This window comes from Streptomyces sp. NPDC003691 (assembly GCF_053981115.1).
The window spans coordinates 1-52,043 of the sequence record NZ_JBSFNQ010000056.1; the positions used below are offsets into that span (position 1 = coordinate 1).

Annotated in this window: 45 protein-coding genes and 1 riboswitch; of the genes, 16 read left to right on the forward strand and 29 right to left on the reverse strand. The window is 74.2% G+C overall.

Annotation, left to right across the window (positions count from 1 at the left end; all coding sequences use genetic code 11):
- Nucleotides 1-159: 159 nt before the first annotated feature.
- Complete coding sequence (locus ACWDR0_RS23975; protein ID WP_456353805.1) at nucleotides 160-1,578, reverse strand: HEAT repeat domain-containing protein; 1,419 nt, start codon at nucleotides 1,576-1,578, stop codon at nucleotides 160-162.
- A gap of 339 nt (nucleotides 1,579-1,917) precedes the next feature.
- Nucleotides 1,918-2,319 (reverse strand): ankyrin repeat domain-containing protein, encoded by a 402-nt coding sequence (locus ACWDR0_RS23980; protein ID WP_456353806.1) that lies wholly within the window; start codon nucleotides 2,317-2,319, stop codon nucleotides 1,918-1,920.
- A gap of 364 nt (nucleotides 2,320-2,683) precedes the next feature.
- On the opposite strand from ACWDR0_RS23980, the gene ACWDR0_RS23985 reads away from it, so the two are divergent.
- Nucleotides 2,684-2,878 carry a hypothetical protein gene (locus ACWDR0_RS23985; RefSeq protein ID WP_358824785.1) on the forward strand — a complete coding sequence of 65 codons (195 nt, stop codon included), beginning with the start codon at nucleotides 2,684-2,686 and terminating at the stop codon, nucleotides 2,876-2,878.
- Between the two features lie 51 nt (nucleotides 2,879-2,929).
- Complete coding sequence (locus ACWDR0_RS23990) at nucleotides 2,930-4,552, forward strand: hypothetical protein (protein ID WP_456353807.1); 1,623 nt, start codon at nucleotides 2,930-2,932, stop codon at nucleotides 4,550-4,552.
- A 118-nt stretch (nucleotides 4,553-4,670) separates the two neighbouring features.
- Here the strand turns inward: ACWDR0_RS23990 and ACWDR0_RS23995 are convergent, their stop codons facing one another.
- The gene (locus ACWDR0_RS23995; RefSeq protein ID WP_456353808.1) at nucleotides 4,671-6,170 is read right to left on the reverse strand and encodes an SCO1417 family PLP biosynthesis transcription factor; all 1,500 of its coding nucleotides are present in this window, start codon (nucleotides 6,168-6,170) and stop codon (nucleotides 4,671-4,673) included.
- A gap of 101 nt (nucleotides 6,171-6,271) precedes the next feature.
- Here ACWDR0_RS23995 and yczE point away from each other — a divergent pair, with 101 nt between their 5' ends.
- The 4 genes from yczE to ACWDR0_RS24015 all read left to right on the forward strand — a co-directional run bounded on the left by yczE (nucleotide 6,272) and on the right by ACWDR0_RS24015 (nucleotide 9,912).
- Nucleotides 6,272-6,985 carry a membrane protein YczE gene (gene yczE / locus ACWDR0_RS24000; RefSeq protein WP_456353809.1) on the forward strand — a complete coding sequence of 238 codons (714 nt, stop codon included), beginning with the start codon at nucleotides 6,272-6,274 and terminating at the stop codon, nucleotides 6,983-6,985.
- Nucleotides 6,982-7,758 carry a glycerophosphodiester phosphodiesterase family protein gene (locus ACWDR0_RS24005; RefSeq protein WP_456353810.1) on the forward strand — a complete coding sequence of 259 codons (777 nt, stop codon included), beginning with the start codon at nucleotides 6,982-6,984 and terminating at the stop codon, nucleotides 7,756-7,758. The genes yczE and ACWDR0_RS24005 overlap by 4 nt, the downstream gene beginning before the upstream one ends.
- A gap of 46 nt (nucleotides 7,759-7,804) precedes the next feature.
- Nucleotides 7,805-9,271 (forward strand): MFS transporter, encoded by a 1,467-nt coding sequence (locus ACWDR0_RS24010; protein WP_456353811.1) that lies wholly within the window; start codon nucleotides 7,805-7,807, stop codon nucleotides 9,269-9,271.
- 266 nt (nucleotides 9,272-9,537) lie between these two features.
- Entirely contained in the window at nucleotides 9,538-9,912 is a 375-nt protein-coding gene (locus tag ACWDR0_RS24015) for an RNA polymerase-binding protein RbpA (RefSeq protein WP_003959706.1), read from the forward strand.
- Nucleotides 9,913-10,250: 338 nt separating this feature from the next.
- On the opposite strand, the gene fxsA is transcribed toward ACWDR0_RS24015, so the two are convergent.
- The 4 genes from fxsA to ACWDR0_RS24035 form a co-directional block, all read right to left on the reverse strand.
- Nucleotides 10,251-10,880 (reverse strand): FxsA family membrane protein, encoded by a 630-nt coding sequence (fxsA, locus tag ACWDR0_RS24020; RefSeq protein ID WP_456353812.1) that lies wholly within the window; start codon nucleotides 10,878-10,880, stop codon nucleotides 10,251-10,253.
- Nucleotides 10,881-11,280: 400 nt separating this feature from the next.
- On the reverse strand, nucleotides 11,281-12,063 hold the full coding sequence (locus ACWDR0_RS24025; protein WP_456353813.1) for a polyprenol monophosphomannose synthase: 783 nt from the start codon (nucleotides 12,061-12,063) through the stop codon (nucleotides 11,281-11,283).
- A 697-nt stretch (nucleotides 12,064-12,760) separates the two neighbouring features.
- On the reverse strand, nucleotides 12,761-14,416 hold the full coding sequence (locus ACWDR0_RS24030) for an amidohydrolase (protein WP_456353814.1): 1,656 nt from the start codon (nucleotides 14,414-14,416) through the stop codon (nucleotides 12,761-12,763).
- Nucleotides 14,417-14,583: 167 nt separating this feature from the next.
- A complete protein-coding gene (locus ACWDR0_RS24035) occupies nucleotides 14,584-15,024 on the reverse strand; it encodes an Lrp/AsnC family transcriptional regulator (protein ID WP_456353815.1) in 441 nt (146 codons plus the stop codon).
- 204 nt (nucleotides 15,025-15,228) lie between these two features.
- Here ACWDR0_RS24035 and ACWDR0_RS24040 point away from each other — a divergent pair, with 204 nt between their 5' ends.
- Nucleotides 15,229-15,651 (forward strand): hypothetical protein, encoded by a 423-nt coding sequence (locus ACWDR0_RS24040; RefSeq protein WP_456353816.1) that lies wholly within the window; start codon nucleotides 15,229-15,231, stop codon nucleotides 15,649-15,651.
- Between the two features lie 281 nt (nucleotides 15,652-15,932).
- Here ACWDR0_RS24040 and ACWDR0_RS24045 read toward each other — a convergent pair whose 3' ends face one another.
- The 3 genes from ACWDR0_RS24045 to ACWDR0_RS24055 form a co-directional block, all read right to left on the reverse strand.
- Nucleotides 15,933-17,111: an acyl-CoA dehydrogenase family protein gene (locus ACWDR0_RS24045; RefSeq protein ID WP_456353817.1), complete on the reverse strand. Its 1,179-nt coding sequence runs from the start codon at nucleotides 17,109-17,111 to the stop codon at nucleotides 15,933-15,935.
- A gap of 275 nt (nucleotides 17,112-17,386) precedes the next feature.
- Complete coding sequence (locus ACWDR0_RS24050; protein WP_456353818.1) at nucleotides 17,387-17,545, reverse strand: SCO1431 family membrane protein; 159 nt, start codon at nucleotides 17,543-17,545, stop codon at nucleotides 17,387-17,389.
- 202 nt (nucleotides 17,546-17,747) lie between these two features.
- Nucleotides 17,748-19,106, reverse strand: coding sequence for a peptidase C39 family protein (locus tag ACWDR0_RS24055; protein ID WP_456353819.1), 1,359 nt, complete (start codon nucleotides 19,104-19,106; stop codon nucleotides 17,748-17,750).
- Nucleotides 19,107-19,391: 285 nt separating this feature from the next.
- Here ACWDR0_RS24055 and ACWDR0_RS24060 point away from each other — a divergent pair, with 285 nt between their 5' ends.
- Both ACWDR0_RS24060 and ACWDR0_RS24065 read left to right on the forward strand, forming a co-directional pair.
- Nucleotides 19,392-19,994, forward strand: a complete 603-nt coding sequence (locus ACWDR0_RS24060) for a uridine kinase family protein (RefSeq protein WP_456353820.1) — start codon at nucleotides 19,392-19,394, stop codon at nucleotides 19,992-19,994.
- 369 nt (nucleotides 19,995-20,363) lie between these two features.
- Complete coding sequence (locus ACWDR0_RS24065) at nucleotides 20,364-22,277, forward strand: AAA family ATPase (RefSeq protein ID WP_456353821.1); 1,914 nt, start codon at nucleotides 20,364-20,366, stop codon at nucleotides 22,275-22,277.
- 40 nt (nucleotides 22,278-22,317) lie between these two features.
- Here ACWDR0_RS24065 and ACWDR0_RS24070 read toward each other — a convergent pair whose 3' ends face one another.
- The 10 genes from ACWDR0_RS24070 to ACWDR0_RS24115 form a co-directional block, all read right to left on the reverse strand.
- On the reverse strand, nucleotides 22,318-23,589 hold the full coding sequence (locus ACWDR0_RS24070; protein WP_456353822.1) for an acyl-CoA thioesterase/BAAT N-terminal domain-containing protein: 1,272 nt from the start codon (nucleotides 23,587-23,589) through the stop codon (nucleotides 22,318-22,320).
- Nucleotides 23,590-23,848: 259 nt separating this feature from the next.
- Nucleotides 23,849-24,313, reverse strand: a complete 465-nt coding sequence (locus ACWDR0_RS24075; protein ID WP_456353823.1) for a PH domain-containing protein — start codon at nucleotides 24,311-24,313, stop codon at nucleotides 23,849-23,851.
- A 14-nt stretch (nucleotides 24,314-24,327) separates the two neighbouring features.
- Entirely contained in the window at nucleotides 24,328-25,176 is an 849-nt protein-coding gene (gene hisG / locus ACWDR0_RS24080) for an ATP phosphoribosyltransferase (RefSeq protein ID WP_456353824.1), read from the reverse strand.
- Nucleotides 25,177-25,271: 95 nt separating this feature from the next.
- On the reverse strand, nucleotides 25,272-25,553 hold the full coding sequence (locus ACWDR0_RS24085; RefSeq protein WP_006350385.1) for a phosphoribosyl-ATP diphosphatase: 282 nt from the start codon (nucleotides 25,551-25,553) through the stop codon (nucleotides 25,272-25,274).
- Between the two features lie 33 nt (nucleotides 25,554-25,586).
- Nucleotides 25,587-26,072, reverse strand: coding sequence for a 6,7-dimethyl-8-ribityllumazine synthase (gene ribH, locus ACWDR0_RS24090; RefSeq protein ID WP_456353825.1), 486 nt, complete (start codon nucleotides 26,070-26,072; stop codon nucleotides 25,587-25,589).
- A gap of 109 nt (nucleotides 26,073-26,181) precedes the next feature.
- A complete protein-coding gene (locus tag ACWDR0_RS24095) occupies nucleotides 26,182-27,474 on the reverse strand; it encodes a bifunctional 3,4-dihydroxy-2-butanone-4-phosphate synthase/GTP cyclohydrolase II (RefSeq protein ID WP_456353826.1) in 1,293 nt (430 codons plus the stop codon).
- Nucleotides 27,471-28,115, reverse strand: coding sequence for a nicotinamide mononucleotide transporter family protein (locus tag ACWDR0_RS24100; protein ID WP_456353827.1), 645 nt, complete (start codon nucleotides 28,113-28,115; stop codon nucleotides 27,471-27,473). Before ACWDR0_RS24100 ends, ACWDR0_RS24095 begins: the two co-directional genes overlap by 4 nt.
- Nucleotides 28,112-28,726: a riboflavin synthase gene (locus ACWDR0_RS24105; protein WP_456353828.1), complete on the reverse strand. Its 615-nt coding sequence runs from the start codon at nucleotides 28,724-28,726 to the stop codon at nucleotides 28,112-28,114. The genes ACWDR0_RS24100 and ACWDR0_RS24105 overlap by 4 nt, the downstream gene beginning before the upstream one ends.
- A 1-nt stretch (nucleotide 28,727) precedes the next feature.
- On the reverse strand, nucleotides 28,728-29,867 hold the full coding sequence (ribD, locus tag ACWDR0_RS24110; RefSeq protein WP_456353845.1) for a bifunctional diaminohydroxyphosphoribosylaminopyrimidine deaminase/5-amino-6-(5-phosphoribosylamino)uracil reductase RibD: 1,140 nt from the start codon (nucleotides 29,865-29,867) through the stop codon (nucleotides 28,728-28,730).
- A 191-nt stretch (nucleotides 29,868-30,058) separates the two neighbouring features.
- Nucleotides 30,059-30,189, reverse strand: a riboswitch (FMN riboswitch).
- Nucleotides 30,190-30,602: 413 nt separating this feature from the next.
- Nucleotides 30,603-31,790, reverse strand: coding sequence for a D-2-hydroxyacid dehydrogenase family protein (locus ACWDR0_RS24115; protein WP_456353829.1), 1,188 nt, complete (start codon nucleotides 31,788-31,790; stop codon nucleotides 30,603-30,605).
- 502 nt (nucleotides 31,791-32,292) lie between these two features.
- On the opposite strand from ACWDR0_RS24115, the gene ACWDR0_RS24120 reads away from it, so the two are divergent.
- Both ACWDR0_RS24120 and ACWDR0_RS24125 read left to right on the forward strand, forming a co-directional pair.
- Nucleotides 32,293-32,634 (forward strand): hypothetical protein, encoded by a 342-nt coding sequence (locus ACWDR0_RS24120; protein ID WP_456353830.1) that lies wholly within the window; start codon nucleotides 32,293-32,295, stop codon nucleotides 32,632-32,634.
- Entirely contained in the window at nucleotides 32,627-33,748 is a 1,122-nt protein-coding gene (locus ACWDR0_RS24125) for a response regulator (RefSeq protein WP_456353831.1), read from the forward strand. Before ACWDR0_RS24120 ends, ACWDR0_RS24125 begins: the two co-directional genes overlap by 8 nt.
- A gap of 120 nt (nucleotides 33,749-33,868) precedes the next feature.
- Here ACWDR0_RS24125 and ACWDR0_RS24130 read toward each other — a convergent pair whose 3' ends face one another.
- Nucleotides 33,869-35,050, reverse strand: coding sequence for an ROK family transcriptional regulator (locus tag ACWDR0_RS24130; RefSeq protein ID WP_456353832.1), 1,182 nt, complete (start codon nucleotides 35,048-35,050; stop codon nucleotides 33,869-33,871).
- A gap of 228 nt (nucleotides 35,051-35,278) precedes the next feature.
- Here ACWDR0_RS24130 and ACWDR0_RS24135 point away from each other — a divergent pair, with 228 nt between their 5' ends.
- The 3 genes from ACWDR0_RS24135 to ACWDR0_RS24145 all read left to right on the forward strand — a co-directional run bounded on the left by ACWDR0_RS24135 (nucleotide 35,279) and on the right by ACWDR0_RS24145 (nucleotide 39,337).
- On the forward strand, nucleotides 35,279-36,508 hold the full coding sequence (locus tag ACWDR0_RS24135; RefSeq protein WP_456353833.1) for an MFS transporter: 1,230 nt from the start codon (nucleotides 35,279-35,281) through the stop codon (nucleotides 36,506-36,508).
- A 603-nt stretch (nucleotides 36,509-37,111) separates the two neighbouring features.
- Nucleotides 37,112-38,578 carry a uracil-xanthine permease family protein gene (locus ACWDR0_RS24140; protein ID WP_456353834.1) on the forward strand — a complete coding sequence of 489 codons (1,467 nt, stop codon included), beginning with the start codon at nucleotides 37,112-37,114 and terminating at the stop codon, nucleotides 38,576-38,578.
- Nucleotides 38,579-38,650: 72 nt separating this feature from the next.
- The gene (locus ACWDR0_RS24145; protein WP_456353835.1) at nucleotides 38,651-39,337 is read left to right on the forward strand and encodes a DUF5995 family protein; all 687 of its coding nucleotides are present in this window, start codon (nucleotides 38,651-38,653) and stop codon (nucleotides 39,335-39,337) included.
- Nucleotides 39,338-39,442: 105 nt separating this feature from the next.
- Here ACWDR0_RS24145 and ACWDR0_RS24150 read toward each other — a convergent pair whose 3' ends face one another.
- The 4 genes from ACWDR0_RS24150 to ACWDR0_RS24165 form a co-directional block, all read right to left on the reverse strand.
- Nucleotides 39,443-41,134, reverse strand: a complete 1,692-nt coding sequence (locus ACWDR0_RS24150; protein ID WP_456353836.1) for a flavin monoamine oxidase family protein — start codon at nucleotides 41,132-41,134, stop codon at nucleotides 39,443-39,445.
- 126 nt (nucleotides 41,135-41,260) lie between these two features.
- A complete protein-coding gene (locus tag ACWDR0_RS24155) occupies nucleotides 41,261-41,437 on the reverse strand; it encodes a hypothetical protein (protein WP_456353837.1) in 177 nt (58 codons plus the stop codon).
- 462 nt (nucleotides 41,438-41,899) lie between these two features.
- Nucleotides 41,900-42,355 (reverse strand): Lrp/AsnC family transcriptional regulator, encoded by a 456-nt coding sequence (locus ACWDR0_RS24160; protein WP_456353838.1) that lies wholly within the window; start codon nucleotides 42,353-42,355, stop codon nucleotides 41,900-41,902.
- Nucleotides 42,356-42,652: 297 nt separating this feature from the next.
- On the reverse strand, nucleotides 42,653-44,119 hold the full coding sequence (locus ACWDR0_RS24165; protein ID WP_456353839.1) for a GuaB1 family IMP dehydrogenase-related protein: 1,467 nt from the start codon (nucleotides 44,117-44,119) through the stop codon (nucleotides 42,653-42,655).
- Nucleotides 44,120-44,374: 255 nt separating this feature from the next.
- Between ACWDR0_RS24165 and ACWDR0_RS24170 the strand changes: the two genes are divergently transcribed.
- Nucleotides 44,375-45,223, forward strand: a complete 849-nt coding sequence (locus ACWDR0_RS24170) for a metallophosphoesterase family protein (protein ID WP_456353840.1) — start codon at nucleotides 44,375-44,377, stop codon at nucleotides 45,221-45,223.
- A 412-nt stretch (nucleotides 45,224-45,635) separates the two neighbouring features.
- Here the strand turns inward: ACWDR0_RS24170 and ACWDR0_RS24175 are convergent, their stop codons facing one another.
- The 4 genes from ACWDR0_RS24175 to fmt form a co-directional block, all read right to left on the reverse strand.
- A complete protein-coding gene (locus tag ACWDR0_RS24175; RefSeq protein WP_456353846.1) occupies nucleotides 45,636-46,616 on the reverse strand; it encodes a sugar-binding transcriptional regulator in 981 nt (326 codons plus the stop codon).
- A gap of 234 nt (nucleotides 46,617-46,850) precedes the next feature.
- A complete protein-coding gene (rpe, locus tag ACWDR0_RS24180) occupies nucleotides 46,851-47,546 on the reverse strand; it encodes a ribulose-phosphate 3-epimerase (RefSeq protein ID WP_456353841.1) in 696 nt (231 codons plus the stop codon).
- 196 nt (nucleotides 47,547-47,742) lie between these two features.
- Entirely contained in the window at nucleotides 47,743-49,188 is a 1,446-nt protein-coding gene (locus tag ACWDR0_RS24185) for an RsmB/NOP family class I SAM-dependent RNA methyltransferase (protein ID WP_456353842.1), read from the reverse strand.
- A 790-nt stretch (nucleotides 49,189-49,978) separates the two neighbouring features.
- Nucleotides 49,979-50,923: a methionyl-tRNA formyltransferase gene (gene fmt, locus ACWDR0_RS24190; protein WP_456353843.1), complete on the reverse strand. Its 945-nt coding sequence runs from the start codon at nucleotides 50,921-50,923 to the stop codon at nucleotides 49,979-49,981.
- A 353-nt stretch (nucleotides 50,924-51,276) separates the two neighbouring features.
- Here fmt and ACWDR0_RS24195 point away from each other — a divergent pair, with 353 nt between their 5' ends.
- A complete protein-coding gene (locus ACWDR0_RS24195) occupies nucleotides 51,277-51,804 on the forward strand; it encodes a hypothetical protein (RefSeq protein WP_456353844.1) in 528 nt (175 codons plus the stop codon).
- Nucleotides 51,805-52,043 lie beyond the last annotated feature (239 nt).

Sequence of the window (52,043 nt, forward strand, 5' to 3'; positions counted from 1 at the left end):
GCCACCACCCACTCCTGGCCGGGCGGCGCGTCACCCCGCCCACCGCCGATGTGACGCTCACCAAGCGGGCCGACTGACCGACCCGGGTGCCCGGGCCCGGAGGCCCCACCCCGCCGGCCGTTGTGCGGTCACCGCGGCGGGGGCGGAGCGGGGTGCGGCTCAGTGGGAGGGGGTCTCCGGGGCCATTCTGCTCCGGACCGCGGTCTGGACCTCGGCCTCCTCCGCCGGATCGGCGGCCAGGCGGCGCAGGCGTTCGGCGACCCGCAGATCACCGGTCTCCGCGTGCCGGGCGGCCACTTCCCTGGTGGTCTCCTCGCAGTCCCAGAGGCATTCGACGGCGAAGCCGGTCGTGAAGGTGGGGTCGGTGGCGGCCAGGGCCGTGGCGGCGCGGCCTCTCAGCCGGGAGGAGGCCGTTTCCCGGTAGACGTGGCGGAGTACGGGCGCGGCGCAGGCGATCCCGAGCCGGCCGGTGCCGTCGACCAGGGTCCACAGCAGGGGGGCGTCGGGGCCGTCCGCGCGGACCGTCTCCCGCAGGGCGCCGAGGACGAGCATGCTGTCGCCCGCGCCGCCGCGGCAGGCGAGCACTCCGGCGGCGGAGGCGCCGAGGGCGTCGGGCCGGTGGATCCAGCTCCGGGCCCGGTCGACGGCCTCTTCGCCGCACATTCGTTCGAAGGCGGCGACGGCGGCTTCGGCGACGGTCCGGGAGCCGGTGGAGACCGCGTGTTCGACCAGGTCGAGCAGGACCGGGTCGCGCCGTTCGGCGAGATAGTGCAGGGCGGCGCAGCGCGCGCCGTCGCCGCCTTCCCGGGCCGCCACGACGATGGCGGGCCGGTCCGCTTCGACGGCGACGGCCGACAGGCAGCGGGCGGCGGGCACATGGAGCGGGGTGCCGCGCTCCAGGCCCTGGTCGGCCCAGTCGAAGACGGCCTGGACGCTCCAGCCGGGCCGGGGGCCGGTGGGGCGCAGCTGGCGCTGCCAGCGGTCGAAGGAGCCGGCTTCCCGGGCGGCGCGCACCCGGGCGCCGATACCGGGCCTGGGGTCGTCCTCCCAGAGCCGCCACGGCCGGGGCTCGTAGGCGTCGCGCACGGTGGCGGCCAGCTCCGCTTCGCCCTCGGGCGTGGCGGGGAAACGGCCGAGGACGGGCTCGGCGAGGGAGCGCAGGCCCGTGTCGTCGTCACGGAGCGCCAGCTCGTCCAGGGCCCACTCCCAGTTCGCCCCGCGGGTCGCGTAGTCGCGCAGGAGGCGGAGGGCGTCCTGCCGTCCGTACGAGGCGAGGTGGCCGAGGACGGCGAGCGCGAGGCCGGTTCTGGCCTCGTCGGTGTCCAGGACGTCCTCGGCGTCGCACAGGTGCCGCCGGATCTCGTCGAGACCTCCGTGGAGGTCGAGGTAGAGCCGGGCGTAGTACAGGGAGCGGTTCTCGACCTGCCAGTCGTGGCGGGGGTCGTTCAGCACACAGTGGTTGAGGGCGGCCAGCGCTTCGTCGCGGGGCGCTGCGAGCGCGTGCAGCGTGCCGTCGCCGCGGCCCCTCTGCAGCAGGCCGAGCAGGGTGCCGCTCGGCGCTATGACTGGTTCGAACATGGGGAAAGCCTCACATCAAGCTCTCGACGCAACCGGGGAACGAAGTCGGTCAGGCCGCGCAGCGGCCCGAGGAGCAGTTCCTCGCCTGGTGGTGCGTCGTCCGCGCCCTCTGCTTGGTGTCGACCATCTTCCTCGCCTCTCGTCGGTGGGTCCCAGGGGAGCTCCCGGTGTTGTCCGGGACAGGACCCGTCGTCATGATGACCCACCCATATCGCCACCGCGACCACATTTACGACGTCCCTCTCCGGGATCCCCGCGCCGGGCGCGGGGGGATCCCGGAGAGGGCGCCGGAAACTCTCCGTGACGAACGGCGGGGACGGCGCGGGTCCGGTCGGGGCCTCAGCTGTCGCCGGGGCTATCGAACAGCTCCAGTAGCTCTGTCTTCCCAAACATCCGCGCGGTATCCACGGCGGAGGGGGTTCCGGCCGCGGGATCGGCGCCATGGGCGAGCAGAACCCGGACGACGGCGTCCTCGCCCTTGAAGACGGCGCCCGCGATCGGGGTCTGGCCGCGGTCGTTGGCACGGTCCGGATCGGCGCCGCGGGCCAGGAGGGCCTCGACGGCCGCCGGATGGCCGTGGTAGGCCGCCAGCATCACCAGGGTGTCGCCGCGGTCGTTGGTGAGGTTCGCGGGGACTCCGGCGTCGACGTACGCGGCGAGCGCCTCGGCCTCGCCCCGGCGCGCCAGGTCGAAGACCCTGGTGGCCAGCTCGACCACGTCACGGTCGGGGGACTCACTCATCGCGGGGACCGCCTTTCACTCGTTCTTTCTCCGTCTCCGACTATCTGACCTGGGCGTACGGCGGGAACAGCCGTACGAGCGACGGACAGCGTACTGCCCGCGCGGCGGCCCGCCGCCGCCCGTTCCCGCCGGGATCCACCCCAAGGCGGGACACGGGCGCGGGCAGCTGCCGCACTCCCTGCCCCCGTGCGGCGCCTCCACCACACGTCCCGCGGGCCGTCCGCCCGGGCCCCCGGCGGCCGTCGCCATCCCCCAGTGCAGTGAAATGCCGACATTTTCACCCTTTTGCACCTTTAATCACATATGCACTTCCTGTGAGGCTGGAAGTACTCAAGGTGACTGTCCCCTCACCCAGGAGAACATCATGATCCTCTCCATCTCCGGCGTGGTCCTGCTCGCGATCATCGTCTTCCTCTTCTTCAAGAAAGACGGCCTGAAGGCGTCCCATGCGCTCGTCTGCGCTCTCTTCGGCTTCTTCCTCGCGGGTACCGCCATCGCCCCCAGCATCACGGCCGGCAGCCAGAGCCTCGCCAGCCTGCTGGGCGGCATCAAGTTCTGACCCCCGCCGCCCCCTCCGCGCATCCGGCCCCGAATCCCCCTGGAGTACGACGTGTCCCCGCGACCACTCCCCCGCATCCTGAGCAGCGGAACCGCGCAGATCGCCCGCAGCCGGGAGTTCGCGCGGACGGCCGCCGACGGCGCCGCGGACGTGCTCCACCCGCTGATCACCCTCTCCCGGGGGCTGCGGGAACTGACCGGACTGGCCCGCCGCAGATGGGCCGGGACGCCCAAGGAGAAGCGCGGTCCCACGCTCTTCTTCGCGGGGGCCGGTGTCCTGGTGGTCGCGTTCATCCCGTACGGGCCCCTCACGGCCCTGATCACGGTGATGGCCGCGGCCGCCTGGAAGGGGCGGGTACGGCCGCCGGAGGAGCCCACCGGGCCCGGCGAGGCGGAGCTGGCCCGGCTCCAGGCCCTCTACGAGGCCCTGGTGCCGTACTTCTCGGTCCCCGAGGACCCCGCTCCGCTCTTCACCCACGGCGGGGAGTGGACGGCGGCCCTCCACGACCCCGCCTTCGACTCCGCGGGCCGGCTCACGGCCCTGCGGATCACGTATCCGGCGTACTTCACGGACGGCGAGCCCGCGGCCCGGGCCCGGATCGAACAGCTCCTGCACGCCAAGTCGGGCCGCGGCCGGGAGTACCGGTTCGGCTGGGACGAGGAGGGCAACGAGCTGACCGTGACCGTGCTTCCCGCGCTGCCGACCACGGTCGCCGCCCAGCGCTTCGTCACCTCGGCCGGTGAGACCGTCCTCGGCTTCACCGACGAGGGCGCGGTCCCCCGGACCCTCCCGGTCGTCGACACCGGCGGTACGGACGGCGGCGCGCCGCGGGATGCCTCGCCGGTCATCTGGCGGACCGGCCCCCGCTCGGCCGAACCCCATCTGCTGGTGGTGGGCGAGCCCGGCAGCGGCACCACCACCCTGCTGCGCTCGATCGCCCTCCAGGCCCTCCCCCACGGCGACGTCCTGGTCGTGGAGGGCGGCGGGACCGGTGACTATGCGTGTCTGGCGGGCCGGGTGGGCGTCCCGGCCGTCGAGTCCTCCCTCGCGGGCGCGGTCGCGGCGCTGGAGTGGGCGTCGCGGGAGACCGAGAACCGGCTGATCGCCGCGAACCGGGCCCGCCGGGCCGGACTGCCCGCGCCCCCCGACACCCGGCGGCCGCTCTGGATCCTGGTGGACCGGCCGTCCGCCCTGGGCCATCTGGCCGCCGCCGGCGGGCACCCCGATCCGCAGGAGCTGCTGGCCGTCCCCCTGCGGCACGGCCGGGCGGCCGGGGTGGTCGTGGTGGTGGCCGAGCAGACCGACTGCCTCGACGACCTCACCGAGGCCGTACGGACCCACACCCGGGCCCGGGTGGTGCTGGGCGCGCTGGACGCCGGGCGGATCGCGGCGGTGCTCGGCGGCCCGCCGCCGACCACACCCGTACCGCATGTCCCGCCGGGCCGCGGCTACGCCCGGCTCGGCACCGGCCCGGTGCTCCGGCTCCAGGTCCCGGCCACCCCCGACCCGTACGACGACGCCACCGGCGAGAGCCTGCGCGAGGCCGTGCTGGAGCTGCTGCCGGAGCGGCACGACGAGCTGCCGCAGGTCCCGGCGGCCGCCGAGCCGGTGGAGATCCCGGCCGAGAAGACGAGAACCGCCGGGAGCCCCGGACCGGTCCCCGCGGAGGGCTGAGCCCGGGAGGTCCCGGCCGCCCGCACGGGGCGACCCGTACGGCCGGGCTCGGAGCCTCCCGGCCCGCACCGGACCGGGCGCCCGCGGGACCCGCCCTCAGCCGGGGTGCCCGCCCCGGTCAGGCCACGAAGGTGCGCGGCGCCTCGGCCCCGGTCGTACCGCCGGTCTCGACCAGCCGGGCCGCCGCCGCCAGCCGGACCGCGGCCTCCTCGGCCACCGGTCCGGCGACCGTGAACGGCAGCCGTACGAAGCCCTCGAACGCGCCGTCGACCCCGAACCGCGGCCCCGACGGCACCCGGACCCCGACCCGTTCGCCGGCTTCGGCGATCCGGGACCCAGAGAGTCCGCCGGTCCGCACCCAGAGGGTCAGCCCGCCGCCGGGCACGGTGAACTCCCACTCCGGCAGCTCCCGGCGGACGGCGGCGACCAGGGCGTCGCGGTTCTCCCGCGCCTGCGCCCGCCGGATGTCGACCGCCTGCTCCCAGCCACCGGTCCCCATCAGCCAGTTGACGCCCAGCTGCTCCAGGACGGGCGTCCCCAGGTCGGCGTAGGCACGGGCGGACACCAGGGAGCGGATCACATCGGGGGCGGCCCGCACCCAGCCGATCCGCATCCCGGCCCAGAACGCCTTGCTCGCCGAGCCGACGGTCACCACCGTGCTGCCCGACGGGTCGAAGGAGCAGACCGGCCGGGGCAGCTCCAGGCCCTCGTCGAGATGGAGTTCGGCCATGGTCTCGTCGACGACGAGCACGGTCCCGGCCGAACGGGCCGCCTCCACCAGGGAGCGGCGCCGGTCGTCGTCCGCCAGCGCGCCGGTCGGATTGTGGAAGTCGGCGACGACGTACGCCAGCCGGGGAGCCGCCTCCCGCAGCACCTGCCGCCAGCGGTCCAGGTCCCAGCCGCCGAGGCCCTCCTGCATGGCGACCGGTACCAGCCGGGCCCCGGCCTCGCGCATCAGCTGGAGGATATTGGCGTACGACGGCGACTCCACGGCGATCCGCTCGCCCCGCCCGGCGAACAGATGACAGAGCGCGTCCATGGCGCCCATGGCACCCGTGGTGACCATGATCTGCTCGGGCATGGTGGGGATACCGCGCGCCGTGTAGCGGTCGGCGAGCATCTGCCGCAGGACGGGGATGCCCGCCGGGTAGTCGCCGTGGGTGTGGGCGTACGGCGGCAGCTCCTCCAGGGCGCCCTGGACGGCGCGGGTCAGCCAGGGCTCGGGCGCGGGCAGCGCGGCACAGCCGAGGTCGATCATGGAGCCGAGGGACTCGGGCGGCAGCGGTTCCAGGCCGCGCGCGGGCAGCGGGTTCCCGGCCGGGACGGCGGTCCAGCTGCCCGCACCGCGCCGGGATTCGAGGAAGCCCTCGGTGCGCAGGGCCTCGTAGGCGGCGGCCACCGTGGTCCGGCTGACGGCGAGCGCCAGGGCCAGTTCCCGTTCGGCGGGCAGCCGGGTGGCGACCGGCACCCGGCCCTCCAGCACGAGCACCCGGATCCCGTCGGCGAGCGCGCGGTAGGCGGGCGGCTTGCGGGTACCGGGCCCGGCCGGACGGGGCTGCTGGGCGGCGAGCTGACGGGCCAGTTGAGCCGCACCCACCGCAGAGGTCCACCGAGACAAAGAAATCAGTCCACCTTCCGCGAATTGGCCATGTTCGGCATCTGCTCCATGGCCACAGGGTGTCATGAGTCAGTCCACTGTCACCAGGAGGGGTGGAAAACGTGTCCACAGAGCCGGCTCCCGAGGAAACCCGTCAGCCGTCCGCAGCCACCGCGCCCGGGGTCCGGGGGGACCGGCGGCTCGCCCGGCGGCTGACCCAGCTCTACGCGGGGCTGGTGCTGTACGGGGTGAGCTGCGCGCTGATCCTCCGCGGCGGGCTGGGCCTGGAGCCGTGGAACGTCCTCCACCAGGGACTGTCCGAGCTGACCGGACTGTCGATGGGCGTGGTGATGACCGCGGTCGGCGCGCTGGTGCTGCTGCTGTGGATCCCCTTCAAGCAGCGGCCGGGCCTCGGCACGGTCTCCAATGTCGTGGTCATCGGGTTCGCCATGGACGCGACGCTCCTGGTGCTCCCGGAGCCGGAGGCGCTGGCCGTCCGGATCCCGGTGACGGCCGCCGGGATCGTGCTCAACGGGGTGGCCACCGGCCTGTACATCGCGGCCCGGTTCGGGCCGGGGCCCCGGGACGGCATCATGACCGGGCTGCACCGGGTGACCGGGCTCTCCATCCGGCTGGTCCGGACGATCGTCGAGGTGACGGTCGTCACCTCCGGCTTCCTGCTGGGCGGCTCGGTGGGCGCGGCGACCATCGCCTACACCCTGTCCATCGGGCCGCTGGCCCAGTTCTTCCTGCGCTACTTCGCGCTGCCCGAGCCGGACGGCGGCAGCACCGTGGTGGCCGGCGGCCCCCGGGCGCGGGCGATACTGCGGCGGTGACCCGCGTTCCCGGCCCCCGGCCCCATCCGTATCTCGACCACCCCTCGGTGCTGCCCTTCGCCCACCGCGGCGGGGCCGCGGACGGGCTGGAGAACACCGCGGCCGCCTTCCGCCGCGCCGCGGCGCTCGGCTACCGCTGGTTCGAGACCGATGTGCACACCACCTCCGACGGCCGGCTCGTCGCCTTCCACGACGCCTCGCTGGACCGGGTCACCGACGGCCGGGGCCGGATCGCGGACCGGCCCTGGAGCGAGGTGCGGCGGGCCCGGGTCGGGGGCACCGAGCCGCTGCCGCTCTTCGAGGAGCTGGTGGCCGAGTTCCCCGGGGCCCGCTGGAACGTCGACCTCAAGGCGGAGTCGGCGCTGGAACCGCTGCTCGCGCTGATCCGCCGCGCGGACCTGTGGGACCGGGTCTGCGTGGGCTCGTTCTCGGAGGCGCGGGTGGCCCGCGCGGCCCGCGCGGCGGGCCCCCGGCTGGCGACCTCGTACGGCACGGGAGGCGTACTTGCGCTGCGGCTGCGCTCCCTCGGGATCCCGGCGCCGCTGCGGCCCGGCGCGGTCTGCGCCCAGGTGCCCGAGTTCCACGGCGGGGTCCGGGTGGTGGACCGCCGGTTCGTCCGGGAGGCGCACCGCAGGGGCCTCCAGGTCCATGTCTGGACGGTCAACGAACCCCACCGGATGCGGGCCCTCCTCGACCTGGGCGTGGATGGCATCATGACCGATCATCCGGAGACGCTGCGCACGGTACTGACCGAACGGGGAGCCTGGGTCTGATCCGCGCGTCCCCGCCGCGGGGCGTCGAGACGATCGGGGGCGCGGCATGGCGGCAGGGACGGCGGAACCGGCGGACGGGCCCGGGGAACGGGACGCCGCGGACGGGGGCACCGGGGCGCGGAGTACCGGGGCCGCCGCCGGTACGGAACCCCGCGGTCCGGTACCGCCCCCGCGGGAACCGGACGGGACGGACCCCGTCGGGGCGGAGCTGCGGCGGCAGCGGCACGGCTGGTACTTCTACGACTTCGCCTGCTCCGTCTACTCCACGAGCGTGCTCACCGTCTTCCTGGGCCCGTATCTGACCGAGGTGGCCAAGGCCGCCGCGGACGAGGACGGCTACGTCCGTCCGCTGGGCCTCTCCCTGCGGGCCGGGGCGGTCTATCCGTACGCGGTCTCCGCCTCCCTCGTGCTCGCGGTGGTCCTGATGCCACTGGCGGCCGCCCGGGCGGACCGTACGGGACGCCGGAAACCGCTGCTGGCGGCCGCGGCCTACACGGGCGCCGGGGCCACGGCGGCCATGTTCCTGCTCGACGGGGACCGCTATCTGCTGGGCGCGTTCCTGCTGATCGTGGCGAACGCCTCGCTGTCGGTCTCGATGGTCCTCTACAACTCCTATCTGCCCGAGCTGGCGGCACCCGCGGAGCGGGACGCCGTCTCCTCCCGGGGCTGGGCCTTCGGCTACACCTCGGGCGCGCTGGTCCTGGTGCTCAACCTGGTCCTGTACGGCAACCACGAGGGCTTCGGGCTCTCCGAGGCGGAGGCCGTAAGGCTCTGTCTGGCCTCGGCCGGGCTCTGGTGGGGCGCGTTCACGCTGATCCCGCTGCGGCGGCTCCGGGACCGCCGGATCCCGCCCGCGGAGCGCGCGGCGGGCGGTATCGGACCGCGCCGTCTGCTGGCCACCCTGAAGGACATGCGGCGCCATCCGCTGACCCTGTCGTTCCTGCTGGCGTACCTGGTCTACAACGACGGGATCCAGACGGTGATCTCGCAGGCCTCGGTGTACGGCAAGGAGGAGCTGGGACTCGGCCAGACCACCCTGATCGTGGCGGTCCTGCTGGTCCAGGTGCTGGCGGTCGCGGGGGCGCTGGGCATGGGGCGGCTGGCCCGGATCTACGGCGCCCGGCGCACGGTCCTCGCCTCGCTCGCCGTCTGGACCCTGATCCTGGTGGCCGGATACTTTCTGCCCGCCGGGGCCCCGGTCTGGTTCTTCGGGCTGGCGGCGGCCATCGGGCTGGTTCTGGGCGGCAGCCAGGCACTGTCGCGGTCACTGTTCTCGCATCTGGTGCCGCGCGGCAAGGAGGCGGAGTACTTCGCCGCGTACGAGCTGAGCGACCGGGGCATGAGCTGGCTGGGGCCGCTGGTGTTCGGCCTCGCCTACCAGATCACCGGGAGCTACCGGGACGCGATCGTCTCCCTGGTGCTGTTCTTCGCCGTCGGTTTTGTGCTGCTGGCGCGGGTTCCGGTGGGCCGGGCGGCGGCCGCCGCGGGAAATCCGGTACCGGACCGGATTTAGACGTTGAAGTGAAAGGCCGGTAGTGTACGCGTTTGGCCTGCCAGGCGGACCGTTACTGCGCACTGTGGAAGCGACATCACTGGGTGACACTTTCTGTCAGATGTGACAAACCGGGCGCCGGTGGGTACCCCAACACAGGGGAAAGCAGCGGCACGACGGGCGACGCATGACCCGGAACGGGAATCTTTACGGCCGACCGGACGTTGACCGGATGACGACGACAGCGACACCTGTCCTGTGGGCGACAAGCCCGGGAGGCACGATTCATGAGTGAGCGAGCTCTCCGCGGCACGCGGCTCGTGGTGACCAGCTACGAGACGGACCGTGGCATCGACCTGGCCCCGCGCCAGGCGGTGGAGTACGCATGCCAGAACGGACATCGTTTTGAGATGCCGTTCTCGGTAGAGGCGGAGATTCCGCCGGAGTGGGAGTGCAAGGCGTGCGGCGCCCAGGCACTCCTGGTGGACGGCGACGGCCCCGAGGAGAAGAAGGGCAAGCCCGCGAGGACGCACTGGGACATGCTCATGGAGCGACGCACGCGTGAGGAGTTGGAAGAGGTGCTGGCAGAGCGGCTGGCGGTTCTCCGGTCCGGCGCGATGAACATCGCGGTGCATCCGCGGGACAGCCGCAAGTCCGCGTGACGGATCCCGTCCGGACCGGCTGACGGCACGGGCGGACAGGCCGGCTGCCGAGCCCCGCAACGTATACGCCCGTGGGCCGGGACACACTCGCTGTGTCCCGGCCCACGGGCGTTTCGCATGTCCCGGCGTTTCACATGTCCGGACGTTTCGCGTGTCCCGGCGTTTCGCGTGACCCGGGCCGCCCGGGGGCTCCGCCCACTCCTGCGGCTGCGGCCCGCGGGGCTCCGGGCGCCGGCCCGGTGCGCCGAGCCGTCCCGGCAGGGGGCTCACCGCGGCCGGGCCTGGCCGCGGCGGTTCGGTTGCGGCGGTTCGGTTGCGCGGGGAGCCGCCGGGAGGGGCTACGGCCGGTCGTCGGCGCCGGGGCGGATGACCCGGCCCTCGATGATCCTCGGCGGGCCGCCCGCGCCGTCGGGGCCGGTACCGGGCCCGGGCGGCGGGGAGGCCGGGGCGGGGTCGACGACCTCACCGGGTACGACCTTGCCGTCCGGGCGGTGCATCCTCGCCTGGTTGAAGGCATTGCCGAGCGTCCCGGGGGCGGCGGCCCGCATCCGGCGCTCCAGGGAGCGCTGGGTCCGGCGGCTCAGCCACTTGCGGACCGGCGGGACCAGCAGCGCGAGCCCCAGGACGTCCGAGGCGAAGCCGGGGACCATGATCAGCACACCGCCGAGCATCAGGAAGCCGTTGCCGGAGGAGTCGGGAGCGGCGGCACCGGCCGCGTCGGGCTGCTGCTGCCGCTGGAGCGTCTCGGTGAGGTTACGGAAGGCATTGCGGCCCGCCTGCTTCACGACCGCGGCGCCGGCGATCGCCTGGACGATCAGCAGCGCCAGTACGGGCAGCGCCCCGATCGCGCCGCCGACCAGGACCAGCAGCCAGATCTCCAGCGCGAACCAGGCGGCGGAACCGAGCAGGATGAACAGGCGGGTACGGGAGCGCTGGGGTGCCCTCGGGGGCACGGGGCCGGTCGTCATGCCCCCAGTGTGCCTGGGCGCCCGGCACGACGGGACGGCCGGGTGATCGTTTTCCGCCGGAGCACCGTGCGGCCGGGCTCCGGCGGCAGCCGGGGGCCGGGGGCCGTACGCACCCGGGTACCGGCTCCCGGGAACACTCCCCGGACGCGGGCCGTACGCCGCAGGCGCCGATGGGCTCGGCAGCGGCCCGGCCGGGCCGAGCCGCCCCGGGCCCGTACGCCTGCCCGCCGTGCGGGCCCCGGGGGTACCGCGCGGTACCGGGGGCTGTCCGCGCGGGCACCTGCCGCCGGAAAACGCCGGGGAGGCCGTACGCGGGGTCCCGGCCCCCGAGACGGCCCGGCACCCCGGCTCCGGGGCCCGGGCCGCGTACCGGGCGGACGGCACGGTTCCCCGGGCCGTCTCAGGGGGCCGAGCGGCCCCGGAAACGGTTCGCCCGGTCCGACAGGCCCCAGCCCGCGACCCGCCACAGCGCCTCGACGGCGATATCGCGGTTCATCTTGGAGTCGCCCAGCTCCCGCTCGACGAAGGTGATCGGCACCTCCACCACGTGATATCCCGCGGCCACCGCCCGGCGGGCCAGGTCGACCTGGAAGCAGTAGCCCTGGGAGGCCACCTCGGCGAGCCCGAGGCCGCGCAGGGTCTCGGCGCGGAAGGCTCGGTAGCCGCCGGTGACGTCCCGGATGCCGATGCCGAGCAGCAGCCGGGAGTAGGTGCTGCCGCCGCGGGAGAGGAACTCCCGGTACTTCGGCCAGTTCACCACCCGGCCGCCGGGGACCCAGCGCGAGCCGAGGACGAGGTCCGCGCCCTTGAGCGCGGTCAGCAGCCGGGGCAGCTCCTCGGGCTGGTGGGAGCCGTCGGCGTCCATCTCGATCAGCACGCCGTACTCGCGCTCCAGGCCCCAGGCGAAGCCCGCGAGATAGGCCGCGCCCAGCCCCTCCTTGCCCTTGCGGTGCAGGACGTGGACCCGCTCGTCCTCCACCACCAGCTCGTCGGCGAGCTTTCCGGTGCCGTCGGGGCTGTTGTCGTCGGCGACCAGCACGTCCGCGTCCGGCACGGCGGCGCGGACCCGGGAGACGATCTTCTTGATGTTCTCCGCCTCGTTGTAGGTCGGAATGATCACCAAGGCCCGGCCGAGCGGCCCGTACCGCCTCTGGGCCTCGCGGCCCCTAGCGCCCTCGTTCACTGCTGCCCCTTCATGTCGTGCACAGGGCCCTACCTTAGCGATCGCCGGGCGGCGGGCCCCGGCGGCCGGGGCCGGGGGTGTCGGGAACCGGTCGCCGCGGCGGGCCCGGGGACGGCCGCGCGGCTCGTTCCGGCCCTCCGGAGGCGGTGGCTCCGGGCGGCCGGGCACGGAGGGCGGACGGCGGAGGCAGGGGTTCCGGCGAGGCCGGGACGGTCCCGGGCGGGGCGGGTGCGGAGCGGTCCGCGGCCCGAGCGGGGGCAGAACCGCGAGGTCCGGGTGGGGGCGGGGCGGTACGGATCGGGGACCGGCGTCCTTCGGGCCGACCTGGGACCCGCTGGCTGCGGATCGACCGAGAGCCGTTGTCTACTGAACGCCGGGCCCCCATCCGGGTCACACCTGCCAACCGGCCGAAACCTTCCCTCGCTCCCGAGGCGCGGGCGCTGGACCTGGCTCCCAGTGGCGGTGCCCCGGTGCGGTGCACCGCCCCATGACCCAGCGGCGGTCGGGACGCGGGGAAAGGCTCTGCCGGTCGGACGTCCCGTGGTGGACTCGGCCGAACCTACCGGCCGGTGGGCGCTCCATGTCAACAGTGGTGCGATCTGCGCGGTTTGCCCAATTCGCCCGACCAGTACCGAAGATCCGCAGGTAGCGGCGGATACCCCGGACGCCCCGGCCTATGGAGCGAAATGTCCGGACGTCACCCGTTCAGACGATCGAAGACCGTCTGCCCGGCGACCACCGTGCGCAGGCAGAGCGGCAGTTCGGCGCCGGGCGTCAGATCCGGCAGCCCGGGGGTGCCCGAGCGCGGGTCGGTGGACCAGCGGGCCACCCGGTCGTCGGGGGCCTGGACGACGAGGTCGCCGGTGCGCCAGAGGGCGTAGTCGGCGGGCGCGCCGGGGACGAGGGTGCCCGCGTCGTCCCGGCCGATGGCCCGCCAGCCGCCCCTGGTGTGCGCGGTGAAGGCCGCGCGGACCGAGATGCGGTGCCCGGGCGTGCGGTGGAAGGCGGCGGCCCGGACCGTGCCCCAGGGGTCCAGCGGGGTCACCGGACTGTCGGAGCCGAGGGCGATCGGCACCCCGGCCCGGAGCAGGGCCGCGTACGGGTTGACGGTGCGGGCCCGTTCGGTGCCGAGCCGCTCGGCGTACATGCCCTCGTCGCCGCCCCAAGCCGCGTCGAAGGCGGGCTGCACGGATGCGGTGAGGCCGAACTCGGCAAAGGCGGCGATGTGTTCGGGGGTGAGCATCTCGGCGTGCTCGACCCGGTGGCGGGCGGCCCGGATCCGGGCCGTGCCCACCCGCTCGGCGGCGGCCCGCACTCCCGCGACGACGGCGGTCAGCGCGGCGTCCCCGATGGCGTGGAAACCGGCCTGGAGGCCGGCCTCGGTACAGGCGGTGACATGGGCGGCGATATCGTCCGCGTCGAGGTGGAGGGTGCCGGTGTGGTCCGCGTCGGCGTACGGGGCGTGCAGACAGGCGGTGTGGGAGCCGAGCGAGCCGTCGGCGAAGAGATCGCCCGCGGCGCCGAGGGCGCCCAGCGCCCGGATCCGCTCGGCGTCCTTCGCATCCGCGATCCGCTCGGCCCAGTAGCCGACCACCCGGGGGCCGGGGCCTTCGGCGGCGAGGGCGAGCAGCCCGGTCAGATCGGCCTCGTCGGAGATCTCGGGGCCCGCGCACTCGTGGACGGTCCCGATGCCGAGGGCGGCGGCGCGGGCGAGCGCGGCCCGCTGGGCGGCGGTGCGCTGGGCGGGGGTGACGGCGCCGTGGGCGGCGGCCCGTACGGCGTGGTGGGCAGCGCCGGTGAGCGGCGCGTCCGGGTGGTATCCGGCCAGGCCGGTGACGCCGGGCACCAGGTCGAGCAGGGCGGTGGTGACCACGGCGGAGTGGACGTCGACGCGGGGCAGATAGAGGGGCCGGCCGCCGGTCGCCTCGTCGAGTTCAGCGCGGGACGGGGGCCGCCGCTCGGGCCAGCGGGCGGCGTCCCAGCCACCGCCGAGGAGGACCGCGTCGGCAGGGCGGCCGGCGGCGTGCTTCCGTACGAGCGCGAGCGCGTCCCCGAGTCCGCGGACACCGGAGAGGTCGAGTCCGGTGAGCGCGAGGCCGGTGGCGGTCGTGTGCACATGTGCGTCGGTGAACGCGGGGGTGACGAGGGCGCCGTCGAGGTCGACGGTCTCGTCGACCCCGTCGGCGAACGCGTCGGCCGCCCCCTCGGACCCCACCCAGGCGATGTGTCCGCGCTCCACGACCATGGCGGTGGCGAAGGGGTCGGCGGGGCTGTGGACTTCCCCGCGGCGCAGCAGAACCGTGCGGCTGTCGCCGCCGGGGGCGCCGGGAGCGGGGGCGGTGCGATCACTCATGGCCCCAGCCTAGGCCGTGCCCGGGCGGCGGGAACGCCCGCCCGGGCAGCGGCGGCCGGGGCACCCGGCCGGGCCTCCGGGCGGCGGGCCGCGCGGGGTCAGTTCGTGGCCGGGCCCGGGCGGCGGGCCGGTCGTGGCGGAACGATCCCCGGCCGTCCGGCGCCGGGTCAGATGCTCGGCGGGCGGGCCTCGTAAGGGGTGGAGAGGACGACCGTCGTCCTGGTGGAGACTCCGGCGAGGGTACGGATCCGGGTGAGCAGGTTCTCCAGCTCGACCGGCGTCGAGACACGCACCTTGAGGATGTAGTTCTCGTCGCCCGCGACGCTGTGGCATGCCTCGATCTCCTGAACGCCCGCGAGGCGTTCGGCGATGTCGTCCGGGGCGCTCGGGTCGAAGGGCTTGACCGAGATGAACGCCGTCAGCGGAAGCCCCACCGCCTCGGGGTCGACCACGGCCGCGTATCCGCGGATGACTCCACGCTGCTCCAGACGGCGGACCCGCTGATGCACCGCCGAGGTCGACAGGCCGGTGGCCTTGCCCAGGTCGGTGTAGCTCATCCGCCCGTCCTTGACGAGCAACTCGACGATCTGACGATCCAGCTCCTCCATGCGCATCAACTTAATTGCCCGCGAGCCTTCCGGCACACCGCTCGGCCGTTCGACCGGCGCGCCACCGGGACTATGTGATGAACGCCACAGGATTGGAATGGTCTTGACCGTGACCGGATGGTTATCCGGGAGTCGGGATGGGAAGTGCTTGGTGTGGTCGAGGCCACACGAGCCCGGTTGGCCCACCCGAGGGGGAGAATCTCCATGCAGAGTGTCAAGAACATCGGCCGTACCGAACCGGAGCCTGTTGATCCGGCGGAGTCTGCGAGGTCTGCCGAGTTGGACGAGCTGAACGCGTACGAAACCTTCGAGATGTACCGGGTGGTCTGCCCGGACTGCGCGCAGCCGATCGCACTGCTCGCGGACGAGGACGCACTCCCCGAGCACGCCCTGTGCCCCACCCCGTGGAACCCCTTCGGGCTGACCGTGTGCGCGGGCACCGGACGGCCCGCCGCCCAGGCGCGGCCGGCCGACGAGACGCCGGAGCCCCAGGAGCAGGAGATGGGCCTGCTGCTGACCCTGCCCCAGGGGCTGGACTGGCGGATGCAGCCCTTCTCCCACGTCGGCGGTCCGGGCTCGCGCCCGCTGCGCCGGCTGCCCGCGATGCGCGGCGGACGCGCGGCCTGACGCGCGAAGCCGCCGTACCGCCCGCACCACCGCACCTGATCACCGCACCGAGACCGTCCACGGCCCGCCGTGGACGGGGTGCCCCGGATGGGCCGGTGTCCGGCCGTGACCGCTCGCCCGCACCGGCGGGTCGCGCCGCGGCCCCCGCCGGGGCTTCCGTCCGGTCTTCCCGCTTTCCCTGTCGCTCGGCTTCGGCTCGCCTTCTGCCGACGGCGGCGGACCCGGCGCGAGCAGACCGGGTCCCCGCAGCATGCCGCTCGGACCGCCGGGGCGGCGTGACCTCAGCTCCGGCCGGCCTCCGGGCCCAGGAGCTGACGGGCGATCACCATCCGCTGAATCTGGTTGGTGCCCTCGACGATCTGCAGAACCTTCGCCTCGCGCATATACCGCTCGACGGGGAAGTCCGCCGTGTAGCCGTAGCCGCCGAGGACCTGAACGGCGTCGGTGGTGACGCTCATGGCCGCGTCCGTGCAGAACAGCTTCGCCATCGCGGCCTGCCGCGAGTACGGCCGTCCCGCGTCCCGCAGCCTGGCCGCGGCGAGATAGAGCGACCGGCCCGCCTCGACCCGGGTCGCCATATCTGCGAGCAGGAACCTCAGCCCCTGGAAGTCGGAGACCGGCCGGCCGAACTGGCGGCGCCCGGCGGCGTACGCCAGCGCCTCGTCGAGGGCGGCCTGGGCCACTCCCACGGCACAGGCCGAGATCCCGAGGCGGCCCGCGTCCAGCGCGGCGAGGGCGATGGCGAACCCCTGCCCCTCGTCGCCGAGCCGGCGGCCGTCGGAGACCCGGACCCCGTCGAAGTTGAGCTGGGCGGTCGGTGAGCCCTTCATGCCCATCTTCCGCTCGGGCGCGGCCGGGACGAGTCCTTCGGCGCCGCCGGGCACCAGGAAGGCGGTGATACCGCGGGCGCCCTCGCCGCCGGTACGGGCGAAGACCGTGTGGAAGTCGGCGACACCGCCGTGGGTGATCCACGCCTTGGTGCCGGTGATCACCCAGTCGTCGCCGTCGCGGACGGCCCGGGTGCGCAGCGAGGCCGCGTCGGAGCCGGCGGCGGGCTCGGAGAGGCAGTACGCGCCCAGCAGGCCGCCGCCGAGCATCGCGGGCAGATGTTCGGCCCGCTGCTCCTTGGTGCCGTATCCGGCGAGCGCATGGCAGGCGAGTGAGTGGACGCTGACCCCGAGGCCGACGGTGAGCCGGGCGGCGGCCAGCTCCTCCAGCACCTGGAGGTAGACCTCGTAGGGCTGCTCCCCTCCGCCGTACTCGGCGTCGTAGGGGAGACCGAGCAGTCCGGATTCGGAGAGCAGGGTGAAGACGGCCCGCGGGAAGTGCCCGGCCTCCTCCTCCCCGGCCGCCTGCGGGACGATCTCCCGCTGGGCGATCTCCCGCACCAGGGCGATCAGTTCCCCGGCTTCCTCGGTGGGCAGCTGGCGCTCCACCATCTGCGGGGTGCGGTCGGACATTGCGGCGCTCTCCTCCCTGTCGGGCGAGGCGGCGTCACGCGCCCGGGGTGGGTACGCGTACCACCGCTCTTCTGCGACGCCGATGCTGCCCCTCCGGATCGCGGAAAGGCCCCATGACGGCTGTCGGCGCGTCGAGTATGCCCGATCACCGCACGCCCGTCACCAGGGGAAATCCGGACCCGGGCGGTCCGCGGCGGCCTGATCGGCAGCAGGTGGAGCGCCCGGGTGCCACGGAGGGCGGTCCGGAACCCGAGCGGGGCGGGCCCGGGGCAGGGCTAGAGCAGTCCCAGCCGGGTGACCAGGACGGCCACCAGGACGACCAGGGCCCAGCCGAGGACGTGCTCCAGCAGGTCGGAGTCCTCGTCGGGCCCGCCGGTACGGGTACGGGGCGCGGAAACGGCGGAGGGGCCGGGCGTGGTCGCGGCAGCGGTCATGGCGGTCTCACTCGGTCAGGGGTACGAGGCGGGGCCTCCGCTGGTGCGGCTTGTCCCGCAATGTCCCGGCCAGAGTGCCATCCGGGCCGCGCGACGGCAGTGACGCACGTCTCCCCCGCCGTGATCCCTTCGCCGGTGACACCGGTGTCACCGGCGAAGCCGGTCGCGCCCGGTGGTTCCGTTCCGCCGGTACGGCTGCCCGTCAGTGGATGCCGTGGAGCGCCAGGGCACGGCGCTGGGCGGGGGTGGGGCGCTCCGGCCAGAGGAGGTAGCAGATCCCGCCCGTACCGCTTCTGACCTTGCCGTTCGCGTCGTACCGCTTGGTGCGGAGCCAGATGTTCTCCCACTCCCGGCGGAGGTAGACGCGCCGGACGGCGGTGTTGTCGTCGGAGGCGGGGTCGTTGGCGATCACGTCTCCGCCGGGGGTGAAGCCGACGACGGTCATCAGATGGCCCGCCGTGCCGTAGCCCGCGCCCGTCAGCTCCTCCCTGCGGAAGGACTGCGACGTTATGGCGGGGATGCCCGCCCGGACCAGGCGCTCCAGTTCGGTGACCGAGCCGAGCCGGGTCACCACGGCGTTCATGCCGGGGTAGCTCGCGGCGTAGGCGGTGCTGAAGGGCCAGTTCCCGCAGCCCTGGTACTGGTAGTCGTAGGTGAACCGGGCGGCGTGGCAGACCTGGGGGTCGTCGTAGGCCGGGTTCACCCAGGACAGTTCGGCGGCGGTGGGCTTGCGCCCCCAGTATTCGATGATCATCTGGGCGGAGGTGGGGCTGCACCAGGCCTCGCCGCCGTTGTCGTACTCGGGGTAGCGGCCGATGTGGATGTTCTGCGAGTAGCGCGGTACGGCCAGCTCGCGGGCGGGGCCGGGGGCGGTGGGGGGCACGGTGAAGCGGTCCGGGACGTCGGAGGCCATCGCGCCCAGCCGCCATACGGTGGGGGTGGCCCGGGTGCCGGGCCTGCGGTAGAGGGTGAGCCGGAGCCGGTAGGCGGCGAGCCGCAGCCCGCTCGCCGGGTCGTCGACGGAGAAGGTGTCGGTCCAGATGCTCGCCCGGCCGTCCGTCTGGCCGTCGACCGAGGTGCGCAGGATGTCGCCGTCGCCCGAGGCCCAGCGGCCCATCACGAACCAGGGGGTGGCGGTGCCGTCGGAGTAGGTGCCGCTCAGCTCGGCCCGGAGCCAGGTGCCGGCCGGGGTGTGCGCGTTCCAGGAGGCGATCACCTCGGTCGCGGGGACCTCGGGGCGGTGCTCGGGGGAGGTCCAGACGGCGTACTCCCAGGGCTCGGTGCGGCCGGTGTGCGGATCGGTGTACTCGGTGATCCCGGCGGCCCGGCCGATCACGGCGCCGGGGCGGCGGCCCGCGACGGCCCGGACGCCGTCGGCACTGCCGCGGCGCCAGTCGGGGTACGAGGTCCAGAAACGGTTGTCCACGAGCCGGTCGGTCCTCACGGGGGCGGTCGGAGCCGGGGTCGCCGCGCGGGCGGCGGCGGCGCCGAGCGCCCCCGTACCGGCGGCGGCCGCGATCGCGGCGCCCAGCAGGGTCCTGCGCGTGGTGGCTCTGGCCATGACGACTCCCGGTTCGGGCGCGCTGCCGGGACAGCGCTGCGGACGGAACGGACACCACCGCCGCGCCGGAACCGCGGGCGGGGACCGGGCGACGCAGGCCACTATCACCCGCGGCCCCGCCCGGGGGCCAGCGTTCCCCGCCGAGCCGTCCCACCAATATTGGTCCGACCTCTGGCAGCGGCCGGCCCACGCCCGTCACCTGGGGATACGCCCGCCCGGTGGCGGCACCGCTCCCCCGGTCCGGCAGTGCCGGGTGTCCGGCACTGCCGGACATAGGGTGGGGGTATGGAGCACCAGCTGGGTCCGCTCGCCGACGCGCTCGCCGCGGCGGCGCCGTCCTGCGGGCCGGTGCGGCTCGTCGGTGTCGACGGGCACGCGGGGTCGGGCAAGAGCACCTTCACGGCCCGGCTCGCGGCCGTGCTCGCCCGCCGGGTGCCCGGCGGCGAGGTGCCCGTGCTGCACCTCGACGACCTGGCGAGCCACGAGGCGTTCTTCGGCTGGACCGGGCGTCTGCTCGGCCAGGTGGTCGACCCCCTGGCCCGGGGCGTGACGGCGCACTACGAGCCGTACGACTGGACCGCGCGCCGCTTTGCGGCACCGCGCGCCCTGCCCCCGGCTCCCGTGGTGCTGGTCGAGGGCGTCGGCGCGGGGCGGGCGGCGCTCCGGCCCCATCTGGCGCGGCTGCTCTGGCTGGAGCGGACGCCCGACGAGTCGTGGCCGCGCGGCCGGCGGCGGGACGGCCTCGGACTTTCGGCCTTCTGGGACGACTGGACGGTGGCCGAGACCCGCCATTTCCTGGCCGATCCTTCCCGCCCTCACGCCGACCATCTGGTGAAGGAGTGCCGGGAGGGATATCTGGTGCTGCCGGGGCACCCCACTACCGCATGAATGCATCAGATCATCACATAGAGTGACTACCCCCTCCGGTCGTACAGAGGTGTCGGGAATCCGCCTCACGAGTGCCCGAACTCCGCTTGACCCGGGGGGTGTACAGGTCTTACGTTCTCAATGTGCGGCTTTTGAGGCCGCCGCAGACGCGAAGCCCCCGGTTGTTCCCCCGTGATCGGGGGCTTCGTTCTGTCCTCCCCGGGCTCGCTCCCGGGCCGCGCCCACCGTGCGCCCTCACCCTCGGTCACCGCAGCCGTATCACCTCGGCGCCCTTAAGCCGCACCCCCCTGCGCAGGTACGATGCCCTCCCGTGGGGCCACTTCCCGTCCACGTCAAGGCGGTTCAGTCGGTGTACTTATGGGGGACCTGATGGACCTCGGCACGCAGGGCGCTCCGGCCCCGGCCGATCTTGCCTGGGTGCGGGGAGTGGACGCCTACACGATGGGGGCCTATCCCCAGGCCGAGGAGGAGTTCCGGACCGCCGTACGGCTCGATCCCGGGATGGCCGACGGCTGGCTCGGGCTCCACGCCCTGCGGATCGACACCACCAACGCCCTGCTGCGGATGTACCGTGCCCGGGACCGGTTCGGCGAGCAGCGCGCCCGGCACCGGCGGGCGCTGAACTCCTGGTACTGGCTGGGCTGGTGGGTGCAGCCGGTGCTGGAGACCCCGCGCGATCTGCTGCTGGCGCACGCCTCCCACTGGCTGGACGGGCGCCATGTCCCGGAGCTGGACCGGGCCCTCGCCGGGCTGCCGCCGGTGGACGCCGACCCCCAGGTGCGGTTCCTGCACGCCTGCCGGGCCTATCTGGTCAAGGACTGGGAGCAGCTGGTCCGCCATACCGAACCGCTGGTCGGCGATGCGCTCCTGGGCATCGAGGCGGGCCTGTTCGCCGGGATGGCCCGGGTGCGGCTGGAGATGTACGGACAGGCGGAGCCGCTGCTCGCGGCGGCCTTGATGCGCTGCCGCAGCGAGCAGCCGCAGCGCAAGGAGCTGCGGTACTGGCTGGCGCGGGCGCACGAGGGCACCGGCCGGACCGCCGCCGCCCTGCCGCTGTACCGGGCGGTGCACCGGGTCGACCCGGGCTTCATGGACACCTCGGCCCGGCTGGCGGCCATCGCCGAGTACGACGGCACGGACCCGCTGGAGTCCGCCGCCCACGACGATCCGGCCGGGACCGGGCTCGCGGTCTCCCTCGCCGGTTACGGGCCGGGGCAGGAGGCCGTGGAAGCGGAGGACGGGGCGCCGCTCCCGGACGCGCTCCGGGCCGGCGGCGATCCCGACGGCAGGGCACCCGGCGCCCTCCCCCAGGCACCGGCCGACCTCGGCCCCAGCCGGGACGCCCCGGGTGGCCGGCGGTCCCCCGGCACCCCGTCCCCGGCCGGCCCCACGGATCCGCGGCTGCTGGCGGAGGCCCTGGCCGAGCTGGAGCGCATGGTCGGGATGGAGCCGGTGAAGCGCCAGGTGAAGGCGTTGTCGGCGCAGCTGGAGATGGCCCGGCTGCGGGCGGGCCAGGGGCTTCCGGTACAGCCCCCGAAGCGCCACTTCGTCTTCTCGGGCCCGTCCGGCACCGGCAAGACGACCGTCGCCCGGATACTCGGCCGGGTCTTCTACGCGCTGGGGCTGCTGGGCGGCGACCATCTCGTGGAGGCCCAGCGGTCCGACCTGGTGGGCGAGTTCCTGGGCCAGACCGCGGTGAAGGCGAACGAACTGATCGACTCGGCGCTCGGCGGGGTGCTCTTCGTCGACGAGGCGTACAGCCTCTCGAACTCGGGGTACACCAAGGGGGACGCGTACGGCGACGAGGCCCTCCAGGTGCTGCTGAAGCGGGCCGAGGACAACCGCGACCATCTCGTCGTCATCCTGGCCGGATATCCCGAGGGCATGGACCGGCTGCTGGCCGCCAACCCCGGGCTGACGTCCCGGTTCACCACCCGGGTCGACTTCCCCTCGTACCGCCCGCTGGAGCTGACCCGGATCGGGGAGGCGCTGGCCGCCGGGAACGGCGACTGCTGGGACGAGGAGGCGGTGGACGAGCTGCGGTCCGTCTGCGGCCATGTGGTCGACCAGCGGTGGATCGACGAGCTGGGCAACGGGCGCTTTCTGCGGACCCTGTACGAGAAGAGCTGCGCCTACCGCGATCTGCGGCTCTCCGGCTATCCCGGCACCCCGACCCGCGAGGACCTGGCAACGCTGCGGCTGCCCGATCTGATGCAGGCGTACGGGGAGGTCCTCTCCGGCCGCGGCCCCCTGGAACGCGGCCCGGGCGACCCGCTCGGCTGAGGCCGGGTCCGCACGGCAGCGCCGTCCGCCCGGACAAGGCCTAACCCGTAGCCGCGGGCCGGTCCCCGAGCAGTTCCAGCAGTCCGCGCCAGCCGTCCGCCCTGGCCGCCGCGTCCGCCTGCCGGGTGCCGCCCATGGAGATCTCCTCGTCGATCAGGGGGTTCCGGTAGACCAGCCCGGTCGGGGTGTGGGGGTAGGTGCCGACACCGTGCCCGGACCCGGGGTACACCAGTGCCCGGTGCGGGCGGCCCGAGGCGCCCCGGCGTTCACCGATCCGCCGGGCGGCGGGGGCCGACTCCCACAGTTCGTCGGCGCCGCCCGCGATCGCCAGGACCGTGCCGCGTACCCGGTCCAGTGGGATGGGCCGGTGGACGACCGGTTTGCCGCCCTTCGTCCAGGCGGGTTCCCGGGCGTCGGGGAAGGCGGAGTTGGTGATGTCGCTGGGGGCGTAGACGACGACGTCCCGGACCAGTTCCGGGTAGTGGTGGGCGAGGAGCTGGGCCGCCTCGCTGCCGCGCGAGTAGCCGATGACGGCCGTCCGGTCCGGTCCGGTGCCGGACTCGCGGTGCAGCAGCCCGGCCGCCGTGGCGAAGTACTCCAGCCCGATCCGCTTCAGCGTTTCGGGGCGCCCCGGGCAGCCGAAGTAGCAGAGGGCGAGGACGGGGTGGCCCCGGGAGGCCAGCAGCGCGGCACCGTGCTTGTCCCCGGTGCCGCCCTCCGAACCGCCCAGCACGAGGACGGGCCGGCCGCGCGGAGAACCGGCGGGCGGCAGGTACAGCGAGCCCTGGACGCCGTCCCGGGCCGTGGTCAGCGCCCGGTGGGTGGTGCCGTCGCGCAGCCAGGTGCGGGTCAGCTTCCGGACCGCGACCCGCTCACCGCCGGTGCGGACTTCGAGGCGCACTTCGTACGAGGACTGTTCCTCGGGCCAGCGGGAGAAGAACCACGCCTCGTCGGCGGGTTCCCCGGCGGGGTTCATGGACCAGAAGAGGCCCATGCCGTCGGCCGTCCGGTAGGTACCCGATGACGGGCGGGCCCGGGTGAGGTCGACCGTACCCGCCCGGTCCGCGGTGAACACGGCCTTCCCCTGCCACTGTTTGCCCGCGTAGTCGGTGGCCTGGGAGGTGACCGTCACCTCGCGGCCGGCGGACAGACCGGTCACCCGGATCCGTACCGGCTCGTCGGCGAAGGCCACCGGCTTGTCGACGCCGATGGTCACCTCGCGGCCGCGGTCGTCGCCTCCGCCGTTCCCGCCGCATGCGGTGACCAGCAGCAGTGCGAGCCCCGCGGCGGCGGCCCGTGCCCCCCGTCGCATCTCCCCCGTACCCCCGTCCGCTCGTGAGGGGCCCGCCGGCCGGGAAGCGGACCGCACAAGGCCCCGGACGTCCCCGGTGTCCCTTCCGGTTCGTACGGCGGACCCGGTCGGCAGCTTCGCCGGGAGGCCACCGGGGCGTCAAGAAATCACGCCGTGCTGAAGCGGGGACCGGGCCAATGCGGCCCGGGGCCGGTGACATGCCGCGGCCCGGGCCGCAAGGGCCCGGGCCGGTCCGGCGGTTCGGCGTGCCGGACGCCGCTCAGTGCGCCGCGGCGGTGCTGCGCGACTCGGCGAGCGCGCGCAGGGCGCGGGCGTCCGCCACGGCCTGCTGCTGGGCGATACCGGGCTGGATGCCGAGAGCGGGCAGGCTGGTGCCGTCGCTGAGGTCGAGGAAGACCCAGGGGTCGCCCCGGCGCAGGTTCACCCGGAGGATCTCGGCCCAGGCCAGCCTGCGGGTGCGGGTGAAGTTGACGACGGTGACGCCGTCCTCGTCGGCGACCACCTTGGGGCGGGCGAGCAGCCAGAGGACGAAGAGGAAGCCGGCCGCGGTGGTGACGAAGCTGATCCGCTCACCGAGGCTCAGCTTGTCGAGGACGAGTCCGGTGCCCGCGATCACGGTGAACATCACCGCGCCGACCGACAGCAGGACGATCCTGGTGCGGTGGGGGCGGAAGGTGACCGGCAGGGCGGGCAGCGGGGCGGCGGGCGCGGGGGTGTCGGACATGGTGACGGGGTTCCTCAGAGCCGGCAGGCGTGGATGGCGGTGGTGAGAATGGCCCGGGCGCCCAGCTCGTACAGATCGTCCATGATCCGCTGTGCCTCCTTGGCCGCGACCATGGAGCGGACGGCGACCCAGCCCTCGTGGTGGAGGGGGGAGACCGTCGGGGACTCCAGACCGGGGGTGAGGGCCACGGCCTGCTCCAGGTGCTCGACCCGGCAGTCGTAGTCCATCATCACGTACGCCCGGGCGACCAGGACGCCCTGGAGGCGGCGGAGGAACTGCTGCACCTTGGGGTCGTCGCGGTCCGCGCCCTTGCGGCGGACCACGATCGCCTCGGAGGTCATGATCGGCTCGCCGACGACCTCCAGACCCGCGTTCCGCAGGGAGGTGCCGGTCTCGACGACATCGGCGATGATCTGGGCGACACCGAGTTCGACGGCGGTCTCGACGGCGCCGTCGAGGTGGACCACGGAGGCGTCGATGCCGTTCTCGGCGAGGTGCCGGGCGACGATCCCCTCGTAGGAGGTGGCGACCGTCATCCCGCCGAAGTCCTCGACCCCGCCGGCGGTGCCGGGCCGGGTGGCGTACCGGAAGGTGGAGCGGGCGAAGCCGAGTCCGAGGATCTCCTCGGCGTCGGCGCCGGAGTCCAGCAGCAGATCGCGGCCGGTGATGCCGATGTCGAGGCGGCCCGAGCTGACGTAGATCGCGATATCGCGCGGGCGGAGGTAGAAGAACTCCACCTCGTTCACCGGGTCCACGAGCACCAGCTCCTTGGACTCCTTGCGCTGCTGGTAGCCGGCCTCATGGAGCATCGCCGCCGCGGGTCCGGACAGTGAGCCCTTGTTCGGGACGGCGATGCGCAGCATGGGATCGGCTTCCTTACGTGACGGTGCGGCGGAACGGAACGGGTGGAGCGGGCGGAACGAAGAGAGGAGCCGGGGCGGCCGGGCGGCCGGCCCCGTCAGAGATGGGCGTAGACGTCGTCGAGGGAGATCCCGCGGGCCACCATCATCACCTGGACGTGGTAGAGCAGCTGGGAGATCTCCTCGGCGGCCGCTTCCTTGCTCTCGTACTCGGCGGCCATCCAGACCTCGGCGGCCTCCTCGACGACCTTCTTGCCGATGGCATGGACGCCCTTGTCCACCAGTTCGGCGGTGCGGGAGGTGGCCGGGTCGCCGGTCTCCGCCTTGAGCCGGAGCTCGGCGAAGAGCTCTTCGAAACTTTTGCGGGTCGTGTTCGCCATGATGTTCTCAGGGTACGGGGTCCCGGGGGCCGCTCAGCGCCAGGGTTCGCTCACCGAGCGCAGCGTCGCGGCGGTGGCGACGGCGGCGGTGACGGCCTCGTGTCCCTTGTCCTCGGCCGAGCCGGGCAGCCCCGCCCGGTCGAGGGCCTGCTCCTCGGTGTCGCAGGTCAGTACGCCGAAGCCGACGGGGACTCCGGTGTCCACGGAGACCTGGGTCAGTCCCTGGGCGACGCCCTGGCACACGTAGTCGAAGTGCGGGGTGCCGCCGCGGATGACCACGCCGAGCGCCACGATCGCGTCGTAGCCGCGGCCCGCGAGGACCTTGGCCACGACGGGCAGTTCGAAGCTGCCGGGGACCCGCAGCAGGGTGGGCTCGTCGATGCCGAGTTCGCGCAGGGCGCGCAGGGCGCCGTCGACGAGTCCGTCCATCACCTTCTCGTGCCACTGGGCCGCGATGACCGCGACCCGCAGGTCTCCGCAGTTCCGTACGGACAGTTCGGGTGCGCCCTTGCCGCTCACGCTTCTCCTCGGAGTATCGGGATGTCGGGGAATCGGGGATGTCGGGGATATCAGGGGTGCCGGTGTCCGGCCGGGCCGGGTGCCCGGCGGACGGCGGTGGGTTACTGGGTTACTGGTTGCCGCAGGTGGAGACGGCGGAGGAGTCGAGCCACGGCAGATCGTGGCCCATCCGGTCGCGCTTGGTCCGCAGATAGCGCAGATTGTGCTCGCCCGCCTGGACCGGCATCGGCTCACGGCCGTGGACGGTCAGTCCCAGATCGGTGAGCGCGCTGATCTTGTCGGGGTTGTTGGTCATCAGCCGGACCCCGCGGATCCCGAGGTCGGCCAGGATCTCGGCGCCGGCCGCGTAGTCCCGGGCGTCGGCGGGCAGGCCGAGTTCGAGATTGGCGTCGAGGGTGTCCACACCGCGTTCCTGGAGTTCGTACGCCCGCAGCTTGGGCAGCAGGCCGATGCCGCGGCCCTCGTGCCCGCGGAGGTAGACCACCACGCCCCGGCCCTCGGTGGCGATACGGCGCAGGGACTCCTGGAGCTGGGGTCCGCAGTCGCAGCGCAGGGAGTGGAAGATATCGCCGGTCAGGCACTCGGAGTGGACCCGGACCAGGACGTCGTCCGGGTCGGCGGCGGGATCGCCGTGGACCAGGGCGACATGCTCGATGCCGTCGCGGGTGGAGCGGTAGCCGAAGGCGGTGAACCGGCCGAAGGCGGTGGGCAGGTCCACCTCGGCCTCCCGGCGTACGGCGGGCTCGGTGGCGCGGCGGTGGGCGATCAGGTCCTCGATGGAGATGATCGTCAGTCCGTGCTTCCGGGCGAAGGGGATCAGCTGCGGCAGCCGCAGCATCACCCCGTCCTCGTCGGCGATCTCCACGATCACCCCGGCCGGGCGAAGCCCGGCGAGCCGGGCGAGGTCGACGGCGGCCTCGGTGTGTCCCGGCCGGGCCAGGACTCCCCCGGGCTTGGCGCGCAGCGGGAAGACGTGCCCGGGGCGGACCAGGTCGGAGGGTTCGGCGGTGCCGGAGGCCAGCAGCTTGAGGGTGGTGGCCCGGTCGGCGGCGCTGATGCCGGTGGTGACCCCGTGGCGGGGTGCGGCGTCGACGGAGACGGTGAACGCGGTCTGCATGGACTCGGTGTTCCGCTCGACCATCTGCGGCAGGTCGAGGCGGTCGAGTTCACCGCTCTCCATCGGGGCGCAGATCAGTCCGCGGCACTCGCTCATCATGAAGGCCACGATTTCGGGCGTGGCCATCTCGGCGGCGACGACGAGGTCGCCCTCGTTCTCGCGGCCCTCGTCGTCGACGACCACGACGGGGCGGCCCGCCGCGATATCGCGGACGGCCTGTTCGACCGGGTCGAGGGCGAGGTCCTCGACATTGTCGGTGGAGTACCACGTGGGTGCCGGGATCATGCCGGTGCTCCTTCCAGAGCCGGGGTACGGGTGCGCAGCCACCAGTCGCGCAGTCCCCACAGGACCAGCGCGAAGTAGATGAGGTAGACCAGCCCGGAGAAGGCCAGTCCGCTGTTGAAGGCGAGGGGTACGCCGACGAGGTCGACGAGCAGCCAGGCGAACCAGAACTCGACCAGTCCGCGGGCCTGGGCGATCATCGCGACGAGGGTGCCGACGAAGATGTACGCGTCGGCCCAGGGGCTCCAGGACAGCGACGGGTAGAGGGTGAAGAGCCCGCCGACGGCGAGGGTGCCGGCGGCGGCACCGCCGGCCAGCAGGGCGCGCTCCTTCCAGGTGGCGAAGCGGACCGCGATCGTGCCGTCCTGGGCCTGGGCCCGGCCGTGGGTCCACTGGCGCCAGCCCCAGAGGGCGACGGCGATGACCAGGAGCTGTTTGCCGACGCCGCCGGAGAGCTGGGCGGAGGCGTAGGCGGTGATCAGTACGGCGCCGGAGAGGAGCTGGGCGGGCCAGGTCCAGACCGAGCGGCGCCAGCCGAGGGCGAGCGCGGCGAGCCCGATGGTGTTGCCGGCCATATCGGACCAGATGATGGTCTGGCCGAAGGCGGTGAACGCCTCGGAGTTCAGCCAGGAGACCGCGCTCACCGGTCCGTCTCCCCGGTCCCGGCGCGGGCGCCGAGCAGCTTCTCGACATACTTGGCGATCACGTCGACCTCCAGATTGACCGGGTCGCCGGGGCCCTTCACGCCGAGGGTGGTCAGGGCGAGGGTGGTGGGGATGAGGCTGACCGTGAACCGGTCGTCCCCGGCGTCGACGACGGTCAGGCTGACGCCGTCGACGGTGATGGAGCCCTTCTCCACCACATAGCGGGCGAGGGCGGCGGGAAGGCCGATCTCGACGGTCTCCCAGTGTTCGGAGGGGGTACGGGCGAGGATCGTGCCGACCCCGTCGACATGGCCCTGCACGATATGGCCGCCGAGCCGGCCGCCGACCGCGGTCGGGCGCTCCAGATTGACCCGGGCGCCGGGTGCCAGCGCGCCGAGGCTCGACCGCTTCAGGGTCTCGGCCATCACATCGGCGGTGAAGGCCCCGTCGGCCGTGGTGACGACGGTGAGGCAGACACCGTTGACGGCGATGGAGTCGCCGTGGCGGGCGCCATCGGTGACGACGGGGCCGCGCAGCGTGAAACGGGCGGCGTCGCCGAGGTGCTCGACGGCGGTGACCTCACCCAGTTCTTCGACGATTCCGGTGAACACTTCAGCGCTCCTTGGGGGCGGGGACGGAGGCGGGCGCCGGGGCGGCGGCGTCCGCGGCGGCAGCGGCAGCGGCAGCGGGGACGGCGGTGATCCGCAGATCGGGGCCGACCCGGACGGTCTCGGTCATATCGAGACGCAACGCGTCGGCGATCGTCCCGATTCCGGCACCGCCGAGCGCGGCGGGTCCGGCGCCCAGCAGGACCGGGGCGATATAGCCGACGACCCGGTCGATCGCGCCGGCCGCGACGAACGCCCCCGCCAGGGTGGGGCCGCCCTCCAGCAGGACGGAGCGGACACCGCGCCCGTACAGCTCGGCGAGGAGCGCCGGGACGGAGAGTCCGGGTCCGCCGCCGGGGGCGGGCGGCAGCCGGACGAACTCGGCGCCGGGGATCGGGACTCCGATGAGACCGGTCAGGTCGGCGGTCTCGCCGACGGCGACGAGGGTCGGGGCCGTACCGTCGAGCACCCGGGCGCCGGACCGGATCACGGCCCGGCTGTCCAGGACCACCCGCAGGGGCTGGACGGCGCCCTCGACGCCCCGGACCGCGAGATGCGGATCGTCGGCGGTGAGGGTGCCGGAGCCGATGACGACGGCGTCCGCCTCGGCCCGGAGCCGGTGGACGTCGGCCCGGGCCTCGGGCGAGGTGATCCAGCGGCTGGTGCGGTCCTCGGCGGCGATCCGGCCGTCGAGGGTGGCCGCGTACTTCCACAGCACATGGGGGCGGCCGGTGCGGACGGCGGTCAGCCAGGCGGTGTTGCCCTCGGCGGCCTCGGCGCCCAGCAGACCGGACTCGGTGGCGATACCGGCCGCGCGCAGCGTCGCGGAGCCGCCGGCGGCCTGCGGGGTGGGGTCGGGGACCGCGTACACGACCCGGCGGATCCCGGCGTCGATCAGGGCGCGGGTGCACGGGCCGGTACGGCCGGTGTGGTCGCAGGGTTCGAGGGTGACGTACGCGGTGCCGCCGCGGGCCCGGTCACCGGCCGCGCGCAGGGCGTGGACCTCGGCGTGGGGTCCGCCCGCGCGCCGGTGGTAGCCCTCGCCCGCGATCCGTCCGCCGGTGTCGGTGACGACACAACCGACGACGGGATTGGGGCTCGTGGCGCCGAGGCCGCGGGCGGCGAGCGCGATCGCTCGGCGCATGGCGGTGATGTCGGCTGCGGTGGCCACCGGGTCCTCCTGCCTCTTCGGGCACGGACTCCGGGGCTGTCGACGAACGACAGGGACGGACGATGACGCCGCATACGGCCGCGCACGGCCGTGGAACGCCGACCGCACACCCCGAGGGGCGGGCGCTCAGCTCCTTACGGCCGGCGTGCCGCAAGGGCCGCCCGCCGCGCACTGCCTCCCATCCGGACTTTCACCGTCGGTCCAGGAATTTCACCTGGTCAACCGGCCGCTGGCTGCGGACGGGTCGCGGACTGTAACCGCCGGCTCGGAATTGCACCGACCCCGGAGTGCGCTGCTGCTGATACAGGGCCAGTGTGCCACGGGCCGCTCCGGGCAGTCGACGGGGCAGCTGTGGGGTGACTCACAGGCGGCCGTGGAGTGTTCGCGCGCCGGGCGGGCAACGCGCGTGCGGACAGGGGCCGGAGGGGCCCGTTCCCGCCCGGTCCCGTACCGCCCGTCCCGGGCTATTGACGCACTGGTCTAGTCCTTTTAGTCTCAGCGCCACTCCGCTCGCGCGCGGGGTGCGTGCGCCCGGCGGCGGAGTCCCGGCCCTTGCCGCCGCCGGGCGTCCGGTAACGGGGCGGAGCCCTGCCGTACGGCGCCTGGTCCCGCCCTCGGCGTCGTGCCGTGGCGGACGCGCTGGGGCATGCGGCGCCGTGTCGTACGGCGTACGCGCTGTGGCGTGCGGCGCCGCGCCGTGCCCTGCCGTCAGCCCAGGGTGCGTACCGGATCGCCCGCGAGATACGCCTCGATGTTCTCGACCGCCTGCCCGAAGTAGCCCTCGTAGTTGCGGCGGGTCACATAGCCCAGGTGCGGCAGGCCGAGGAAGTTGGGCGCGGTGCGCAGCGGGTCGCCGGCCGGGAGGGGTTCGGTGGCGAAGACATCGGCGCCCGCGCCCGCGATCCAGCCCTCGCGCAGCGCGCGCAGCAGCGCCGTCTGGTCGACGATGCCCGCGCGGGAGGTGTTGACGAGGAAGGCGGTACGGCGCATCCGGCGCAGCTCGGCCTCCCCGATCAGCCCCCGGCTCCGGTCGCCGAGCACCAGATGCACACTGACGACGTCGCTGGTCTCCAGCAGCTCCTCCTTGGACGCACAGGGGATCACGCCCTCGGCGGCCGCCCGAGCGGGGTCCAGCCGGGGGCTCCAGGCAGCCACCTCCATCCCGAAGGCGGCACCGACCCGGGCCACCTTGGTGCCGATCTTCCCGAGCCCGAGCAGACCGAGCCGGCGGCCGTGCAGATCGGCCCCGAGGCTCTGCTGCCAGGGGCCGCCCGCGCGCAGGGCGGCGTTCTCCACGGTCACCCCGCGGGCCAGGCCGAGGATGAGTGCCCAGGTCAGTTCGGCGGGCGGCTCGGAGTTGCTGGCGGTGCCGCAGACGGTGACGCCGTTGCGGGCGGCAGCCGCGAGGTCCAGGGCGGCGTTGCGCATCCCGGAGGTGATCAGCAGTTCCAGCCGGGGCAGCCGGTCGAGCAGCGCGGCCGGGAACGGGGTGCGCTCCCGCATCACGACCAGGATCTCGCAGTCGCCGACGGCGTCCACGACGGCGTCGTGGGAGGCGAGCGGCGTCCGCAGGAAACGGGTGGCGACCCGGTCCCCGAGCCGGGGCCAGTCGGCGAGGGTGCGGGCGACGTCCTGGTAGTCGTCGAGCACGGCGCACCGCAGTACGCCGGACGCGGGCGGCCCGTCCGCTCCCCCGTCCGGGCCCGTGACCGCGTTCGTGCCGGGACGCGGGTCCGTGCCCGCACCCCTGTCCGTGTCCGGTTGCGTGCCCGCGTCCGTCTCCGTGCCCGGTCCCGCGCCCGTGTCCTTGTCCTTGTCCGTGCCCGGTCCCGTGCCCGCGCCCGTGTTCTTGTCCTTGTCCGTGCCCGGTTCCGTGCCCGTGTCCCTGTCCGTCATATCGCCCCGCCCCTTCCGTATGCCCCCGGTACCCCGGGCCGCCTGTCCTCGCGGCGGAACCGGAGCCTTCGGGCGGCCGCCGTTCCGTCGTCGACCCGGGTTCCCGGGTGTCCCTCGGTTGCCGGTGCTCGGTGGCATCCGGTTCTTCCGTGGCTGCCGGTGTTTCCGTGGCCGTTGAGGCGGGAGCGTAGTGCACACCCGCGCGCCCCCGGCGCACGACGACCGCTGCCGCGGGTGCTGCGCGGTCCGGCGGCACCGTCCGGCAACACCCGGCGCCACGAACCGCGTCCGTCCCCGGGCGGACCCGCCCCCACCAGCGACGACCCGGTGTTGCGCCGAACCCGGCCGCCGCCGGGCCCGGATCGCCAACGTTGCCGTTGTGCCGGTCGGGCGGCGCAACGCCCCGCCCGCACCCCATGCTGTCCCTCACCTTCCGGCGGCCGTCGGAAGGTGCCCGTCCCTGCCGGAGGTCCGGCCGGGGTGACGAAAGGACGAGGACGCCATGGAGCGCCCGCTGCTGTCGTTGAGAGCCACTCTGATCCTCTTACTCGCGGTCCTCACCGGGCTGGGCGCGGGGGTGCTCACCGCGGCCGCGGGCGAGAACACCGCGCGCAGCGTGCTCTGCGGGCTCGCCGTGACCGGCCTCGCGGTGCCGTTCTTCGACAAGCTGGTCGGTCTGGAGGAGCGGGGCGGCGGCGCACCGCCCAGGCCGGACGGCCCGGTGGACGCGAACCCGGCGCCCGTGGCACACGCGGTGCCGGGGAATCCGGGCGCGACCGGCGCCCCCGGCGCGGCGGGCACGCACGGCGCGGCCGGCCCGGACGGCGGTGACCGGCGTGGCTGAGCTGAGGGAGCTGGGTCCCGATCTGAGCGCGGAGGCGCGCGCCCTCGCTCTGGAGCTGCGCCGGCTGTTCCAGGCGCTCGACGTGTCCGTACGCCGGTACGCGGCCCGGCGGCTGCGGGACGCGGGCACCTTCTCCCGCTATCTGAACGGCACCCGGGTACCGCCGTGGGAAGTGGTCACGGACCTCTTCACCGACCTCGCCGAACATCTGGGCACGGCGGCCACGCCCGACACCATCGAGCTGGTGCGCAAGCTCCACCGGGCGGCGCTGACCACCTCGGCGCCCTCGCCCCGGCATGCGATGGAGGTCCTGGAGCGGCAGCTCGCCGACGCCGACCGGGTCTCGCGCCGCTCCTCCGTCCACGGCGACGCCCTCGGCGACGCCCTGCTGGACCGGCAGCACCGGATCGCCGATCTGGAGGTGCGGATCAGCGAGCTGGAGGCGGAGTGGTGCGCGGAGCGCGAGCGGTGCGACCGGCTCGCGGAGGCCGCGCCCGACGTCTCGGAGCTGCTGCGCGAACGCGAAGCGCTCCAGGGCCAGGTGGGACAGCTGGCGGAGGAACTCGCGGTCACCCGCCTCCAGCGGGACAGCGCCGAGGAGCGGTGCGTCCTGCTGGAGCGCCAGCTGGAGGCCATGGAGAAGGTCCGGCAGGGCGACGGGCTGCCGACGCTGATCCCCCCGGCCGGTCCGGTGGGAGAGGCCCTGCCGAAGGTCCTGATCGTCGACGACCAGAAGGACAACCTCCTCGCCATGACGGCGGTGCTGTCGACGCTCGACCAGGAGCTGGTGGCGGTCTCCTCCGGGCGGGACGCCCTGAAGGCGCTGCTGGACCACGACGACTTCGCGGTGATCATCATGGATGTCCAGATGCCGGTGATGGACGGCTACGAGACGGCCGCCCACATCAAGCGCCGCAGCCGCAGCAGCAATGTCCCGATCATCTTCCTCACCGCGATGGGCGCCGACCCCGAGCACTCGGCCCGCGGCTATGCGGCGGGCGCGGTCGACTACATCGGCAAGCCCTTCGACCCCTGGGTGCTGCGGGCGAAGGTGGCGGTCTTCACGGGCATCTACCTGGAGCGCCGTGCCCACGCGCACGCCCACGCGCGCTGACGGGGCAGAGCCGACGGGGCGAACCCGGCCCGCTCCGCCCGCGCCGAGGGCCACATGTACGCCCACGCGCACCGGCGGGGCGGGGCCACCGGAACGAGCGGCGCCACGGCCGGAGGGCCGCTACCCGCCCGAGGCGAACAGGTCGTCCTGGGCCCGGTCGCGGGCCGTCAGCAGGGCGCCGCGCAGGATGGCCGTACCACCGAGTGCGCCGGGGCGGACCTCCGTGGGCAGGGGGTTGAGCCCGGCGAGCCGGGCGGCGACGCGGTTCGCCAGTTCGGCGCCGCCCGCCAGGCCGATCTCGCCGCCGAGGACGACGCAGCCGGGGTCGAGGATCGAGGTGACGGCCGCCGCGCCCAGGGCGACCCGGTGCGCGAAGGCGTCGAGGAAGGCGCCGGAGGCCGGATCGGACGCCGCGGCCGCCGCCGCGGCGGCCACCAGCGCGACCGCCGGGGGCTCCGTGGCGCCGGGTTCCTTCAGCCCGTGCTCCTCGGCGAGTCCGCCGATCGCGGCCGAGCCCGCCAGGGAGTGGAATCCGCCGTCGCAGCCGGACGCGGAGGGCAGTCCCCCGGTGCCGGGCACGGGCAGGAAACCGATCTCGCCCGCGCCGCCGGACGCGCCCCGGCGCACCTGCCCGTCGAGGACGAGAGCCGCGCCGACGCCGTGGCCCAGCCAGAGGAAGGCAAAGGTGTCGCGGTCGCGGGCGGCGCCGGACCGCTGCTCGGCCACGGCGGCGAGATTGGTCTCGTTGTCCAGGACGATCCGCGCGGGCAGCCGCTCCTGGAGGGCGCTGACCAGGCTGCGGTGCCAGCCCGGCAGCCCCGATTCACGGAGGTCGCCGGTGCCGGGGTCGATCAGCCCGGGGACGCCGACGGCCACCGAGTGCAGCCTGTGCACCCCGGCGTCCCGGGCCGTGCGTTCCAGCAGCGCCGCCGCGCGTTCGACGGCGGGTCCGGTGGGAGTGGAGCGGGCGATCGGGAGGGACGCCTCGGCGAGGGTGGTGCCCAGGAGGTCGGCGACGACCAGGGAGATCCCCTGGGTGCGGACGTCGAGAGCGGCCAGGTGGGCGCGGTCGGCGGCGATCCCGTACACCCGCGCGTTGGGGCCGCGGCGCCGGGCGCCCGCCTCTCCGACGACCCGGATGAGCCCGGATTCCTGGAGCCGTTCGACGAGGTCGGCGACGGAAGGCCGGGAGAGCCCGGTCAGGACCTTCAGCTCCCCGGCCGTCAACGGGCCTTCGCTCTGGAGGAATCCCAGGGCGAGGCGGTCGTTGATGGCCCGGGCGGTGCTCGGGGATGCGGGCATGCCGGAATCCTTCCAGATCGGTTTCCGGGCCCGGTCGAGGGGTCGCGGGCGACCGTGTCCGGACGGGTCCGGAGCGGGGTCGTTCGATTGCGGTCGACACGGGGGTTAACTATCAGGCAAGCTTCCTGATAGTTTACGCCCGAGCCCGCCGGTGGACGATTCGGCCGGGCGGCGGCGGGAAACTGCCGGACATCGAGGACACATCGGCTCTTGGGAGGGGCAGGCCTTATGGCGGAGTACGGGGCGAGTGACGGGGACACCGGTCCGCGGCGGATACGGCAGGCGCGGTTCGCCCTGGCTGCGGTCTTCTGTGTGCACGGAGCAGTCACGGGGAGCTTCGCCACCCGGATCCCGTGGATCGCGGACCATGCGGGGATCGGCGCGGGCCAGCTCGGCCTCGCCCTGGCCTTCCCCGCCATCGGCGCGTCCCTCGCGATGCCCGTCGCCGGGGCGATCAGCCACCGGCTCGGCGCGCGCAACGCCCTGCGCTGGCTGCTGGCACTGTGGACGCTGGCCCTGACGCTCCCCTCGCTCGCTTCCAATCTGCCGGGGCTCTGCGCGGCGCTCTTCGTCTACGGCGCGACCGCGGGCACCTCGGACGTGGTGATGAACGCCGTCGGCATCGAGGTCGAGAACCGGATGCGGCGTTCGATCATGTCCGGGCTGCACGGCATGTGGAGCGTCGGCGCCCTGATCGGCTCCGCGGGCGGCATGCTCGCCGCCCATCTCGACACCGACGCCCGGGTCCACCACGCGTTCGCCGCCGCGGTCCTCACCGTGCTGGGGCTGATCGTCTGCCGGGGTGTACTGGACGTACGGAGCGAACCCGGCGAGGAACCGCCGCCGCACTTCGCGATCCCCCCGAAGTCGGCCGTGGTCATCGGGGCGATCGGCTTCTGCGCGGTCTTCGCGGAGGGCGCCAGCCTCGACTGGTCCGCGGTCTATCTGAAGGACGTCCTCGGCGCGTCCCCGGGGCTGGCGGCCGCGTCGACCACGGCGTTCGCGCTGACCATGGCCGTCGCCCGGCTGGCGGGCGACCGGATCGTGGACCGGTTCGGCGCGGTGCGTACGGTGCGGACCGGCGGAGTCCTGGCGACCGCGGGCGGCCTGCTGGTCGTCACCGCCGCCCACCCGGCGACGGCCCTGACCGGCTTCGCGTTCATCGGGCTCGGTGTCGCCGTCGTCGTCCCGCTCGCCTTCGCGGCGGCCGGGCGCAGCGGACCGCGCCCGGCCCAGGCGATCGCTGGTGTCGCGACCATCACCTACACCTCCAGCCTGATCGCGCCGTCCGCGATCGGCGCGGTCGCCGACACGACCAGTCTGGTGGTCTCCTTCGGGCTGGTCACGGCGCTGGCCTTCGGGCTGATCGCCGGGGCGGGCGTGCTGCGGTCGGCCGGACGCGGCGGCGGGGCGAAGGCCCCGGCCGCCGAGCCCGCGCCGGCCGAAGCCGGCTCCTGACCGGCGGCGCCCTCCCGGGCGCCGCTGCCGAACGGGCCCCGGGCGGGCGCACTGCCACCCGCCCGCCCGGGGCCGCACTCCCACGGAGCGCGCAACCACCGGCCGTACCGGTGCGGGAGCCGCCGCCCGCGCGGCGCACCGCCCGGCCCGGGGCCGCGGCGGCGAACCCTGACCCGGCCGCGTCCCGTACCGGTGCCGCCACCGGCCCGGGCCCCGGGCGGGACGGCTTCCGCCACCACGGCCGTCCGGGGCGCCCCCCCTGCGAAACCCCGCTTTGCGGCGCGACGCGCGGGAGCTGGACCGGCCGGTCCGGAGTACGGCCCCGCCCCCGCGACCCGGCCGCGCCCCGCGGCGAGGCCGCCGCGCGATCCGGGCGGGACGCTTTCCGGCCGCGACCGCCATCCGCCCGGTGCCCCCGCCGGCGCCTCCTCCAGGAGAGCCGTACGAGGTGGGAGCGGCAGCCGCCGCGGTCGGCGGGGCGCTCCGCCGACCACCCGGCGCGCGCCCGCGGCCGAAAAGTGCCACTACCATTGCGCCGATCGCCCCGGGAGGCCCGGGCCGCTCACCCCCTGACCGACTCATCCGTGAGAAGTGGAGCCGCCCGTGAACCTCGGCGTGCGCTGGACCCTGCACGGCGACGGGCGGACCCCCGCTCCGGGCGCCGTCGTACGCCCCGACGAACGGCTCTCGTGGCCGCGGACCGCGGGCCTGGGCGCCCAGCACGTGGTGGCCATGTTCGGCGCGTCCTTCGTCGCGCCGGTGCTCATGGGGCTCGACCCCAATCTCGCGATCATGATGTCCGGCGTCGCCACCATGATCTTCCTGCTGGCGACCCGCGGCCGGGTCCCCAGCTATCTCGGCTGTTCGCTCTCGTTCGTCGGGGTCGCGGCCGCGATCCGGGCGAGCGGCGGGGACAGCGCCACCGTCACCGGCGCGGTCTTCGTGGTCGGTGTCGCGCTCTTCCTCTCCGGTCTGGCCGTCCGGAAGTTCGGCGCCCGGATCATCCATGCGGCGATGCCGCCGATCGTCACCGGCGCCGTCGTCATGCTCATCGGCTTCAACCTGGCCCCGGTGACAGCCTCCGTCTACTGGCCCCAGGACCAGTGGACGGCGCTGCTGGTGATGCTGTTCACCGGGCTCGCGGTGGTCTGTCTGCGCGGCTTCTTCTCCCGGATCGCCATCTTCCTCGGCCTGCTCTTCGGCTATCTGCTCTCCTGGGTGCTCGACCTGGTCTTCGGGAAGATCAACTCCCCGGTGGGCGGCGGCGAGGCCGTGGACCACTGGCGGCTGGACCTGTCGGGGGTGGCGAAGGCCGACTGGGTCGGACTGCCCTCCTTCCACGCCCCGGCCTTCGAGTGGTCGGCGATCCTGGTGGCCCTGCCCGTCGTCATCGCGCTGATCGCGGAGAACGCCGGTCATGTCAAGGCCGTGGGCGAGATGACGGGCGATCCGCTCGACGACAAGCTGGGCACCGCCATCGCGGCCGACGGCGCCGCCTCGATGCTCTCCACCGCGGTCGGCGGCCCGCCGAACACCACCTACTCCGAGAACATCGGCGTGATGGCGGCCACCCGGGTCTACTCCACCGCCGCCTACTGGGCCGCCGCCCTCTTCGCGCTGCTCTTCGGCCTCTGCCCGAAGTTCGGCGCGGTCGTGGCGGCGATCCCGGGCGGCGTGCTCGGCGGCATCACCGTCATCCTCTACGGAATGATCGGCCTGCTGGGCGCCCAGATCTGGATCAACGCCAAGGTGGACCTGAAGAACCCGCTGAACCTGGTGCCCGCGGCGGCCGGCATCGTGATCGGCGTCGGCGGTGTCTCCCTGAAGGTCACGGACGATTTCGAGCTGGGCGGGATCGCCCTCGGCACGATCGTCGTGATCACCGGCTACCACGTGCTGCGGGCCTTCGCCCCGGCGCATATGAAGACGGAGGAGCCGCTGCTGGACGCGGGGACCTCCACCTACGACTCGGCGGCCACCCCGGTGCCCGGCGCCCCGGACACCCCGGGTGCGGGCGACGGCGGTTCCGGGCACACGGAGAAGCGGCCGGGAGCGGGCGGCAACGGCTGACCGTTCGTCCGTTCCGGGGACGTCCCGGCCGACCGGCTCCCGTGCGGGAGCGGCGGCTGGGACCCTGCCCCCATGGTCCGGATGGAGCAGAGCACGGCGGACGGCACCGCGGACGTGGCCGGCCGGATGCGGGCGCTGGACGCCCGGTGGCCCGCGCGGGACGGCGTGGCCGTCTTCAACCGCGTCTATCTGACCGTGACGGAGGAGCTGGGGCGGCGGATCGCCCGGGGCGGGTTCTCCGACCGGCGGTCCGCGGCGGTGCTCGGCACGCTCTTCGCCGAGCGCTATCTGACGGCGGTGGAGCGGGCCGAGTCCGGCGGGCGGCCGCCCGCCTGCTGGCGCCCCCTCTTCCAGTACCGGCGGCATCCCGGCGTACGGCCGGTCCAGTTCGCCCTGGCCGGGATCAACGCCCATATCGGGCACGATCTGGCACTCGCGGTGCTCGACGCCTGCGCGGCGCTGGACTGCGCCCCGGAGGCCCTGGAGAAGGACTTCGACCGGGTCGGCGAGGTCCTGGTGCTGCTGGAGGAGCGGATCAGGGAGGAGCTGATGCCCGGTCCCGATCTGCTGGAGATCGCCGATCCGCTCACCCATCTCGTCGGCGTCTGGAGCCTGGAGCGGGCCCGGGACGCCGCCTGGTCCGCGGCCGGGCTGCTCTGGGGCATACGGGAGCTGCCCGGGTTGGCCGCGGAGTTCACCGAGCGCCTCGACACGGGGGTAGGGCTGGTCGGCCGCTGTCTGCTGACCCCGTGGCCGTGACCGGGCGGCGGCGCCGCGGCCGTACGGAGTCCGCTACGGCCCCCGGCGGAGCGGCCCGGAACACTCGGTGTCGCGGGCCGCTCCGCCGGGGCTCGCCCGGCTCGCTCAGTCCTCCGGCAGTTCGACCGGCGCGATCTCCTCGTAGACGTCGCCCGGCCCCGGGTTGGCGGCGTCGGTCCCGCCGCCGAAGTGGTGCATGACGCCCCAGACGGCGTTGAGCGCGGTCTGCACGGCGCCCTCCGCCCAGCCCGCCGTCCACGAGATGTCGTCGCCCGCCAGGAAGATGCCCCTCTGGTCCTCCGGCAGCCGCTCCTGCATGAAGTGGGTGAACAGGCGCCGCTGGTAGCGGTAGTGGCCCGGCAGGTTGGCCTTGAACGCGCCCATGAAGTACGGCTCGTTCTCCCAGGACACGGTCACCGGGTTGCCGATGATGTGGCTGCGGATGTCGACGTCCGGGTAGATCTCGCCGAGCGACTTCAGCATGACCTCCATCCGCTCGTTCGCGGAGAGCGGCAGCCACTTCAGGCTGTCGTCGCACCAGGTGTACGAGAGGCAGATGACGGCCGGCTTGTCCGGGCCGTCGTCCAGCAGATACGTACCCCGGGTCATCCGGTCGGTGAGGGTCATCGACATCGCGTCGCGCCCGGTCACCGGGTCCTTGTCCAGCCAGAACGGCCGGTCGACCGGGACGAACAGCTTCGACGACTCCATGTAGTGGGTGCGCTCGATGGCGGTCCAGTGGTCGATCGGGAAGAGCGCGTCATCGCAGGCGATCTTGGAGAGCAGCATCCAGGACTGGGCGGTGAAGACGGCCGCACGGTAGGTGCGGATGTCCCCGGAGGCGTCGGTGACGGTGATCCGGTTGCCCGCGGTCCGGTTGAGCCGGGTGACGGCCGGGCGGTGGCCGCCCTCGTGGAGAGTGGCCAGCGAGGTGCCCTGGGCCCAGTGGACGATCTTCTCGGGGGCGCGCTCCCACAGGCGCAGCGGGAGCTGCTGGCTGCCCTCGACGATGCCGCGGTGGTGGTCGTCGGCCTCCGAGTAGACGACCCGCAGGATCTCCAGGATGGAGTTGGGGAAGTCGGTGTCCCAGCCGCCGGTGCCGAAGCCGACCTGTCCGAAGATCTCCCGGTGGCGGAAGGAGGCGAAGGATTCGGAGGCGCAGAGGAAGCCGTAGAAGGTCTGGTTGTCCAGCTTCTCCACCAGCCGGGCCCAGATCTCGCGGATCTTCGGCACGTCCCGCTCCCGCATGGCGCGGTTCATGTCGGAGAAGTCGGCGCCCTCCTCCAGGCAGGCGTTCCACGCCTCCATCACATCGCGGTAGACCTGCGGGAGGTCGTCGACGGTCCGCGCGTAGTGCGACTCGCCCTTGAGGTCCACGACGGTGGACGGGGTGCCGGGGGCCAGCGGGTTGGGGAAGGGCCGGGTGGTCAGCCCCACCAGGTCTATGTAGTGCTGGAGGGCGGTCGAGGACGGCGGGAACCGCATGGCGCCCATCTCGGCGCTCAGCCCGGGGTCGCAGCCGTCGAAGCCGACGGTCCGCAGCCGGCCGCCGATCCGGTCGGCCTCGTACAGCACCGGCTTCAGGCCCATCTTCATCAGCTCGTAGGCGGTGATGATCCCGGAGAGCCCGCCGCCGATCACCGCGATCTCGGTGCCGTGCTCGGTGGCCGGGATCTGGCCGAGCCCGGCCGGATGGGCGAGGAAGTCGTCGTACGCATAGGGGAAGTCCGGCCCGAACATGGTGATCGGCGGCTGCGCGTCGGTGTGCTGGACGGCGGTGGGCACCGTGGACGTCATGGGGTACGGACTCCTTGCGGGAACTGCGCGAACTGCGGGCGCCGGGGGGCCGGCGCGAGCCGCGGTGGTACGGACGGGGGCGGGGGTACGGACGGGGGCGGGGATGCGGTTGCGGGCCGCGGCGGGCTAGGGGGCGCCGTGGAGCGCGGGGCGCCGGTCGGCGGGATTCAGCTCCGAGGTCGCCGGCAGTCCGGCCCCGGCGGCCGCGGCACGGGCCGCCGCCGGATCGAGCACCGCCGGATCGGCTTCGACGGAACCGAGGGTTCCGGAGCTCTGGAGCAGGGCGGTGCGCGGCGGCGGCATGGCAGACCTCGGGCGGTTGGCTGGGGGGACGCGCCGTCGGTTGCCCGCGCGCCGATTCGCCTTAGACCGTACGATCCCGTCTCCGTTCGGGACAAGGCGCGACCGTTGCGTACGGACGGGTGATTCGTTGCGTCTCGGAAGCCCGTGGCGTCGATTTGTTGTGCCCGGTGTCGTCGCAGGTCGCGCGGGGTGTCATCCACCCGGGGAAGGGGCCGGGCCTACCTCTCGGGCGGGACGGTGCGGGGCCTCCCCCGCCCGGGGGCGGAGGCCCGGGGACGACTCCGGAACGATGTGCCGGGGCGGTGCCGCGGGGCAGAGTGATGGCCGTCCGGGCGACCGCCCGGACCGGGCGGCGGGCGCGGGAGGTGCGATGGGGTGACGGTGGACCCGCCCGCGGTTCGGGCGGACGGGCCTTCAGGCGGACGGGCCTTCGGGCGGACGGGCCTTCGGGCGGGCCGGTCTTCAGGCGGACGGGCCCGAGGAGTAGCGGCGCAGCAGCGGGGAGAGCACCAGGACGGATTTGGTGCGCTCCACGAACGGCTCCCCCGCGATCCGTTCCAGTACCCGCTCGAAGTGGCGCATGTCGGAGGCGAAGACCTGGACGATCGCGTCGGCCTCACCGGTGACGGTGGAGGCGGCGGCGACCTCGGGGTAATGCTCCAGACCGCGTTCGATGGCCTCCGGTGAGGTGTTGCTGCGGCAGTACAGCTCGATGAACCCCTCGGTCTCCCAGCCGAGTGCGCCCGGATCGACCCGGACCGTGAAACCGGTGATGGCCCCGGTCTCGCGCAGCCGGTCGACGCGGCGTTTCACCGCGGGGGCGGAGAGTCCGACCCGGGCGCCGATGTCGGCGTAGGAGCGGCGGGCGTCCTCGGCGAGGGCGTGGACGATGCGTTCGTCGAGATCGTTGAGTCGCACGGAGGGTGGTTCACTCTTCATTCGCTGGACCGGGCCTGAGCGGGGGCGGACGCCGTCACCGCGCTTGGAACGCAGTAGAACACACCGCCCGGCCGGGCGGTGCGGACCGACGGCCCTTGCGCCGGGCCACGGGGGTGCCGGGCGAGGGGGCGCGCCCGGTCCGGGCCCGGGAGATTCCCCCCGGGCCCGGACCGGGTACCGCGGGCCGGGTACCGCGGGCCGGGACTCACGGCCGGGGATTGCGGGCCGCCCCGGCTGCCCGCCCCGGCTGCCCCGGAACGGCCGCGGCCTTCCGGATCAGCTCCAGCTCGCGTGCAGCGGCTTGCCCTCCGCGTATCCGGCCGCGCTCTGGACTCCGACGATCGCCCGCTCGGCGAACTCCTCCAGGGAGCCGGCGCCCGCATAGGTGCAGGACGAACGGACGCCCGCGATGATCGAGTCGACCAGGTCCTCGACGCCCGGACGGGCCGGGTCCAGGAACATCCGGGAGGTGGAGATGCCCTCCTCGAAGAGGGCCTTGCGGGCCCGGTCGTACGCCGACTCGTCACTGGTGCGGTTCTTCACCGCGCGGGCCGACGCCATGCCGAACGACTCCTTGTAGAGCCGGCCGTCGGCGGTCTGCTGGAGGTCGCCGGGCGACTCGTACGTGCCGGCGAACCAGGAGCCGACCATCACATTGGAGGCACCGGCGGCCAGCGCCATCGCCACGTCGCGCGGGTGGCGGACACCGCCGTCGGCCCAGACGTGCTTGCCGTACTTCTTCGCCTCGGCGGCGCACTCCAGGACGGCCGAGAACTGCGGGCGGCCGACGCCGGTCATCATGCGCGTGGTGCACATGGCGCCGGGTCCGACTCCGACCTTGATGATGTCGGCGCCCGCCTCGATCAGATCGCGGACGCCCTCGGCGGCCACGATGTTGCCCGCGACGACCGGGACCTCCGGGTCCAGGGCGCGGACCGCGCGGACCGCCGCGATCATGCTCTCCTGGTGGCCGTGGGCGGTGTCGACCACGAGTGTGTCGACGCCCGCGTCGAGGAGCTGCTTCGCCTTGCCGGCCACATCGCCGTTGATCCCGACGGCGGCGGCGATCCGCAGCCTGCCCCGGGCGTCCACGGCCGGGGTGTAGAGCGTGGCGCGCAGCGCGCCCTTGCGGGTGAGGATGCCGACCAGCCGGCCGTCGGCGTCCACGGCCGGGCTGTAGCGGCGGTTGGCGTTGTCGAGCTGGTGGAACGCCTCGCGCGGGTCTATGCCGGCGTCGAGGAGCACCAGGTCGCGGGACATCACCTCGGAGAGCTGGGTGAAGCGGTCGACACCGAGGAGGTCGGCGTCGGTGACCACGCCGACCGGGCGGTGGTCCTCGTCGACGACGACACCGGCCTCGTGCGCCCGCTTGGGGAGCAGCGCGAGGGCGTCGGCGACGGTCTGGTGCGGGGTGAGGACGATGGGGGTGTCGAGTACCAGATGGCGGGTCTTCACCCAGGAGACGACATCGGTGACGACCTCGATCGGAATGTCCTGGGGAATGACGGTGAGACCGCCGCGGCGGGCCAGCGTCTCCGCCATCCGGCGTCCGGCGATCGCGGTCATGTTCGCGGCGACCAGCGGGATCGTGGTGCCCGTGCCGTCCTTCGACGACAGGTCCACGCCCTGGCGGGACCCGACGGCCGAGCGCCTCGGCACCATGAACACATCGTCGTACGTCAGGTCGTAGGGGACCGCGGGGCTGGCGGTCAGCCGGCCCGTACCGGGCTCAAGAAAACGCATAAGTCTCACATTTTCACGCGAAACGGAGCAGGTCACTCCCACGAACGACACAACAAAGAACCCCCGTGCTGTGTTTTCCTCCAAGGTCGCCCCGGCGGGGGCGGCCCCGGGAGATGGCGGGGGCTGGTGTGCAGGACCGTGGGCCTGCCTTACGTCGAAAGGTTACCCGAGACCGAACGGATCAGCGACGGGCCGGTAAGCGGCGGGCCGCGGCGCGCCCGGCCGGGCGGGGCCCGCGGGGTTAGGCTGGCCGGTGTGGCGAAGACCGACGGAGCGTTACGGGCGATCAGCGACCTGCACATCTCCTACGACGAGAACCGCGACATCGTGGCGGGGCTCAAGCCGAACTCGCCCGACGACTGGCTGATCGTGGCCGGGGACGTCGGGGAGCTGATGGCGGACATCGAATGGGCCCTGACCCTGCTGGCGGAACGGTTCGCCCGGGTGATCTGGGTGCCGGGCAACCATGAACTGTGGACGGTCAAGCAGGAGACCAGCCCGCTGCGCGGGGTGGCGCGCTACCGGGCCCTGGTGGACCTGTGCCGCCGGATCGGCGTACTCACCCCCGAGGACCCCTGGCCGGTCTGGACCGGCGCCGGCGGGCCGGTGCGGATCGCCCCGATGTTCCTGCTGTACGACTACAGCTTTCTGGCGCCCGGGGCGACCACGGTCGAGGAGTCGCTGGCCATCGCCCACGAGGCCGGGATCGTCTGTACGGACGAGTTCTATCTCCATCCCGACCCCTACCCCGGCCGGGCCGAGTGGTGCGCGGCCCGGGTCGAGGAGACGGAGCGCAGGCTCACGGAGGTCGCGGGCGATCTGCCGCTGATCATGGTCAACCACTGGCCGCTGGTGCGGACGCCGACGGAGGTCATGACCTACCAGGAGTTCGCGCAGTGGTGCGGCACGGTGCGGACGGCCGACTGGCACACCCGGTTCGACGTCCGGGCGGTGGTGTACGGCCATCTCCACATCCCCCGCAGCACCGTGTACGACGGGGTGCCCTTCGAGGAGGTGTCACTGGGCTATCCGCGGGAGTGGCGCCGGTACGGCCTCCGGGAGGAACTGGCCCGGCAGATCCTGCCCCGTCCGCAGCAGCCTTAGGTCGTCTCTTCCGGATCGGGCCGCCCCCGCAGGCCCGGCTCCCGGGCTCGCCCGGGTCACGGCGGGCGGCCCCGCCCGCGGCCGAGGGCCGTGCGGCGCGGGATGCCGCCGCCCGCCGGGGCAGGGGCAGCCGGGAAGCTCCGGCGGAACCGGCACCCGCCGGGCACCGGCAGCCGTCCCGGCGCGGGGCACCCCGGAAGTCCCGGCGACGTGAACACCCCCGGGCCGGCAGGGCACGGGGGTGCGTGTGCGGACGGCCACCGCCGGGCGGGCCCGCTCGGCGGTGGCCGTCCGAGGACCGCTCCCGGCGGACCAGCGGACCCGCATGAACGATTCCGCGGTCCCGGGATCCGCCGCCGGGACCGCGGCCGCCGTGCGTGGTGCGTTGTCCGTCGTGCGTGCGGGTGCGCCGTCAGGCGTCGGGGTCGGCGCGCTCCAGCGCCGGGCGCAGCCCCGGCGGGGAGGAGAGCAGCAGATCGGCCGCCGCCGTGTCGGTGACCAGGCTGGTCACCAGACCGGAGCGGAGTACGGCCCCGATCGCGTCGGCCTTCCGCTGGCCTCCGGCGATGGCGACGACCTCGGGGATCCGGCGCAGCCGGTCCGCCTCGACCGTGATGCACCGCTCGCCCAGGTCCCGGCCGACCCGGCGGCCGTCCCGGTCGAAGAGGTGCGCGGACATCTCCGCGGCGACGCCGTAGGAGGCGTACCGGGCCCGCTCGTCGTCCGACAGCATGTCGTGGACGGTGGAGACGCCCGCCTCCCAGGATCCGATGGAGACGGCGGCCACGGTGACCTTGTCGAAGTATTCGAAGGCCCGGGCGATCCCGGTCTGGTGCCGCAGCGCGGCGGCCGTCGCCGCGTCGGGCAGCAGCATCGGCGCATAGATGGGATGGGCGTCGCCGCCGGAGACCTGGGCGGCCCGGCGGACCGCCTCGACGGAGCCGCGTTCCGCGGTCCCCGCGTCGTACACCCCGGTCAGCTGGACGACCGTACAGGGCGGCAGCCGGTCGAGGGCCGCGGCCATATGGATGGTGGAGCGGCCCCAGGCCAGGCCCAGGACGTCGCCCTCGGCCACCAGTTCGCCCAGCAGATCCGCGGCCACCTCGCCCAGGTTCTCCGGATCGGGCGATTCGTCGGCCTCCGCCGGGGACTCGACGACGACGGCGTGCCGCAGCCCGAACCGGGCCCGCAGCGCGTCGGAGCGCTCGGCGTCCAGCTCGGCGGGGACCCGGATCTCGATCCGGACCAGCTCCCGCTCCAGCGCCGTCTCCAGGACCCGTGCGACCTTGAAGCGGCTGACGCCGAACTCCTCCGCGATCTGGATCTTGGACTTGCCTTCCAGATAGAACCGGCGGGCCATCGCCGCCGCCTGGACGAGCTCCGCGGGTCCCATCCGCAGGGCGGATCGTCCCGCCGACCTAGCAGACACCGCGTCTCCTCACTCCTGTTCAGACTCCGGATCCGTCATCCTGTCAGATCCGGCCGTTGTCGATCAGCCCGGTCGGGCCGAGTTCATCTGCGTGTGGCCCACCGGTCACTCGTGGTGATCCGGCGGGCCGGGTGGTACGCCCCCGGAGGCCGGCCGCCCCGGCCGGGGCTTCCGGTAGTCCTCCAGGGGTCCTCCGGATCAGTGTGCGCAGGCCCAGCCCGCCGTGGCGACGGTCTGTTCGGCCGTTGCGCGCAGCCCGCGGATCGCGGCGGCCGGGTCCTCGGCGCCGTACACCGCGGAACCGGCGACGAAGACGTCGGCACCGGCCTCCGCGCACCGCTCGATGGTCGAGGCGGCGACCCCGCCGTCGACCTGGAGCCAGAGTTCGAGGCCGTGCTTGGCGATCAGCTCACGGGTGCGGCGGATCTTCGGCAGCATGATGTCGAGGAACGCCTGGCCGCCGAAGCCCGGCTCCACGGTCATGATCAGCAGCATGTCGAGTTCGGGGAGCAGGTCCTCGTACGGTTCGATCGGCGTGGCCGGCTTGAGCGCCATCGACGCCCGGGCGCCCTTGGCCCTGATCTCCCGGGCCAGCCGGACCGGGGCCGCGGCCGCCTCCACATGGAACGTCACCGAACCGGCGCCCGCCTCCACGTACTGCGGAGCCCACCGGTCGGGGTCCTCGATCATGAGGTGGCAGTCCAGCGGGGTGTCCGTGGCCCGGCTGAGGGACTCCACGACCGGAACGCCCAGCGTCAGATTGGGCACGAAGTGGTTGTCCATCACATCGACATGCAGCCAGTCGGCGCCCCCGGGGCCCCCCACGGCCTTCGCCTCCTCCGCCAGTCGGGCGAAGTCGGCGGAGAGAATACTGGGATTGATCTGTACGGCCATGGGCCAAGCCTGCCATGGACCGGGGCGGTTCCCCGCCTCCGTCCGTCCTCCGGTACGGAACGAAGCCTTCCGGCCACCGCATTCCCGGCAAGTCCGGCAGAGTGCCGCCGTATCGCGCCGACCGGGGGCTCCCGGGGCGGCCGGAACCGTTCGGTGTCCGGACCGCCCCGGGTATCCCGGAGTACTGCCGTACCGCTCAGGCGGTCCGGCGCAGCAGGGCCAGATACATGGCGTCGGTGCCGTGGCGGTGCGGCCACAGCTGGATGTCCGGTCCGTCGCCGAGCCCGGGGACCCCGGGCAGCAGCGGCCTGGCGTCGATCCACTCCGCGTCGGCGGGGGCGGCGCCGCCGCGGCCGCGGAGCACGTCGTCCACCACGATCCGGGTCTCCGCGAGATGGGGCGAGCAGGTGGCGTAGCCGACGACTCCGCCGACCCGGACCGCCTTCAGCGCCTCCCGCAGCAGGCCGCGCTGGAGCGAGGCGAAGCCCTCGACATCCTCGGGGCGGCGGCGCCAGCGGGACTCGGGGCGGCGGCGCAGCGCGCCGAGGCCGGAGCACGGGACGTCGACCAGCACCCGGTCGAAGCTGCCGGGCCGCCACGGCGGACGGGTGCCGTCGGCGGTCACGACCTGGTACGGGCCGGGGTTCCCGGCGAGTGCCCGGGCGACCAGACCGGCCCGGTGCGGCTGCTTCTCGGCGGCCAGCAGCGAGGCGCCGCGCCCGGCCGCCAGCGCGCCCAGCAGGGCCGCCTTGCCGCCGGGTCCGGCGCAGCCGTCCAGCCAGCGGGCGTCCGGGCCGTCGAGCGGGGCGTTCGCCAGGGCGACGGCCACCAGCTGGCTGCCCTCGTCCTGGACACCGGCGCGGCCCTCGCCGACCGCGGCGACCGCGCCCGGCTCGCCGCCGTCCGCCATCCGTACCGCGTACGGCGACCAGCGGCCCGGCTCCGCGGACCCGTCCGCCAGCAGTTCGGCGGTGGTGGCCCGGCCGGGCCGGGCGACCAGCGTCACCTCGGGCCGCTCGTTGTCGGCGGCCAGCAGCTCCTCGATCCCGGCGCGGGGGCCGCCGAGGGCGTCCCAGAGGGCCGAGACGACCCACCGCGGGTGCGAGTGGACGACCGCCAGATGGTCCTCGGGGTCCTCGTCGTACGGCGGCGCCACCCGCTGGATCCACGTCTCCAGATCGTCGCGGGAGATCTTCCGCAGTACGGCGTTCACGAACTTCGCCCGGCCGTCGCCCAGCACCACCCGGGCCAGCTCCACACTCGACGACACCGCCGCGTGGGTGGGGATCCTGGTGCCGAGCAACTGGTGCGCGCCCAGGGCGAGCACGTCCAGCACCGGCGGGTCGACCTCGCGCAGCGGCCGGTCGACGCAGGACGCGATGATCGCGTCGTAGGTGCCCTGGCGCCGCAGGGTGCCGTAGACCAGCTCGGTGGCGAGCGCCGCGTCCCGGTCGTCGAAGCCCTCCTTCTCGCGCGCCTTGCGCAGCAGCGGCGGGAGGACGAGATTGGCGTAGGCGTCCCGCTCGTCGACGGCCCGCAGCGCTTCGAAGGCGAGGATCCGCACGGGGTCCTTCACCGGGCGCCGGTAGGTCTTCTGGGGACGGGGCCGGCGAGCCCCCTGGGGGCGTGCCTGGTCGTTCAAAGGTGCTCCGCGGTATCTGATCAGTCGGGGTCCGCTCCCAGGTTACGTCCGGCCCGCGGCTGCGGCGGCACGGCCACCGGGTCCGGCCCCGACGGCCGTGGGCCGGTGGGCCCGCGCCGGGGCACCGCGCTCCCCCGCATCCGGCGGCGACGAGTGGCGGGCGACGGCAGGACCGCGCGGTGACGGCCCGGAGCCGGGCATCGCCGCGCCCTCCGCGCCCCGCGGGCGCGAACAGGGGCGTCCGGGGCAGGGGTCTCCCGGGGCCGGACAGGACCGCACCGCACACCGGCCGCCGGGGGGGTACGCCGAATCTCCCCCCTCGCCCCCGTCGGCCGGTCCCTCCGGCGCGCGGAGCGAAGCGCTCCGGCACGGGCTCCGGCCGGGCCGACGACCGGGTGGGATCCGCGGCTGCCCGACGGAGGACGGGCGGTGGCCGTACGGGAGCGGATCGGGGCCGCGCCACGGCGGCCGTCTCCCCGTGGGCCGCCACCACGCCGGGCACGGTAGCCGCCGGGTGGCCCGGACCGTGCCCGGCAGCCGCCGGGGCGGTGTCTCCCGGGCGCGGTGCCGTACGGGTCGTGGTCCCCGGTCCCCGGTCCGGAGAAGAGCGGCCTCCGACCGGTGCCGGGGGCACCCCCGCGGAACGATGGACGCTGCTTCACGGCCCGCGCTCCCACCCGGGAACCGGCGGCGAACCAGGGACGGGGCGGGGGCGATACCCGAGGTGCCCCCGGACACCGGCAGGGCCCCGCGCCCGAAGACCCGTACGGACCCGCCCGGTGGCCCGGGGTCAGCCCGCCGTGCCGCCGTCGAGGCGCTCGCCGGGGGCGATCCGGACGCCGCGTGCCCAGTCCGCCGCCCGCATCGGCTTCTTGCCCTGCGGCTGGACCCAGAGCAGTTCCACGGCGTGCGAGCCGGTCCCCGCCCGGACGTCGTTCTTGCCCACCGCCAGCTCGCCGGGGGCCAGTTCGGTACGGGCCGGGTCGAGCGCCACGGAGACCAGCTTCAGCCGCTCGCCGCGGAAGACCGTCCACGCCCCGGGCGCGGGCGTGCAGCCGCGGACCAGCCGGTCGACGCGGAGCGCGGGCGCCCGCCAGTCCACCCGGGCGTCGTCGACGGTCAGCTTCGGGGCCAGCGAGACCCCTTCGGCGGGCTGCGGGACCGCCGTCAGGGTGCCGTCCTCGATGCCGTCCATGGTCGCGGACAGCAGGCCCGCCCCGGCGAACGCCAGCCGGGTCAGCAGGTCGCCGCTGGTGTCGGTGGGCCGGACGGTCTCCGTCAGCACCCCGTAGACCGGCCCCGAGTCCAGCCCCTCCTCGATGAGGAACGTGGCCGCGCCCGTCACCTCGTCCCCGGCGATCACCGCGTGCTGCACCGGGGCCGCGCCCCGCCACGCGGGCAGCAGCGAGAAGTGCAGATTGACCCAGCCGCGCCGCGGCACGTCGAGCGCGGTACGGGGCAGCAGGGCCCCGTAGGCGACGACCGGGCAGCAGTCGGGCCCGATCTCCCGCAGCCGGGCCAGGAAGTCCTCGTCCCGCGGCTTGGCGGGCTTGAGGACCTCGATCCCCGCCTCCTCGGCACGCTGGGCGACCGGGCTGGCCACCAGCCTGCGGCCGCGGCCCGCGGGGGCGTCGGGCCGGGTGATCACCGCGGCGACCTCATGACGGTCGGAGGCGATCAGGGCGTCCAGGGCGGGGACGGCGACCTCGGGGGTGCCGGCGAAGACGAGCTTCATGGGTGGCTGACTGCCTCTCGGCTGTACGGGTGAGTGCGGACCTGCGGAAACGGCACGGGCGGGACCGGCGCGCCCCGGAAGGCGCACCAGTCTAGGTCGTACCCCGCACGCGCCGGGTGCCCGGCGCCGGCCCGCGGCCCGCGCCGGACCGGGGGGCGTACGGGAGCCCGTGCGCCGGGACGGTATGCGCTTACGCCCCCGCACCGTGACCACAACGCCGGGTGCGGCGTTGGTCAAGACAGATTGACCGATCTCCGGGGGGACGGCTCACGCGGTCGCCGGGGATCGGCCGACGCGGGCCGCTCCCCTCGGCGGCCCGGATCCTTTTCCACGCCGGTTCGAGAGGCTTCCCGATGGCCGACCACGCAACCCACGACGCCCAAGCCCGGGCAAGCCTGCATCTTCTGGTGCGGGACATCGAACGGGTCCGCCGGCAGGTGGACGCGTTGCGCACACTCACCGCCCAGCTCGGCAATGTGTACCGCCCGCGCCGCACCGGTCCCTCCACGGGCTTCGTCGTCTACGGCAGGGCTCCGGCGCCCACCGTCCGCCTCGCCCAGGAGCTGCGGGACAGCGTCGAGACGCTGGTCACGGCCGCCGTCGACTTCGACCGCTCGCTGGGCTTCTCCTGGGACGCGGTCGGCTCGGCCCTCGGGGTCACCAAACAGGCCGTCCACCGGCGGTACGGCGCCCGGCGCGCCGCGCCCACGGCCGTCGGGGCCGAGCCCGAGCAGCAGCCGCGTTCCTTCCCGGCGGCGGCGAGTCTCCCGGCGGCCGCGTCGGTCCCCGCGGCGCGCAGCATGCCCCCGCAGCCTTCGGCGGCTCCGGCGGCTGCCGCCGAACCCCGCCCGAACGCCTTCCCCGGCCCCCGCAACGGCTGACCCCCGCCCCCGGCGGCAGCCCCGCCACGGGGAGCGCCCGGCCCGGTGGACGCCATTGCCGCCTGCCGCCGCCCGGTGGCCGGCCGCGCAGTTCCCGCGCCCCTGGGTATCTGTTCCCGTCGTCCTTGCCATGAGGCCGCCCCTCGCTCGCAGCGACGGGGGAGACCGGAAGGGGCGCTGGGGGTCCCCCTCACGCCGCCAGGCCTGGGGGTCCCCCCACGCCGCCAGGCGTCCAGGCC

Bases quoted from the DNA above. Each gene is read 5' to 3' on its own strand.
- ACWDR0_RS23975 (WP_456353805.1), bottom strand. From the start codon at position 1,578: ATGTTCGAACCAGTCATAGCGCCGAGCGGCACCCTGCTCGGCCTGCTG.
- ACWDR0_RS23980 (WP_456353806.1), bottom strand. From the start codon at position 2,319: ATGAGTGAGTCCCCCGACCGTGACGTGGTCGAGCTGGCCACCAGGGTC.
- ACWDR0_RS23985 (WP_358824785.1), top strand. From the start codon at position 2,684: ATGATCCTCTCCATCTCCGGCGTGGTCCTGCTCGCGATCATCGTCTTC.
- ACWDR0_RS24010 (WP_456353811.1), top strand. From the start codon at position 7,805: ATGGCGGCAGGGACGGCGGAACCGGCGGACGGGCCCGGGGAACGGGAC.
- ACWDR0_RS24015 (WP_003959706.1), top strand. From the start codon at position 9,538: ATGAGTGAGCGAGCTCTCCGCGGCACGCGGCTCGTGGTGACCAGCTAC.
- fxsA (WP_456353812.1), bottom strand. From the start codon at position 10,880: ATGACGACCGGCCCCGTGCCCCCGAGGGCACCCCAGCGCTCCCGTACC.
- ACWDR0_RS24030 (WP_456353814.1), bottom strand. From the start codon at position 14,416: ATGAGTGATCGCACCGCCCCCGCTCCCGGCGCCCCCGGCGGCGACAGC.
- ACWDR0_RS24035 (WP_456353815.1), bottom strand. From the start codon at position 15,024: ATGGAGGAGCTGGATCGTCAGATCGTCGAGTTGCTCGTCAAGGACGGG.
- ACWDR0_RS24040 (WP_456353816.1), top strand. From the start codon at position 15,229: ATGCAGAGTGTCAAGAACATCGGCCGTACCGAACCGGAGCCTGTTGAT.
- ACWDR0_RS24045 (WP_456353817.1), bottom strand. From the start codon at position 17,111: ATGTCCGACCGCACCCCGCAGATGGTGGAGCGCCAGCTGCCCACCGAG.
- ACWDR0_RS24050 (WP_456353818.1), bottom strand. From the start codon at position 17,545: ATGACCGCTGCCGCGACCACGCCCGGCCCCTCCGCCGTTTCCGCGCCC.
- ACWDR0_RS24055 (WP_456353819.1), bottom strand. From the start codon at position 19,106: ATGGCCAGAGCCACCACGCGCAGGACCCTGCTGGGCGCCGCGATCGCG.
- ACWDR0_RS24060 (WP_456353820.1), top strand. From the start codon at position 19,392: ATGGAGCACCAGCTGGGTCCGCTCGCCGACGCGCTCGCCGCGGCGGCG.
- ACWDR0_RS24065 (WP_456353821.1), top strand. From the start codon at position 20,364: ATGGACCTCGGCACGCAGGGCGCTCCGGCCCCGGCCGATCTTGCCTGG.
- ACWDR0_RS24070 (WP_456353822.1), bottom strand. From the start codon at position 23,589: ATGCGACGGGGGGCACGGGCCGCCGCCGCGGGGCTCGCACTGCTGCTG.
- ACWDR0_RS24075 (WP_456353823.1), bottom strand. From the start codon at position 24,313: ATGTCCGACACCCCCGCGCCCGCCGCCCCGCTGCCCGCCCTGCCGGTC.
- hisG (WP_456353824.1), bottom strand. From the start codon at position 25,176: ATGCTGCGCATCGCCGTCCCGAACAAGGGCTCACTGTCCGGACCCGCG.
- ACWDR0_RS24085 (WP_006350385.1), bottom strand. From the start codon at position 25,553: ATGGCGAACACGACCCGCAAAAGTTTCGAAGAGCTCTTCGCCGAGCTC.
- ACWDR0_RS24095 (WP_456353826.1), bottom strand. From the start codon at position 27,474: ATGATCCCGGCACCCACGTGGTACTCCACCGACAATGTCGAGGACCTC.
- ribD (WP_456353845.1), bottom strand. From the start codon at position 29,867: ATGCGCCGAGCGATCGCGCTCGCCGCCCGCGGCCTCGGCGCCACGAGC.
- ACWDR0_RS24115 (WP_456353829.1), bottom strand. From the start codon at position 31,790: ATGACGGACAGGGACACGGGCACGGAACCGGGCACGGACAAGGACAAG.
- ACWDR0_RS24120 (WP_456353830.1), top strand. From the start codon at position 32,293: ATGGAGCGCCCGCTGCTGTCGTTGAGAGCCACTCTGATCCTCTTACTC.
- ACWDR0_RS24130 (WP_456353832.1), bottom strand. From the start codon at position 35,050: ATGCCCGCATCCCCGAGCACCGCCCGGGCCATCAACGACCGCCTCGCC.
- ACWDR0_RS24135 (WP_456353833.1), top strand. From the start codon at position 35,279: ATGGCGGAGTACGGGGCGAGTGACGGGGACACCGGTCCGCGGCGGATA.
- ACWDR0_RS24145 (WP_456353835.1), top strand. From the start codon at position 38,651: ATGGTCCGGATGGAGCAGAGCACGGCGGACGGCACCGCGGACGTGGCC.
- ACWDR0_RS24150 (WP_456353836.1), bottom strand. From the start codon at position 41,134: ATGACGTCCACGGTGCCCACCGCCGTCCAGCACACCGACGCGCAGCCG.
- ACWDR0_RS24155 (WP_456353837.1), bottom strand. From the start codon at position 41,437: ATGCCGCCGCCGCGCACCGCCCTGCTCCAGAGCTCCGGAACCCTCGGT.
- ACWDR0_RS24165 (WP_456353839.1), bottom strand. From the start codon at position 44,119: ATGCGTTTTCTTGAGCCCGGTACGGGCCGGCTGACCGCCAGCCCCGCG.
- ACWDR0_RS24175 (WP_456353846.1), bottom strand. From the start codon at position 46,616: ATGGGACCCGCGGAGCTCGTCCAGGCGGCGGCGATGGCCCGCCGGTTC.
- rpe (WP_456353841.1), bottom strand. From the start codon at position 47,546: ATGGCCGTACAGATCAATCCCAGTATTCTCTCCGCCGACTTCGCCCGA.
- fmt (WP_456353843.1), bottom strand. From the start codon at position 50,923: ATGAAGCTCGTCTTCGCCGGCACCCCCGAGGTCGCCGTCCCCGCCCTG.
- ACWDR0_RS24195 (WP_456353844.1), top strand. From the start codon at position 51,277: ATGGCCGACCACGCAACCCACGACGCCCAAGCCCGGGCAAGCCTGCAT.